59 protein-coding genes (2 of these 59 cut by a window edge) are annotated in these 54,765 nt (G+C 60.8%); 32 read left to right on the top strand and 27 right to left on the bottom strand.

The genetic code is table 11. The annotated features are described in order from the left end of the window. From DNK50_RS28565 to tam, 3 genes are all read left to right on the top strand, one after another. On the top strand, positions 1-1,023 hold the 3' portion of the coding sequence (locus DNK50_RS28565) for an MFS transporter (protein ID WP_099584609.1). The gene continues 372 nt to the left of window position 1, outside the view; only the last 1,023 of its 1,395 coding nucleotides appear in the window; the start codon falls outside the window, past its left edge; the stop codon is at positions 1,021-1,023. Positions 1,024-1,032: 9 nt separating this feature from the next. After that, positions 1,033-1,548: a single-stranded DNA-binding protein gene (locus DNK50_RS28560; RefSeq protein WP_003232445.1), complete on the top strand. Its 516-nt coding sequence runs from the start codon at positions 1,033-1,035 to the stop codon at positions 1,546-1,548. A 216-nt stretch (positions 1,549-1,764) separates the two neighbouring features. Continuing rightward, complete coding sequence (gene tam / locus DNK50_RS28555) at positions 1,765-2,526, top strand: trans-aconitate 2-methyltransferase (protein ID WP_112196880.1); 762 nt, start codon at positions 1,765-1,767, stop codon at positions 2,524-2,526. 19 nt (positions 2,527-2,545) lie between these two features. On the opposite strand, the gene DNK50_RS28550 is transcribed toward tam, so the two are convergent. Further along, positions 2,546-3,109, bottom strand: a complete 564-nt coding sequence (locus tag DNK50_RS28550) for a cysteine hydrolase family protein (protein WP_112196879.1) — start codon at positions 3,107-3,109, stop codon at positions 2,546-2,548. Positions 3,110-3,205: 96 nt separating this feature from the next. On the opposite strand from DNK50_RS28550, the gene DNK50_RS28545 reads away from it, so the two are divergent. The 3 genes from DNK50_RS28545 to DNK50_RS28535 all read left to right on the top strand — a co-directional run bounded on the left by DNK50_RS28545 (position 3,206) and on the right by DNK50_RS28535 (position 6,191). Further along, complete coding sequence (locus DNK50_RS28545) at positions 3,206-4,165, top strand: GlxA family transcriptional regulator (protein ID WP_099584612.1); 960 nt, start codon at positions 3,206-3,208, stop codon at positions 4,163-4,165. A gap of 171 nt (positions 4,166-4,336) precedes the next feature. Then, on the top strand, positions 4,337-5,446 hold the full coding sequence (locus tag DNK50_RS28540) for a DUF3182 family protein (protein ID WP_112196878.1): 1,110 nt from the start codon (positions 4,337-4,339) through the stop codon (positions 5,444-5,446). Further along, positions 5,436-6,191, top strand: coding sequence for a S9 family peptidase (locus DNK50_RS28535; RefSeq protein WP_112196877.1), 756 nt, complete (start codon positions 5,436-5,438; stop codon positions 6,189-6,191). Before DNK50_RS28540 ends, DNK50_RS28535 begins: the two co-directional genes overlap by 11 nt. Positions 6,192-6,196: 5 nt before the next feature. On the opposite strand, the gene DNK50_RS28530 is transcribed toward DNK50_RS28535, so the two are convergent. The 3 genes from DNK50_RS28530 to DNK50_RS28520 are packed head-to-tail and all read right to left on the bottom strand — an operon-like array spanning position 6,197 to position 9,175. Further along, positions 6,197-7,141 carry a lysylphosphatidylglycerol synthase domain-containing protein gene (locus DNK50_RS28530; RefSeq protein WP_112196876.1) on the bottom strand — a complete coding sequence of 315 codons (945 nt, stop codon included), beginning with the start codon at positions 7,139-7,141 and terminating at the stop codon, positions 6,197-6,199. Next, entirely contained in the window at positions 7,131-8,399 is a 1,269-nt protein-coding gene (clsB, locus tag DNK50_RS28525) for a cardiolipin synthase ClsB (RefSeq protein ID WP_112196875.1), read from the bottom strand. The genes DNK50_RS28530 and clsB overlap by 11 nt, the downstream gene beginning before the upstream one ends. Next, complete coding sequence (locus DNK50_RS28520) at positions 8,396-9,175, bottom strand: endonuclease/exonuclease/phosphatase family protein (protein ID WP_099584617.1); 780 nt, start codon at positions 9,173-9,175, stop codon at positions 8,396-8,398. The genes clsB and DNK50_RS28520 overlap by 4 nt, the downstream gene beginning before the upstream one ends. Before the next feature lie 266 nt (positions 9,176-9,441). Here DNK50_RS28520 and DNK50_RS28515 point away from each other — a divergent pair, with 266 nt between their 5' ends. From DNK50_RS28515 to DNK50_RS28495, 5 genes are all read left to right on the top strand, one after another. Beyond that, positions 9,442-10,884: an OmpA family protein gene (locus tag DNK50_RS28515; RefSeq protein WP_218240627.1), complete on the top strand. Its 1,443-nt coding sequence runs from the start codon at positions 9,442-9,444 to the stop codon at positions 10,882-10,884. 18 nt (positions 10,885-10,902) lie between these two features. Beyond that, entirely contained in the window at positions 10,903-12,465 is a 1,563-nt protein-coding gene (locus DNK50_RS28510) for a hypothetical protein (RefSeq protein ID WP_112196874.1), read from the top strand. Further along, the gene (locus DNK50_RS28505; RefSeq protein ID WP_112196873.1) at positions 12,466-13,296 is read left to right on the top strand and encodes a hypothetical protein; all 831 of its coding nucleotides are present in this window, start codon (positions 12,466-12,468) and stop codon (positions 13,294-13,296) included. Between the two features lie 59 nt (positions 13,297-13,355). Beyond that, positions 13,356-15,440, top strand: a complete 2,085-nt coding sequence (locus DNK50_RS28500) for a mechanosensitive ion channel family protein (RefSeq protein WP_112196872.1) — start codon at positions 13,356-13,358, stop codon at positions 15,438-15,440. Between the two features lie 112 nt (positions 15,441-15,552). Beyond that, positions 15,553-16,437 (top strand): sugar nucleotide-binding protein, encoded by an 885-nt coding sequence (locus DNK50_RS28495; RefSeq protein WP_099584621.1) that lies wholly within the window; start codon positions 15,553-15,555, stop codon positions 16,435-16,437. 127 nt (positions 16,438-16,564) lie between these two features. Here the strand turns inward: DNK50_RS28495 and DNK50_RS28490 are convergent, their stop codons facing one another. The 5 genes from DNK50_RS28490 to DNK50_RS28470 all read right to left on the bottom strand — a co-directional run bounded on the left by DNK50_RS28490 (position 16,565) and on the right by DNK50_RS28470 (position 20,480). Further along, on the bottom strand, positions 16,565-17,263 hold the full coding sequence (locus DNK50_RS28490) for an OmpW family protein (protein WP_099584622.1): 699 nt from the start codon (positions 17,261-17,263) through the stop codon (positions 16,565-16,567). A 94-nt stretch (positions 17,264-17,357) separates the two neighbouring features. After that, on the bottom strand, positions 17,358-17,879 hold the full coding sequence (locus DNK50_RS28485) for a DUF3299 domain-containing protein (RefSeq protein ID WP_112196871.1): 522 nt from the start codon (positions 17,877-17,879) through the stop codon (positions 17,358-17,360). A gap of 11 nt (positions 17,880-17,890) precedes the next feature. Further along, complete coding sequence (locus tag DNK50_RS28480) at positions 17,891-19,156, bottom strand: ABC transporter permease (protein ID WP_092358194.1); 1,266 nt, start codon at positions 19,154-19,156, stop codon at positions 17,891-17,893. A 1-nt stretch (position 19,157) separates the two neighbouring features. Beyond that, positions 19,158-19,868: an ABC transporter ATP-binding protein gene (locus DNK50_RS28475; protein ID WP_099584624.1), complete on the bottom strand. Its 711-nt coding sequence runs from the start codon at positions 19,866-19,868 to the stop codon at positions 19,158-19,160. Between the two features lie 6 nt (positions 19,869-19,874). Next, positions 19,875-20,480: a DUF2796 domain-containing protein gene (locus DNK50_RS28470; protein ID WP_112196870.1), complete on the bottom strand. Its 606-nt coding sequence runs from the start codon at positions 20,478-20,480 to the stop codon at positions 19,875-19,877. Positions 20,481-20,612: 132 nt separating this feature from the next. Here DNK50_RS28470 and DNK50_RS28465 point away from each other — a divergent pair, with 132 nt between their 5' ends. After that, on the top strand, positions 20,613-20,954 hold the full coding sequence (locus DNK50_RS28465) for a hypothetical protein (protein ID WP_099584626.1): 342 nt from the start codon (positions 20,613-20,615) through the stop codon (positions 20,952-20,954). Here DNK50_RS28465 and trxA read toward each other — a convergent pair. From trxA to DNK50_RS28445, 4 genes are all read right to left on the bottom strand, one after another. Further along, on the bottom strand, positions 20,951-21,823 hold the full coding sequence (gene trxA, locus DNK50_RS28460; protein ID WP_112196869.1) for a thioredoxin: 873 nt from the start codon (positions 21,821-21,823) through the stop codon (positions 20,951-20,953). The two genes, DNK50_RS28465 and trxA, sit on opposite strands and share 4 nt — an antisense overlap. 72 nt (positions 21,824-21,895) lie before the next feature. Continuing rightward, complete coding sequence (locus DNK50_RS28455; protein ID WP_099584826.1) at positions 21,896-22,897, bottom strand: Abi family protein; 1,002 nt, start codon at positions 22,895-22,897, stop codon at positions 21,896-21,898. 263 nt (positions 22,898-23,160) lie between these two features. Further along, positions 23,161-23,814, bottom strand: coding sequence for a methyltransferase (locus DNK50_RS28450; RefSeq protein ID WP_112196868.1), 654 nt, complete (start codon positions 23,812-23,814; stop codon positions 23,161-23,163). Next, entirely contained in the window at positions 23,811-24,266 is a 456-nt protein-coding gene (locus DNK50_RS28445) for a YbaY family lipoprotein (RefSeq protein ID WP_112196867.1), read from the bottom strand. Before DNK50_RS28445 ends, DNK50_RS28450 begins: the two co-directional genes overlap by 4 nt. A gap of 139 nt (positions 24,267-24,405) precedes the next feature. On the opposite strand from DNK50_RS28445, the gene nrdR reads away from it, so the two are divergent. The 11 genes from nrdR (at position 24,406) to DNK50_RS28390 (ending at position 32,611) form a co-directional block, all read left to right on the top strand. Then, positions 24,406-24,876 carry a transcriptional regulator NrdR gene (gene nrdR / locus DNK50_RS28440; protein ID WP_160385008.1) on the top strand — a complete coding sequence of 157 codons (471 nt, stop codon included), beginning with the start codon at positions 24,406-24,408 and terminating at the stop codon, positions 24,874-24,876. Then, positions 24,873-26,009, top strand: a complete 1,137-nt coding sequence (gene ribD / locus DNK50_RS28435; RefSeq protein ID WP_099584630.1) for a bifunctional diaminohydroxyphosphoribosylaminopyrimidine deaminase/5-amino-6-(5-phosphoribosylamino)uracil reductase RibD — start codon at positions 24,873-24,875, stop codon at positions 26,007-26,009. The genes nrdR and ribD overlap by 4 nt, the downstream gene beginning before the upstream one ends. A gap of 48 nt (positions 26,010-26,057) precedes the next feature. Continuing rightward, a complete protein-coding gene (locus DNK50_RS28430) occupies positions 26,058-26,720 on the top strand; it encodes a riboflavin synthase (RefSeq protein WP_029299435.1) in 663 nt (220 codons plus the stop codon). 15 nt (positions 26,721-26,735) lie between these two features. Continuing rightward, the gene (ribBA, locus tag DNK50_RS28425; protein WP_112196866.1) at positions 26,736-27,827 is read left to right on the top strand and encodes a bifunctional 3,4-dihydroxy-2-butanone-4-phosphate synthase/GTP cyclohydrolase II; all 1,092 of its coding nucleotides are present in this window, start codon (positions 26,736-26,738) and stop codon (positions 27,825-27,827) included. 88 nt (positions 27,828-27,915) lie between these two features. After that, a complete protein-coding gene (gene ribE, locus DNK50_RS28420; protein WP_003176356.1) occupies positions 27,916-28,392 on the top strand; it encodes a 6,7-dimethyl-8-ribityllumazine synthase in 477 nt (158 codons plus the stop codon). Next, complete coding sequence (gene nusB, locus DNK50_RS28415; protein WP_099584632.1) at positions 28,389-28,889, top strand: transcription antitermination factor NusB; 501 nt, start codon at positions 28,389-28,391, stop codon at positions 28,887-28,889. Before ribE ends, nusB begins: the two co-directional genes overlap by 4 nt. Before the next feature lie 18 nt (positions 28,890-28,907). Then, entirely contained in the window at positions 28,908-29,873 is a 966-nt protein-coding gene (gene thiL / locus DNK50_RS28410; RefSeq protein ID WP_112196865.1) for a thiamine-phosphate kinase, read from the top strand. Between the two features lie 66 nt (positions 29,874-29,939). Further along, a complete protein-coding gene (locus DNK50_RS28405) occupies positions 29,940-30,668 on the top strand; it encodes an ABC transporter substrate-binding protein (protein WP_112196864.1) in 729 nt (242 codons plus the stop codon). 127 nt (positions 30,669-30,795) lie between these two features. Beyond that, positions 30,796-31,413, top strand: coding sequence for a GTP cyclohydrolase II (gene ribA / locus DNK50_RS28400; RefSeq protein ID WP_016978544.1), 618 nt, complete (start codon positions 30,796-30,798; stop codon positions 31,411-31,413). Continuing rightward, positions 31,410-31,826, top strand: a complete 417-nt coding sequence (locus DNK50_RS28395) for a nuclear FMR1 interacting 1 family protein (RefSeq protein WP_099584636.1) — start codon at positions 31,410-31,412, stop codon at positions 31,824-31,826. Before ribA ends, DNK50_RS28395 begins: the two co-directional genes overlap by 4 nt. Beyond that, a complete protein-coding gene (locus DNK50_RS28390) occupies positions 31,823-32,611 on the top strand; it encodes a cobalamin-binding protein (RefSeq protein ID WP_112196863.1) in 789 nt (262 codons plus the stop codon). Before DNK50_RS28395 ends, DNK50_RS28390 begins: the two co-directional genes overlap by 4 nt. A 70-nt stretch (positions 32,612-32,681) precedes the next feature. Here DNK50_RS28390 and DNK50_RS28385 read toward each other — a convergent pair whose 3' ends face one another. The 6 genes from DNK50_RS28385 to ycaC form a co-directional block, all read right to left on the bottom strand. Beyond that, positions 32,682-34,571, bottom strand: coding sequence for a TonB-dependent receptor domain-containing protein (locus DNK50_RS28385; RefSeq protein WP_112196862.1), 1,890 nt, complete (start codon positions 34,569-34,571; stop codon positions 32,682-32,684). A 78-nt stretch (positions 34,572-34,649) separates the two neighbouring features. After that, complete coding sequence (dxs, locus tag DNK50_RS28380; protein ID WP_112196861.1) at positions 34,650-36,548, bottom strand: 1-deoxy-D-xylulose-5-phosphate synthase; 1,899 nt, start codon at positions 36,546-36,548, stop codon at positions 34,650-34,652. 111 nt (positions 36,549-36,659) lie between these two features. After that, the gene (gene ispA / locus DNK50_RS28375) at positions 36,660-37,547 is read right to left on the bottom strand and encodes a (2E,6E)-farnesyl diphosphate synthase (RefSeq protein ID WP_099584640.1); all 888 of its coding nucleotides are present in this window, start codon (positions 37,545-37,547) and stop codon (positions 36,660-36,662) included. After that, positions 37,544-37,786, bottom strand: coding sequence for an exodeoxyribonuclease VII small subunit (locus DNK50_RS28370; protein ID WP_003176346.1), 243 nt, complete (start codon positions 37,784-37,786; stop codon positions 37,544-37,546). Before DNK50_RS28370 ends, ispA begins: the two co-directional genes overlap by 4 nt. Positions 37,787-37,860: 74 nt before the next feature. Further along, positions 37,861-39,000: a Fic family protein gene (locus DNK50_RS28365; protein WP_112196860.1), complete on the bottom strand. Its 1,140-nt coding sequence runs from the start codon at positions 38,998-39,000 to the stop codon at positions 37,861-37,863. 209 nt (positions 39,001-39,209) lie between these two features. Next, positions 39,210-39,842 carry an isochorismate family cysteine hydrolase YcaC gene (gene ycaC / locus DNK50_RS28360; protein ID WP_099584642.1) on the bottom strand — a complete coding sequence of 211 codons (633 nt, stop codon included), beginning with the start codon at positions 39,840-39,842 and terminating at the stop codon, positions 39,210-39,212. A gap of 369 nt (positions 39,843-40,211) precedes the next feature. On the opposite strand from ycaC, the gene DNK50_RS28355 reads away from it, so the two are divergent. The 9 genes from DNK50_RS28355 to DNK50_RS28315 all read left to right on the top strand — a co-directional run bounded on the left by DNK50_RS28355 (position 40,212) and on the right by DNK50_RS28315 (position 46,864). Further along, positions 40,212-40,793: a YjfI family protein gene (locus tag DNK50_RS28355; protein WP_027605205.1), complete on the top strand. Its 582-nt coding sequence runs from the start codon at positions 40,212-40,214 to the stop codon at positions 40,791-40,793. A gap of 17 nt (positions 40,794-40,810) precedes the next feature. Next, positions 40,811-41,509: a PspA/IM30 family protein gene (locus DNK50_RS28350; RefSeq protein WP_099584643.1), complete on the top strand. Its 699-nt coding sequence runs from the start codon at positions 40,811-40,813 to the stop codon at positions 41,507-41,509. 98 nt (positions 41,510-41,607) lie between these two features. Continuing rightward, positions 41,608-42,168: a rhomboid family intramembrane serine protease gene (locus DNK50_RS28345; RefSeq protein WP_099584644.1), complete on the top strand. Its 561-nt coding sequence runs from the start codon at positions 41,608-41,610 to the stop codon at positions 42,166-42,168. A gap of 72 nt (positions 42,169-42,240) precedes the next feature. Beyond that, on the top strand, positions 42,241-43,275 hold the full coding sequence (locus DNK50_RS28340) for an ion channel (protein ID WP_112196859.1): 1,035 nt from the start codon (positions 42,241-42,243) through the stop codon (positions 43,273-43,275). Continuing rightward, positions 43,262-43,936, top strand: coding sequence for a DUF2491 family protein (locus DNK50_RS28335; RefSeq protein ID WP_099584646.1), 675 nt, complete (start codon positions 43,262-43,264; stop codon positions 43,934-43,936). Before DNK50_RS28340 ends, DNK50_RS28335 begins: the two co-directional genes overlap by 14 nt. 15 nt (positions 43,937-43,951) lie before the next feature. After that, on the top strand, positions 43,952-44,380 hold the full coding sequence (locus DNK50_RS28330) for a DUF350 domain-containing protein (protein ID WP_099584647.1): 429 nt from the start codon (positions 43,952-43,954) through the stop codon (positions 44,378-44,380). 18 nt (positions 44,381-44,398) lie between these two features. Beyond that, positions 44,399-45,112: a DUF1190 domain-containing protein gene (locus tag DNK50_RS28325; RefSeq protein WP_112196858.1), complete on the top strand. Its 714-nt coding sequence runs from the start codon at positions 44,399-44,401 to the stop codon at positions 45,110-45,112. A 12-nt stretch (positions 45,113-45,124) separates the two neighbouring features. Then, positions 45,125-46,282 (top strand): glutathionylspermidine synthase family protein, encoded by a 1,158-nt coding sequence (locus DNK50_RS28320; protein WP_099584649.1) that lies wholly within the window; start codon positions 45,125-45,127, stop codon positions 46,280-46,282. Between the two features lie 336 nt (positions 46,283-46,618). Continuing rightward, the gene (locus DNK50_RS28315) at positions 46,619-46,864 is read left to right on the top strand and encodes a hypothetical protein (protein ID WP_112196857.1); all 246 of its coding nucleotides are present in this window, start codon (positions 46,619-46,621) and stop codon (positions 46,862-46,864) included. Between the two features lie 289 nt (positions 46,865-47,153). Here the strand turns inward: DNK50_RS28315 and DNK50_RS28305 are convergent, their stop codons facing one another. From DNK50_RS28305 to eat, 8 genes are all read right to left on the bottom strand, one after another. Continuing rightward, positions 47,154-47,930, bottom strand: coding sequence for a S24 family peptidase (locus tag DNK50_RS28305; RefSeq protein WP_112196856.1), 777 nt, complete (start codon positions 47,928-47,930; stop codon positions 47,154-47,156). 214 nt (positions 47,931-48,144) lie between these two features. After that, positions 48,145-48,672 carry an inorganic diphosphatase gene (gene ppa, locus DNK50_RS28300; RefSeq protein ID WP_003176323.1) on the bottom strand — a complete coding sequence of 176 codons (528 nt, stop codon included), beginning with the start codon at positions 48,670-48,672 and terminating at the stop codon, positions 48,145-48,147. Between the two features lie 108 nt (positions 48,673-48,780). Beyond that, positions 48,781-49,596: a zinc-dependent peptidase gene (locus tag DNK50_RS28295; protein WP_112196855.1), complete on the bottom strand. Its 816-nt coding sequence runs from the start codon at positions 49,594-49,596 to the stop codon at positions 48,781-48,783. A gap of 6 nt (positions 49,597-49,602) precedes the next feature. Further along, positions 49,603-50,259, bottom strand: a complete 657-nt coding sequence (locus tag DNK50_RS28290) for a DedA family protein (protein ID WP_112196854.1) — start codon at positions 50,257-50,259, stop codon at positions 49,603-49,605. 280 nt (positions 50,260-50,539) lie between these two features. Next, positions 50,540-50,998 carry an N-acetyltransferase gene (locus tag DNK50_RS28285; RefSeq protein WP_017528964.1) on the bottom strand — a complete coding sequence of 153 codons (459 nt, stop codon included), beginning with the start codon at positions 50,996-50,998 and terminating at the stop codon, positions 50,540-50,542. Positions 50,999-51,090: 92 nt separating this feature from the next. After that, positions 51,091-51,924, bottom strand: a complete 834-nt coding sequence (eutC, locus tag DNK50_RS28280; protein WP_112196853.1) for an ethanolamine ammonia-lyase subunit EutC — start codon at positions 51,922-51,924, stop codon at positions 51,091-51,093. Next, complete coding sequence (locus DNK50_RS28275; RefSeq protein WP_099584655.1) at positions 51,921-53,315, bottom strand: ethanolamine ammonia-lyase subunit EutB; 1,395 nt, start codon at positions 53,313-53,315, stop codon at positions 51,921-51,923. Before DNK50_RS28275 ends, eutC begins: the two co-directional genes overlap by 4 nt. A 52-nt stretch (positions 53,316-53,367) precedes the next feature. Further along, a protein-coding gene (gene eat / locus DNK50_RS28270) for an ethanolamine permease (RefSeq protein ID WP_112196852.1) crosses the window boundary here: on the bottom strand, positions 53,368-54,765 show its 3' portion. 36 nt of this gene lie beyond the right edge of the window; only the last 1,398 of its 1,434 coding nucleotides appear in the window; its start codon lies off the right edge, out of view; its stop codon occupies positions 53,368-53,370.

Genomic DNA, 54,765 nt, shown 5'->3' with positions numbered 1-54,765 from the left:
GCGCTCCTCTCTGACCTGACCCGCGAGCAGCATCGCACCAAGGCCATGGCGATGATCGGTATGACCATCGGCCTGTCGTTTGCCGTGGCCATGGTGGTCGGACCCTTGCTCACACGTGCGTTCGGCCTGCACGGTTTGTTTCTGGCCACAGGCGGCATGGCGTTGTTCGGCATCGTGATCGTGGCCTTCATGGTGCCGCGCTCCACCGGCACATTGCAGCACCGTGAATCCGGCGTTGCGCGCAACGCGTTGTTGCCGACGCTCAAGCACCCGGACCTGCTGCGCCTGGATTTAGGTATCTTCGTATTACACGCAATGCTGATGTGCAGCTTCGTCGCCTTGCCCCTGGCACTGGTACAAAAAGCCGGGCTGCCCAAGGAGCAGCACTGGTGGGTCTACCTCACCGCTCTGTTGATTTCGTTTTTCGCCATGATCCCGTTCATCATCTATGGCGAGAAAAAACGCAAAATGAAACGAGTTTTGCTGGGCGCCGTCGCGACATTGATGCTCACTGAACTATTCTTCTGGCAGTTCGGCGACAGCCTACGGGCGCTGGTAATCGGCACGGTGGTGTTCTTCACCGCGTTCAACCTGCTGGAGGCTTCATTGCCTTCGCTGATCAGCAAAGTTTCACCGGCGGGTGGCAAGGGCACGGCGATGGGGGTGTATTCCACCAGCCAGTTCCTCGGCTCGGCGTTAGGCGGCATCATGGGCGGCTGGATGTTTCAGCATGGCGGTTTGTCGGTTGTCTTCCTCGGATGCGCCGGGCTGGCTGCACTTTGGCTGGTCTTTGCTGTTACCATGCGCGAACCTCCCTACGTCACAAGTCTGCGTTTGCCGCTATCGCCCGAAGCGATCCGCGAAGCCGGTCTGGCAGAGCGCCTGAAGGCCGTCGTAGGGGTAACGGATGCAGTCGTGGTCGCTGAAGAGGCGGCCATTTACATCAAATTGGACACCGAATTATTGGATCGCGCGACGCTTGAGCAACTGGTCAACCCAGTGCCGACAGCGCGCCCAGCCTAGGAGAACGTTATGGCCCGTGGGGTTAACAAAGTCATATTGGTCGGTACTTGCGGCCAGGATCCCGAAGTTCGCTACTTGCCTAACGGTAACGCCGTGACCAACCTGAGTCTGGCGACCAGCGAACAGTGGACCGACAAGCAAACCGGTCAGAAAGTCGAAAAAACCGAATGGCACCGTGTGTCGATGTTCGGCAAGGTCGCAGAGATCGCCGGTGAATACCTGCGCAAGGGTTCGCAGGTCTACATCGAAGGCAAACTGCAGACCCGCGAGTGGGAAAAAGACGGCATCAAGCGTTACACCACTGAAATCGTGGTCGACATGCAAGGCACCATGCAACTGCTGGGCGGCCGTCCACAGGGCGACCAACAGGGCCAGGGCGGCATGTCCAACTCGGCACCGCGTCCACAGCAGTCGCGTCCGCAGCCAAGCCAGCAGCCACAGCGTGAGTCGCGTCCAGCGCCACAGCAGGCCGCTCCTCAGCCGGCTCCGGATTTCGACAGCTTTGATGACGATATTCCGTTCTAGGGTATCGCTCGGAGCAATCCGTAAAGTTTTCCCGGAAAGCCCCGTGAGCACTGCTCTCGGGGCTTTTTTATTTGCCAACGCTACCCACGGCTCCAGCCCGAACAATGTTCTGAAAAGGATCAACTGACGGGACCAGTGATCAGTTATCCGGCATTTGTGCTCATGGGCTACAGGATTTAGGCTGGAGCCAAACCCTAGAGACGAAGGAAAGCCGCGATGACCTGGTCTGCCAAGCAGTACACGATGTTTGAACAACAGCGCACTCGTCCCGTGCGTGACCTGGTGGCAGCCATTCCCAATCTGGATGTGCACACCGCCGTCGACCTCGGCTGCGGCCCTGGCAACTCCACCCAAGTGTTGGCCGAGCGTTTTCCTCAAGCGGATGTCACCGGCATGGACAGCTCTGAAGACATGCTCGTCGACGCCCGCAACCGCCTGCCGAGACTGAGCTTTGAACTGGCGGACATCGGCGCCTGGAACCCTGGAAAAACATTCGATGTGATCCTCGCCAACGCCTCGCTGCAATGGCTGCCAGACCACGCCACGCTTTACCCCCATCTGGTCAACCGGTTGAACCCCGGCGGTACGCTGGCGGTGCAAACCCCGGATAACCTGGACGAGCCTGCGCACCGCCTGGCTCGGGAGGTTGCGGCGGATGGCCCGTGGGCTGCCAGGATTGGTACGGTCAAACACAATGAACGGCACGTGGCGAGTTACTACTACGAGTTGCTGAGCAAGCACTGCGCCACTGTTGATGTATGGCGCACGACCTACCTGCACCCGTTGGCGGGTCATGGGGCTGTGGTGGAGTGGTTCAAGGGCTCTGCATTGCGTCCATTCCTCGCGCCTTTGACCGATGATGAAAAAGTCGCCTTCCTACAGGAATATCAGGCGCGGATTACCCAGGCCTATCCAGCCCTGGCCGATGGCACCGTACTACTGCCATTCCCGCGCCTGTTTATCATCGCGACCCGCTAAAAGCCCAGGCAAGCAGTGGTCACGCTGCTGCTGCTTGCGCCTTCAAATACTCATCCGCCGACACCACGCCCGCATACCCAAACGCCAGTGACGCCATATACGCGCCATGCACCTGCGCGGCCGGGATCACTTGCCCGTTGAATTCCTGATCGCGGGTGGCACAAGCGTCATGAATCACCGTGACCTTGTAGCCCAGGTCCGCTGCGGCACGCACCACGGCGTCGACGCACATATGGCTCATGCTGCCGACCACCACCAGTTCGGTGATGCTGCGTTGTTCCAGCAGGGCGCGCAGATTGGTTTCACGAAACGCGTTCACAAAGTGTTTAAGCACCACGGGCTCATCGCGTTGGTTCAGTACCTTCGGATGCAGGTGTGCGCCTTCGGACCCGGGCGTGAAGAACGGTGCCTCTTCGGACGTGAATTCATGGCGCACATGAATCACTGCATCCCCCGCCTGGCGAAACGCCTTGAGTACTTGCGCAGCCTTGTCCGCTGCAGCTTCTACGCCATCCAGCGGCCACTTGCCCTGAGGGAAGTAGTCGTTCTGGATATCGATTAGGATGAGCGCTTGCTTGGCCATGGGTATTGCCTCGTGATGGGTTGATGGGCCCAGTATCTTAGCTGGCGCCGACGCCGGGGATTGGCTGCACCGACAATAACAGGGGGAAAACTGACAATGGCGGTTGTTGAGCTGGGTGTGTTGATCTACCAAGGGGCGCAATTGGCTGCCGTGCATGGCCTGACCGACCTGTTCGGCGTGGCCAACCGGATCGCCGCCGAGCATCAGTCGGCACAACTGCCGCTGCTGCGGATCAGCCATTGGCACGTGGATGCCGATGGTCACCCGACACGGGTATTCGATAGCCACCCAGGCCCCGAGCAACCGATGATGGCCGTGCTGGTGCCACCGTCGATTGGTGTGTTCACCGATGAACAGTCGCCGCCTGCGCTGTTGGCGTGGCTTCGTCAACAGCACGCGACGGGCACAGTGCTGGGCGGCGTGTGCATCGGCTCGATCATGCTGGCGCGCAGTGGCTTGCTGGATGGGCGCAGCGCGACCACCCATTGGTCTTCCGCCAAGTCTTTTGCCGCGCAGTACCCGGCCGTGCGCCTGGAAGCGGATAAACCCATCGTCGATGACGGTGACCTGATCACCACCGCCGGGCTGATGGCCTGGTCAGAGCTGGGCCTGCGTCTGGTTGACCGCCTGATGGGGCCGAGTATCGCTGCCGACACCGCGCGGTTTTTGGTCATTGAACACAGCGACAGCGCGAGCCAGTGCGGCAGCAACTTTGCGCCGATCCTCGGCCATGGCGACGTGGCGATTCTCAAAGTCCAGCATTGGTTGCAAGCCAGCGGCGCGGTGGAGGTGTCCGTGGCGGCCATGGCGCAAGAGGCGGGGCTGGAGGCGCGCACTTTCCTGCGGCGCTTTCGCGGCGCCACCGGCTTGAAACCCACCGAATACTGCCAGCACCTTCGGGTGGGCAAGGCGCGGCAGATGTTGGAATTCACCAACGGCACCATTGACCATATTGCCTGGACCGTGGGCTATCAGGACCCCAGCGCCTTTCGCGCCACCTTCAAGAAAATCACCGGCCTGGCGCCCAGCGATTACCGCAGCCGTTTTGGCGTGTGAATCGTGCAGAACGCCGCGCATTTGAGGCGTCGTCGTGCAGAATAAAACAGGCCAACTGCCATCGGTTTTTCAGTAACTGCTTGATTTCAAATCGCTTGCGCTCACAGCTGTTTTGGCCTGATCCCTGCAGCCTTCCTGATACACACATGGCGGGAAGGCCAAGGGGGATGCATGACCCCAACACAACGCAGGAAATGGGTGGTCGCTCACTCCACACGAGCGGGCGCGCCCCAGCATGAGGTCGACACCAATCACAGCCTGGCCCGCTGGCTGGCGCAGATCCTGGGGCTTAAATTCGATGGCAGCTACGACCCGCGAAAACATGCTGGCCGGGAGCTTTATCTGCTGCCCACTCAAACCCTGGTGGGCCCGGCGCAAGCTCTCGCGCTCAACATCAAAGGCCCCGAAGACCTGTGGGGCGGCTATGTCGATCACGACTTCATCTGCACCAAAGCCATCAGCCATGGTTTGCTGAGCCCTGAAGCCATCGCGCCCGAAGGCTGGTCGCCGTTGTTCTGTGAGCGGGTAAGAACAGTCGTGTTGGATGGCCTCAGTGTGTTTTCGCTCGAAGACGCTTTACCCGCCGCCGCCCATTTGCTCGACGACGGGCCCATCCGCCTGAAACCGGTGCACGCCTGCGCCGGACGCGGCCAGGAAGTTATCCACAGCCTCGATGCCTTCAAGGCCGTACTCGCCCGACCCGACGCCGCGCAGTTGTTCAACGACGGCGTGGTGCTGGAGCAAGATCTGCGCGACGTGGTCACCCATAGCGTGGGCCAGAGTTTTATCGGCGATCACGTATTCAGCTACTGCGGGCAGCAATACCTGACCGAGGACGGGCAGGGCGAAAGCGTCTATGGCGGCTCCGACTTGCTGGTCGTTCCGGGTTATTACGAAGATTTGCTTGAACTCGATCTGCCCGACGACGTGCGACTGGCCATCGAGCAAGCGCAAATCTTCGACACGGCGGCAGATGAAGCCTACCCCGGCTTCTACGCGTCCCGGCGCAACTACGACATCGCTCAAGGCCTGGATAGCCACGGCCAGCGCCGCAGTGGCGTGCTCGAACAATCCTGGCGCATGGGCGGCGCCAGCAGCGCGGAGGTCGCGGCGCTGCAAAGCTTCATCAATCACCCGGGTCTTAACGCCATTCATGTGTCCTCGGTAGAAACCTATGTGGACCAGGCGCTGCCAGCGGATGCCATTGAGGTGTATCGCGGCCCCGCAGAAAACAGTGACTTTCTTCTCAAGTACGTGACGGTCAAATCTTATGACGGCTAGAAGTGAAACCATTTCCATCGACATCGACGACGAACAAATGAGCGGCACCTTCCTGAGCCCCAAATCCAAAGTACCAGGCGTGTTGTTTGTGCACGGTTGGGGCGGTAGCCAGGAGCGGGATCTGGAACGGGCCAAAGGCATCGCCGGCCTTGGCTGTGTGTGCCTCACTTTCGACCTGCGCGGCCACGCCGGTACCGGCATTCCATTGAGCCGCGTCACCCGCGAAGACAACCTGCGCGACCTGCTGGCGGCCTACGACCGGCTGCTCGCCCACCCGGCCATCGACACCTCGGCGGTGGCGGTCGTGGGCACCAGTTATGGCGGTTACCTCGCCGCCATCCTCACCTCGTTGCGCCCGGTACGCTGGCTGGCGCTGCGCGTGCCGGCGCTGTACCGCGATCAGGAATGGCTCAAGCCCAAGCGCGACCTGGATAAGGTCGATTTGATGGATTACCGCAGCACCCTGGTGCACGCCGAGACCAATCGCGCATTACACGCCTGCGCGGCGTTTACCGGTGATGTGCTGATCGTCGAATCGGAAACCGACGACCACGTGCCCCATGCCACCATCATGAGCTACCGCGCGGCGTGCCAGCAGACGCACTCCCTGACGCACCGCATCATTGATGGCGCTGACCATTCCCTCAGCGATCCGGTGTCCCAGCAGGCCTACACCTCAATCCTGGTCGACTGGATTACCGAGATGGTGGTCGGCGAGCGGTTGAGCATCATCCAGTCCCAGTAGCCCGTTCAGGCGGGTGTTTTCTTTACCCGCAACGCCTTGGCCTTGGCTTCTACACCCACGTACATCACCAAGGCGATCAGCAGCGGGCAGATAAAGTAGATCGCCCGGTACGCGATCAGCCCCGCCAGCAAACTGCCCCGCGAGGCCTCATGCTGCAGCAGCCCGATAAACACCGCTTCCAGTACCCCAAGCCCCGCCGGAATATGGGTGAGCACACCGGCAATCGCGCTGATCAGCAACACCCCAAGTACCAGCGGATAGTCCAACTTGGCGGGCAGCAGGGTAAAAATCACCGCCGCCATCAGCGACCAGTTCAACGCGCCCAACGCCAGTTGCAAACAGGCCATGCGCAGCGACGGCAGGTTGATCTCAATGCCGCGGATCGACCACGCACGTTTTTTCGAAAACTGGCAGGCCGCCAGGTAGCCGAGGCTGGCCAACACCAGCAACACGCCCACCCCTTGCAACGCGCCGCTGCTCAGTTTCCAGCCCGGCGGCATGGTCACCAGCCCGCTGCTGAAAACCGCGCCGGCCAACGCCATGTAGCCAAACCAATTGGTGGCCAGGCTCAGGCCGAGAATCTTGGCGATATTGCTGCTGCTCACCCCCAGCCGCGAATACAGCCGATAGCGCATGGCGATGCCGCCAACCCAAGCGCTGAGGTTGAGGTTGAACGCATAACTGATAATCCCCACCGGCAGGATCTGCTTCCAGCGCAACGGCTGGCGGATGTAGGTGCGGCCGATCAGGTCGAAGCAGGCGTAGACGATAAAGCTGCACAGGGTCAACGCGCCCGCGATCAGCAAGGTGCGCAGTTTGAACTCACCGAGTGTCTGGACCACCTCGCTCCAGTCGATCCGGCGGGCGAGCAGGGTGAATAGCACGATCAGCAGCAGGAAGAAGACGATGGTCAGTGGCTTCTTCCAACGCTTGAAACGATCAGCTGTCATGGCGCTGGCCCTCATGCACGAAGGGTTTCAAACGTGGCTTGTGTGCCGGCAACCAGCCGGTCAGCGCGGGGAAGTGGCGCATTACATGGAACACCAGAAAGCCGACGGTCAATCGCCACAACCACAGGCGTGGCTTGCGGTTTTCCGGGATGGTCTGGCAGTGATTCTGACTGAGTGCTTGCAGGCGCTCGTACAGTTGCTGATTAAACGCACGATCGCGAATCAACACATTGGCTTCCAGGTTCAGCGCCAGGCTCAGCGGGTCGAGGTTGCTCGAACCCACCGTGCTCCACTCGTCATCCACCAGCGCGACCTTGCCGTGCAGCGGGCGCTGGCAGTATTCGTGAATCACCACGCCGTCCTTGAGCAGATAGTCGTAGAGCATGCGCGCCGCCAGCTTGGCCAGCAGTACGTCGGGTTGGCCCTGCATGATCAATTGCACCTGCACACCACGGCGCGCCGCGTTGCGGATTTCCCGCAGCAGGCGGTAGCCGGGGAAGAAATACGCGTTGGCGATCACGGCTCGGTGTCGGGCCTTGCTCAAGGCGTGGATATACGCTTCTTCGATGTCGTCACGGTGTTGCAGGTTGTCGCGGTAGATCAGGCGCACCAGGCCGTCGCCATGCTCGTTCGACCACGCTGAAGGCCGTTGCTGGCGCCGCCGCCAACCGCGCCGCGTGCGCACCTGACGGCCACTTTGCGCCAGGGCAAAGTGGTGCAGATCGGCCACCGCCGGGCCAGTGATTTGCACCGCGTAATCCTGTTTGGCCTCGGGGCCGAAATCCCCCAAGTGATCGGCAGAGAAGTTGATCCCGCCGATAAACCCCACCGTGGCGTCCACCACCACAATCTTGCGGTGCAGGCGGCGGAACCAGTTGGTGCGAATGCCCAGGGTCTTGGACGCGGGATCGAACATCTGCACCGTCACCCCGGCCGCGGCCAGTTCACCGAGAAACGCCGGGCTCAGCTCGCCGCAGCCAAAACCATCCAGGCTGACCACCACCTTGACCCCACGCTGCGCGGCCTCGATCAGGATGCCTTGCAGCTCATGGCCGACCTTGTCTTCGAAGAGGATGAAGGTCTCCAGCAGGATCTCGCGCCGGGCCTGGCGCATCGCTTCGAAGACCTTGGGAAAATACGCTTCGCCGTTTTCCAGCAACTCGACCTGATTGCCGCTTTGCCAGCCGTAATCCAGGTCGCGGGCCTTGGTTTCATCCGGCGGTTGGTCGGTGGAAATGTGCTCGACGGCGATGTTCATAGCTCAATCTCCACCGACAGCGGTACATGGTCTGACAGATGCGACCACGGCCGGGTGGTCAGCACCTTGGGGTTGTGCACCTTTACGTTACGCACGTAAATGCGATCCAGCGCCAGCAATGGCAGGCGAGCTGGAAAGGTGCGCGCCGGTTTGCCAAGGGCGTGCACAAACACCTCGGTGAGGCCGCTTTGGCTCAGGTCGGCACGCTGGCGCCAGTCGTTGAAATCGCCGGCGACTACCAGTGGTGCATCGGCGGGAATCTCGCGGATGCGCTGCTCCAGCAAACGCAATTGCTGCTGGCGATGCACCTCGCGCAAGCCCAGGTGAATACAGATCGCATGCACTTCCTGCCCGTTGCCCGGCAGGCGCAACACGCAATGCAGCAAACCACGGTTTTCATGGCCGCTTTGGGAGATGTCGAGGTTGTCGTAGCTCACGATCTGGAATTTCGACAGCAACGCATTGCCGTGATCGCCATGGGGATACACCGCGTTGCGCCCGTAAGCAAACTGCGGCCAGATGCTGTCGGCCAGAAACTCGTATTGCGGCATGTTCGGCCAGTCGCTGTAGCGCTGCGGATGGCGCTCGTGGGTGCCGTGGATTTCCTGCAGGAACACCATGTCCGCGCCCACACTGCGCACCGCTTCGCGCAGCTCGGGCAGGATGAAGCGTCGGTTCAGGGCCGTGAAGCCCTTGTGGATATTGACCGTCAGCACCGTAAAGCGCGTGATGGCGACGCTGGGGGTTACGGGCACCCAGTCTGGGATCGCAGTCATGTGTATTCCTGTGAAGAGTGGCGCAATGCTTCATGTAAGGGCTGACTGCCGGTGGCTGGAGAAAGTTTCGAGCGTCCTACGGACGGTTCTGGAGGACGCATAGAGTTACAAATGCTGTTGAATTGCCATCAGTGACGTGATCCAATCCCGCGCTATCTACCCCATTCAACGATTGTGCAGGGCCTGTTCATGGATGATGCAGTTGGCGCTTTTCTGGTGCTGGCAGTGGGTCGGCGGCTCTTTTCATGAAGGCCGGAACCCATCAAGTGAATACCTCCTTTACCCGAAAAATCAGCCTGCTTGCCGGCGCCGTGGCGCTCAGCGGCTGCGCGACGCTTAACGATGCGGGCAAAAACTACGGCACGGCCATTGGTTGCGCCGGGGGGGCATTGCTCGGCGCCGGCTTGACGTACGCGATCACCGGCGACGCCAAAAAGGCCATCGTCGGCGGCGGCGTGGGCGCGGCGGCCGGTTGTGTGGCGGGCAACTTGTGGCAGAACCGCTTGCAGGAACTGGAGCGGATTGCCAAAGAAGAGAACCTGAACATTCAGGTGCAAACCCTGCAAAGCCAGGACGTGGCTACCGGCACCACCCGAGCCCCTGCGCCGACCGAGGCGGGCATCGTCGCCCAGGTGCAGGATGAAGGCATGTTCGCCACCGGCAGCGCGCAGTTGAGCACCAACGGTCAGCGCCAGGTGCGCAAGCTGGCCGCCGCGTTTGCGCCCAAGCAGGGCCAGAACAGCCAAGCGGCGATTCTGGTCGTCGGCCACACCGACGCCACCGGCAGCGCCGCCACCAACCAGCGATTGTCCGAGCAGCGCGCCCGCGCTGTGGCGTCGATCCTGGCCGAGCAAGGCATCGCGCCGCAGCGCATGTTCTTCCAGGGCGCGGGGGCTTCGCGGCCGATCGCCGACAACAGCGACGTGCAGCAACGCGGCAAGAACCGTCGGGTTGAGATCGTTGAAGTGACCGACCGCAACATGCTGGTCAAGCGCGTCAACGCCGAACAGAACAACTCCAAATACCTCACGCACGGCACCTCGACCGAGCCCGTGCGTACCGTCGCCAGCGCGCCGAAAAACAAGCCTGCCGTCACAACCAAACCGGCTGCCCAGAGCCAACCCGCTGACGCCGGCACCGCGCTGGTCGACTTCGGTGGCACGCCTGCCAGCGACACGCGCTGGACCCTGGCCCAAGGCATCGCGCCGAAAAAGGCCGGCTTCGCCCTGGTCAGCAGTGCCCACGCCAGCGACCTGCCCAACAGCAGTTGCGACGCCGACCGCCCGCGTGAAACCGGCAAAGTGTTCAACCTCGCCAGCGGCAAGGCGCTCGACACCCAAGTCACCACCGAATACCTGCCGGGCTACAACAACCGCGTGTGGGCCAACGTAGTCAATGGCCACCTGGTGACGCTGTCGCCGGTTTCGATCCTGCGCGATGGCGCCAGCGTCGACCGCCAGCCCTTCATCGAAGTGGTCAAGGATTACAAAGAGGGCAACCGCAAATCGATCAAGAGCAAAGCCGTGGCCAACACCTACGAAGGTGAAGAACTGGTGCTCTATCGCGTATTCATCCAAGACCCCAAGGCACCGGTGTCGTGTATCGACGTGGTGTTCAGCAAGAAAAACTCCGAAGCCACGGACGGTGCGTTGTTCTACCCGCGCAGCCGTGAAGCTTTCACTACCCGTTTCGTGCCGATTCGCGCGTAAGACTCAAGGACATACACCATGGAAGACTTCAGCTTCAATGCGCTGACGGCCCTGCTCTGGGCAAACAAACTAATCACCGGCCTGGTGATCTCCACATTGCTGGCGGCCATCCTGATTCAAGCGTATTGGGACAAGGTGGGTTATTTCGTCATGCGTGTGTGGCACGGCGTGCCCGTGATCGGCAAGGTGGCGCGCTTGTCCAAGCAGAGCCTGATGCTTGACGCCCACGGCTGGCCGAAATCCGAAAGCGAGCTGTGCGACGCGTACTACTCGCGCTATGAAAAAATCGGCGCGGAAGATGTCGACTTCTTCAACAAGAGCGAATCCTACCTGCGCACCATCGGTGAGCGCGGGCGCCGCGAGCGGCCGTTCTGGGTGTTTGCCCTGATCTTTATGCTGATCATGTTCGAGGCCGTGGGTTTCGCCTACGTGCTGGTGCCCTTTATCAACCAGAACCTGTCGGCCAACGATCAAAGCTGGATGGGCTGGTTGTTCGCCTTCTTGCTGGCGGTCGCCTCGGCGATCCTGGCCGAAGTCACTGGCCGCGCCGCGCACAAGAACGCGCTGATCAGCAAGGCGCGCCACTGGTGGGAAAACGACAGCGACAGCGACCGCCCGAACCAGCTCAAGGAGTTGCCGGGCATCGGCATCAAACACACCGACAGCGATAAAGACGGCAAGGACTACAACCGCATCCTGGCGCGCATCAACACCAACCACACCGTGACGCCGAGCCGTGGCTGGATGATCACCACCGGTATCTGGATCGCGATTATCGCGATCGCCGCGTTCGGTATCCGCACCATGCAGCTCAAAAGCATCGAGACCGAAATGGTCGGCAGCCCCCATGCCTTTGCCCAGCAGAATTACGACTCGGCCAGCCCGTTCGAACTGCCGGCCGATTCGGCGGCGATCAACGATCAGGCCGACAAGCAAACCCTGACCGACAAGATGGACGCGATCCGCAAAGCCTCGCTGATCACCTTCATTGTGCTATCGGTGATCTACATCGCGATCCAGATCACCAGCATCTGGCTGGCGTCGATCTTCGGGTTTGCCGGGGTCGAATCCAAGACCGCCTGGGAACACACCCACAAATTTTCCAGCGGCGAAGCCCTGGAAAACTGGATGCAGAGCCAGCGCGTGGAAATTGCCTCCCATGCCGATCACAAACTGAGCAAGTTGCAGCTCAAGCTCGCCGGGCGCACCACCACCAACGCCCAGCAGCAGGCGGCGTTGACCACGGCGCACAATCGCAGCTTCGAGACCTTCGTAGCGCGCAAACAGGCGTTGCCGGGCAATCCGCAACCGGTGGCCAAACCCGTCAGTGTTCCGGTTGCACCTACTGCACCGGTGGTAGCGGAAGTCGCGGCTCCAGCTCCAACTCCTGTAGCAACCCCCGTGCAGACGCCGGTTGCTGCCTCGGAGGGTCTCGATGCCCTGCGCGGCAAGGACCTGACGGCCTACAGCGAAGAACAATTGGCAACGATCAGTCGTGTCAAAGGCCATGCACTGGAAGATGTGCTGGCGCTGCGTGCCGAACAGCAATTGCTTAAAGACTTTGACGCCACAGGTGCCTGAATGATGATCCCGCGCTTTTTCTGTGCCCTGTTGCTGGCGCCCTTGATGGCGATGGCCGGCGAGCGCAATGACATTCCGGATTGCTACCCCTACGCCAAGGTCGCCGAGTTTCGGCCCGTGGCCGCGGGGCGCGAGTTGACAGTGATCATCGATCAAACGATCCCGATGCCCGAGGTCATTCAGAAGTCCACCTGGGCCCAGATTCAGCGCTTTGTACAACCGGGCGACAAGGTCCGGCTGTACAGCTTCTCGGCGTTTCTGCCGGGGCAGTTCATGCAGTTGCGCTTTGCCGGTGAACTCAACCAGGGCATCGACGAAAAGGTCCGCGAGCGGGTCGGTATGCAATCGCTGCGCACCTTCGACACCTGCCTTGCCGAGCAGCGCAGCTTTTTCAACAAGACCTTTGGCAAGGTGTTTGTGACCACGCTGCGTGAAGCGTCCGAAGACATTGCACGCAGTGAAATCTTCCAGTCGTTGCGTGATATCGGCAACAACCTGGGCCAGCAACCGGCCCAGGAACGTGTGGTGTTGTTGATTTCCGACATGCTGGAAAACAGCGATTTCGGCAGCTTCTACGCCAACAACCGGATTCGTGACCTGCAACCCGACGCCGAGCTCAAGCGTGTGGCCGACAAGGGTCTGTTCGCCGACCTGCAGGGCGCGCGCGTCTATGTGGCCGGAGCGGCGCTGGTGACCAAGGATGTCAAGCAGGCGTATCGTTCCGGCAAGACTATCCAAGCGTTGGAAGGCTTCTGGAAAGGCTATTTCGCTGGTTCCAACGCGCAGTTGGTAGCGTTTGGCGCGCCGAGCCTGAATGTCGACCTGAAGTGAACCATCCTCGCTGAAACCCGTCAGTTCCTTACAGACCCTTCTGTAAGGAGCCCGGTGTTTTGCTCAATCTCAAGACTGCTTTACTGCTGGGTGCGCTGCTATGTTGCGGCAGTGGCGCACTGCACGCCGCGGCGGCGGCGCCTGAACCCGAGGCGCCGGCCAAGCCGGAGTTGCTGGTAGAAGGCGGTCTGCTGGGTGCGATCAGCTCCAGCATCGACGACGTGCAGGACAAGCTCGACCTCAACCAAAACCTGATCGACGCCTGGCGCCTGCGTGCGGACAGGGCGGCGGATGAAGTAGGGCGGTTGGTTAACCAAACGTCAGAACGTTCGCCGTGGACTGTGGCCGGAAATTTCCTGCTGCTGTCCGGGGTGTGGGTCGGCGCGTTTACCGTACTGACGCTGTTGGGGCGGTTTATCGTGCAGCGCCTGGGGCGACGGTCATTTGTTGCACAGCGCAAGCGCCTGCACGCGGTGCTCGGGTATGTGGTGCCCTACACGATCCCGGCGCTGATCTGCTTGCCGCTGACCCTTTATGTCAGTCACTTTCTGCCCACTTCAGTGGGGCGTGCGCTGGCGCTGTGTTTTGCCTATGCCACCAGCAGCGGCATTTTTTCCACGTCGATGCTGTTGTGCGTCATTGTCATGTTCAACGTCGGTCACAAGCGCCCGGCAGTGCAGATTATTCGCGATTATTGCCCCAAGCCGCTGTTCTTGATCGGCTTCCTCGCCGCCCTCAGCGATGCCCTGACCAGCCCACAAATCGTCCGTCAACTGGGCGGCAATATCACCAGCAGCATCGCGGTGTTTACCGGCCTGTTCGCGGCAGTGATCTTCGGCGTGCTGGTGGTGCGCCTGCGTCGGCCGGTCGCCCACCTGATCCGCAATCGACCTCTGGCTCAGCGCCTTAAACACCCGGCGTTGCAGCAATCGTTGCGGGTGTTTTCCGGCTTGTGGTACTGGCCGATTCTGTTGATGGTGCTGGTCTCGGCCATCAACTTGATCGGTGCCGGTGACGATAACCAGAAAGCCCTGCGTTGCGCGCTGTTCACCACGATTCTGCTGATTGGCACCGTGTTCCTGAGTACCGTGCTGCAGCACCTGTTCAAGTCCCGCAGCCAGGTGGCGATCCAGCGCAGCAGCGCCTACAAGGAACGTTTCCTCAGTCTGTTGCACGCGATCCTGCGCATCGTCATGGCCATCGCCTTTATCGAAATCCTCGGGCGGATCTGGGGTGTGTCGTTGTTCGAGTTTGCCCAGCGCAACTCGATAGGACGGGCGATCAGCGACTCTTTGAGCAGCATCGGCCTGATCCTGCTGATGACGTGGCTGTTCTGGGTGGTGCTCGACACGGCGATCCAGGAAGCGCTGAAACCGCCAGTGAACAAGCGCTCCAACCGCCAGCCGAGCACGCGGGTGAAAACCATCCTGCCGCTGGTGCGTAATGCGGTGAAGATCATTCTGGTGGTCATCTGCGCGATCACCACCATGGCCAACCTGGGCATCAATGTCGCACCGCTGCTGGCGGGTGCCGGTGTGGTCGGCCTGGCCATTGGTTTCGGCTCACAGCAACTGGTGCAGGATGTGATCACCGGGTTGTTCATCATCATTGAGGACACGCTGTCCATCGGCGACTGGGTGGTGCTTGACTCCGGCCACGCCGGCACCGTTGAGGGCCTGACCATCCGCACCCTGCGCCTGCGCGACGGCAAGGGTTTTGTGCATTCTGTGCCGTTCGGGCAGATCAAGGCTGTCACCAATCAGTCGCGGCAATTTGCCTATGCGTTCTTCTCGGTGCAGTTCACCTACGACACCGATGTGGACAAGGCCGTGGAGTTGATTCGTGAAGCTGGTCAGGCGATCCGCGACGATGTGTTCCTCAAGTACAACCTGCAAGGGCCACTGGAGGTGTTTGGTGTCGACAGGATGGACCTCAATGGTGTGGTGCTCACGGCACAGTTCCGCACGGTGTCGGGTGGGCAATATGCTGTCAGTCGTGCCTTTAATCAGCGTCTGAAAAAGCTTGTGGATAACTGCCCCGAGGTGCACTTCGCGCAGACTTATCCACAGCAGGTCATGATGCCTCAGCGTACGGCGCTGGAGCACGCGCCGGCAGAGCCCGATGTCAAGACACTTAATCCGTGACGGTTGCGCTACAAACCCGCAAAATGCAACGATTCTGGCAACTGCCAGCGGCAAGGCCCATGGGCCTGCCGACCATAGCCAACGTTCCAAACAGACCGGGCCTGCTCAATCTATGCGAATGCGCCTTATGTTACTGGGCGGCGGGAATGCCCTCGGGCAGGCGCTGATTCGCCTCGGTGCAGAGGAAGACATCGGTTTCCTCGCACCCAAACCGCCCCAAGACGGCTGGGATGCCGCGAGCCTCACCCAATTGCTCGACGACACCCGTCCCGATGCCTTGATCAATCTCGCCTACTACTTCGACTGGTTCCAGGCCGAAGCCGTCAGCGAAACCCGTTTGGCTTCCCAGGAGTTCGCCATCGAACGCCTGGCCGAACTGTGCCAACACCACAACATCACCTTGCTGCAACCGTCCAGCTACCGCGTATTCGATGGCTCCCGTGCCACCGCCTACAGCGAAAAGGACGAGCCGGTGCCCCTGGGCCTGCGCGGCCAGGCGTTGTGGCGTATCGAACAGAGTGTGCGCGCCACGTGCCCGCAGCATGTGTTGCTGCGCTTTGGCTGGCTGCTGGATGACAGCGTTGATGGCACTCTCGGGCGCTTCCTGGCCCGGGCCGAGAACACCGACGAGTTGCTGATGGCGGATGACCGACGCGGTAACCCGACGCCGGTGGATGATGCGGCGCGGGTGATCATTTCAGTGCTCAAGCAACTCGATTGCGCGGCGCCGCTGTGGGGCACTTACCACTACGCCGGCCAGGAGGCCACCACGCCGCTGGCGCTGGGCCAGGCGATTCTGACCGAAGCACGCAATTTCCACCCGTTGGCGATTGAGTCACCCACCGCCCAGGCCCACGCGGCCCGGCCGGACGCGGCGGATGAGCCGCAACACGCGGTGCTGGCCTGCAAGAAAATCCTGCATACCTTTGGCATCAAGCCACGGGCGTGGCGAGCGGGGTTGCCGGCGTTGCTAGACCGGTTCTACCGCCACAGCTGAATCCAACACAAAACCCAAATGTGGGAGGGGGCTTGCCCCCGATAGCAGAGTGCCAGTCAACAGATTCGTTGGCTGATCCACCGCTATCGGGGGCAAGCCCCCTCCCACATGTGTTATGTGATGTTGCTTAGAACTTGTAACCGATACCCACCATGTAAACCATCGGGTCGACGTCCACATTGACCTTGGCACGTGTGCCCGGCGCCACGGCGTTGTTTTCCACGGTCGCCTTGGTGCTGATGTCGATGTAGCGCGCCTGGGCGTTGATCATCCACTTGTCGTTGATCATGTAGTCCGCGCCGATCTGCGCAGCCCACCCCCACGAGTTCTCAGCCTTGAAGTTGCTGAAGCCAGCCCCTTGGGCACGGCTGCCTACGTGTTCATCGTAGATCCAGGTGTAGTTGATACCGGCGCCGACGTACGGCTGGAAGGCGGATTTGTTGTCCAGCGGGTAGTACACGACGCTCAGGGTCGGCGGCAGGTGTTTCAGGGTGCCGAGCTTGCCATTGGCGGCGCCGAGGGCGGTGCCCTTGATCTTCACGTCGTGCTCGAACGGCGTGGCGGCCAGCAGTTCGATACCCACGTGATTGGTCAGCATGTAGGCGAAGTTGAGGCCCAGCTGGGTGTCGCTGCTCATGGTCGCCTTGCCGCCCAGATTGGCGCCGGCCAGCGGGCCCTGGTCAACCTTGACGGTGCTGCTGTCGGCCTTCGGGTTCACGGTGATAGCACCGGCGCGAACCAGAATGTCGCCCGCTTCGTGAGCGTGGGCAAGGGGGGCGACGAGGGCGAGCGCGAAGAGGGACGCGCCGAGCAGAGACTTGTTCATGGGAGCTCCAAAGGACGTTTAAAAGTTGTACGTCCAATGGTAAAGATCGTTCCGTCTGGTCTGTTGACTCAGCTCAATGAAAGGGCGATCAGGGTTATTCCTGCAGCTCGTACATGTAAATCTTCTCGGCCTCCATCTGGTAACCGGCGTCGGCCAGTTCGCTGGTAGACGGCTTGACCTGCATCGCGCCTTCAATCCAGTACGGCTGGTACAACTCATCGAGTTTTACGCCGATTTCGCTTTTCACATGCACGATCTGGTTCGACGGCGGCGGCGGTACGTGGATGCACGCGCCGAAATACGGCACCAGCAAAAACTCGGTGGTGCGGCCTTCCTCACTGACTTCCAACGGCACGATATAGCCCGGCAGGCGGATGTGCTGGCCATTGAGGCTCTGCACCACCGGCGCATTGGGCAAGTCCTGCTTGGCCGCGGGCGCGGCTTCGACGGCCAGGGCGTCGGCCATGTTCGACAGGTCATGCAGCGGTTTCATATTGGGGACTTCCGGCGGCGCGTCCGGCGGAATCATCTCTTGCCAGGACAAATCCTTGGGCTGCTCATCCGCCCAGGCCGGAACGACCACCAGCAACAACAGTGCGAACAGGGCACGACGCATCGAAGCCTTCCTCATAAACGTATGGACAGGCCATCGGCCAAGGATTGTCGGTAGGCGCGCCAGGCCGGCACGCTGCCCATCAACAGCGCAGCAGCCAGGATACCGGCGAGCAGGGTCCATTCATATTCGCTTGGCCATGACATCGGCAGGTCCAGCCCGTAATTGGCCTGCAAATACCCGCGCGACGCGGCGATGCACACATACAGCAGGCCCACGCCTGCGATCACGCCGGACAGGGCCAGGGCGAAGGCTTCGAAGATCAGCAACGTCGCGATATGCCACGGCCGTGCACCCACCGAGCGCAGGATCGCCATTTCGCGGCGGCGTTCGTTAAGGCTGGTGAGGATCGCCGTGAGCATGCCGATCAAGCCGGTCAGCACCACGAACAGCGAGATCACGAACAGCGCTTTTTCGGCGGTGCCCATCATGCTCCACAGTTCTTGCAACGCCACGCCCGGCAAGATCGCGAGCATCGGCTCGCCACGGAATTCATTGATCTCCCGTTGCAGGGCGAATGTGGAAATCTTGTTGTTCAGGCCAAGCATAAAGGCGGTGATGGCCTGCGGAGTCAGGTCCATGTTGCGCGCCTGGTCGGCGCTGATACGGCCTTTACCCTGGGCCGGCACGCCGTTGTGCCAGTCGATATGGATCGCTTCCATGCCGCCCAGGCTGATGTGCAACGTGCGGTCCACCGGCGTGCCGGTTCGTTTGAGAATACCGACCACGGTGAACGGTTTGTCATCGTGTTTCACCAGGCTGACCACCGCCACGCCATGGGCCAGTACCAGCTTGTCGCCGAGCTTGTAATGCAGGGCATCGGCCACCTCGGCGCCGAGCACCACTTCGAACGGGTCGGTGGCAAAGGCACGGCCACTGGCGAGTTCGAGGTTTTGCTTGCGGCCGTACTGATAGTGCTCGAAGTAGGATTCGTTGGTGCCCATCACCCGGTAGCCGCGATGGGAGTCGCCGAGGGAAATCGGGATCGCCCATTTGACCTGGGGGTTGGCGGCGAAGTGCTCGTAGCTGTCCCAGCGGATATTGTTGGTCGCGTTGCCGATGCGAAACACCGAATACAGCAGCAGGTTGACCGAGCCGGAACGCGCGCCGACGATCAGGTCGGTGCCGCTGATGGTGCTGGCGAAACTATTGCGTGCCTCAACGCGCACCCGTTCCACCGCGAGCAACAAGCAGACTGAAAGCGCGATGGCGAACGCGGTGAGGATCGCGGTAAAGCGGCGGTTAGCCAGGCTGGCCATGGCCAGACGAAACAAATACATCTCAAACCTCTGCGGGCGTGGCGGCGCGATTGAGTTCGGCCAGCGACAGGTTGCGGTCGAACAACGGCGCCAGGCTCTGGTCGTGGCTGACAAACAACAGGCTGGCGCCAGCGTCGCGGCATTCAGCGAACAACAGCTGAAGGAAAGCTTCGCGGGCGTCGTAGTCCAGGGCCGAGGTGGGTTCGTCGGCGATCACCAGTTCCGGTTGGCCGATCAGCGCACGGGCGGCGGCCACCCGTTGCTGCTGGCCGATGGACAGCGAGTCGGCACGGCGCTCCAGCAGGTCTTTATCCTTCAAGCCCAAATGTGCGAGCAACGTGGCGGCGGCCTGGTCGACACTGCCGTGGCGCTGCTTTGCACGCTGCGCACGCAGTTTGGAAAAGTGGCAAGGCAACTCGACGTTTTCGCGCACCGACAGGAACGGCAGCAGGTTGAATTGCTGGAAGACGTAGCCGGTATGGTCGACGCGGAAACGATCACGGGCGCCGGCCGAGAGTTCGGTCAGCTCCTGGCCCAGCAGGCGAATGCTGCCTCGGCTGGGCGTCTGCACGCCGCCCAACAGGCCCAGCAGCGTAGTCTTGCCACTGCCGCTCGGGCCCTTGAGAAACAGGGTTTCCCCCGCGTCCAGGCGGAACGCGGGAATATCCAGCAACTGTGGGTGACCGGGCCAGTTGAAGCCCAGGTCAGACAGTTCGATCAGTGCTTGGGTCATGTGAACTCAGAACTTCAGGGTGGCTGCTGTGGCCGTGGCGTCAACACCTTGCTGGCCGCTCGGGCCGATCAGTTGTACCTGAATTTTCTGGGTGGCGGGGAAGGTCTTGAAGACCTGCGTCAGGTCCAGATTGCTCAAGGCAGTCGGCGTGGCGCAGGTGAATTGGTAATGGGCGTGGATTTCGCTGTGGTCGTGATGATGCTCGTGGGCGCCGTCCTTGGCGTCGTGGTCGTGGTCATCATCGTCGTCGTGGTCGGCTTCCGGCTTGTCGCCGAACAACGGGCTGTTGAGTTCCTGGCTGCTGACCACGCAACCGGCGGCCTTGGGCAGGTTGAACAGGGCCGCTGGGTTTTCCAGCTGTTTGCGCGCGGCGGCGACCTTGGCCTTGTCGGCCGCAGTGGTGGCGACGTGCTCGAAACCGACCAGATTCATGGCCGGGCTGTCCAGCTCAAGCTCCAGGGCCTGGCCGTCGAGTACGGCATTGAGGCGGCCGACGCCGTGCTCGTGGGCGCCAAGGCTGCCGTGTTCGTGGTCGTGATCATGCTCGTCGGCTGCGTGAGCAATGGCGAGTGGCAGCAGGGCGAACGGCAAAGCGAGCAGCAGGCGGCGCATGAGAAGGCTCCAGAACATGAAAGTTATGTTATGTGATCTTATAACAGTAGAGCCGAGAGTTTGACCGTCTGCTTGGCGTTGCGCAAGCCGCATGGGAGCATGCCCGTCAGAAAAACTGCAGGAGTAAGGACGATGTTGCGAATTCGTGGAACCGTCGGCGACCTGCCGGTGGACTTGACCCTGGAACTGGACGACGGCGACTGGGCACGGCTGGGCGCGCAGTTGCAGGCCGCACCCACCCCGACTGCGCCGACGGCGGCGCCAGCTAAACAAAATGAGGATCTGTGGCAGAACGCCCTGGACCTGTTGCGCAGCGCCGGGCAACTCACTGGCCTGGAACTGCTAGACCAACTGGAAGCCCTGGCTGGCGATGCCTCGGCGGGCAAGCGCCTGTTGGTGCGCCTGCGCCACAGCGCCAAGGTCAAGGTGAGCAGCGGCGGGGATACGCCGCTGTACAGTTGGATCGGCGATTAGTACAGCGCGGCAAACAACTTGCGGCGGTACGCGGTGACCAGTGGATGGTCATTGCCCAGCAGTTCGAACACTTGCAGCAAGGTCTTGTGCGGCAGGCCTTCGCTGTAGCTGCGGTTGCGGATAAACAATTTGAGCAGGCCTTCCAGCGCGGCGTCGTACTGCTGGCGCGCCAGTTGTTGGATGCTCAACTGATAGGCGGCTTCATCGTCCTGCGGGTTTTGCGCCAGACGGCTTTTCAAGTCGGCGGCGTCCGGCAGGTCGGCGGCTTGGCGCAAGAAGGTGATTTGCGCCTTGGCCCCGGCGAGCGCGGCTTTGTGGTCGTCGCTTTTAACGGCGTCGAGCACGGTTTGCGCTTCACCCAGCTCACCACGTTCGGCCAGGCAGCGCGCGTACAGGATCAATGCGGCAGCGTTGGTGTTGTCCTCGCCCAGCAGTGCGGCGAGTACGGCTTCGGCTTCGCTGATGCGACCTTCGGCAAACAACGTTTGGGCCTGCACCAACGGATCAGCCGCTTTTGGCGCAGGCATCTGCACATGGGGCTCCAACAGTGCACGCACCGCCGACTCCGGCTGCGCGCCAGCAAAACCATCCACCGGCTGGCCATCCTTGAACAGCACCACCGTCGGCAGGCTTTGAATGCCAAAGCGCGCAACGATGTCCTGCTCGGCTTCGCAATCGACCTTGGCCAACAGCAACTCGCCCTGATAACTCTCGGCAATCTGCGCCAGCATCGGCATCAACGCCTTGCACGGCGCGCACCACTCGGCCCAGAAATCCACCAGGACTGGTTTTTCGAAGGAGTTCTGGATCACGGCCTGGTCGAAGTTGGCGGTGGTGACGTCGAAGATGTACGGCGTGGGCTCACTCATGGGGCGTCTCGAATAAAGCGGGAATGGGGCAACTATAAGGGCTGGCGCAGGCTACCGGAAGCTGCATGGCTCTCAGCCGGGAGAGGCGTGCCAAAAAGGGTCTTGATACCAGTCCTGAGGAAAGCCCATGGCTTTCAAGCTGACATCAGGAAACTCGTCGATAAGTTGGTACAGGCGCTGATCCCAATGAGTGTGTGGGCTTACTTGATGCATCAGGTGGTTAAGAATACAAAGTACGGCGAAAATTCTGCTATGAGGCCCTTGTTGGAGAAGATGTTCCGGCCACAAGAAATTAGCTTTCTTCGGGAGCTCGGGACGAATACCCAATTCTCGGTTCCACATCCGTGAATGATGGGCGCATACATTTCGAATGGTGGTCAACGTGTGCAGCCAGGATTGCATCAGGGGGGATGGGAGTTGCAGGCGCCTGGCAATGGCTTTTTTGTCCACGTCCTTTGCCAAACCTTTGTACAGGTGGGACAAATCACCCAGCGTCAGTTCCTCAAGCATGGCCCAGCCGGGCATCAATGAAGGCTGGTCATAGGTCAACGGGTAGTGACGGCTGTAGCTTTCTCTTGCCCTTTGGTGTTTGAGCAGGTCTTTTCTCGCACTGTCTGCCTGGGATCTATCGATGCGCTCGCATTCTCGCTGGTAATCGCGTGTCGCGGTCGACTGCTTCAGGGACAACGTCGTGAGCAGGCGTTGATGATCGTATGCGTGATGAAAGATCTGCGGGTTGATGTACCAGTGGCTGCCATAAACGGGGCCCATGTGGTTACTGATGACTGCACGCGATGCCACCTCGACTCTTTCTATGGCGTCCATAGTTAATAAACGAAGTCGTTGATCGAAGTTGTAAAGGCGAGTTAATTGGCTGAATTGGCTGCCGTCACGGAATCTGTGCTCGACATCTTCCGGCTTTTGGAAGGGCCGCATGTAAGGGCTTAGTCGGAAAAAACTGACAAACCGCAGGAAAGCCTCGGCGCGAGCCCCATTATGAATATTCAATCCGCGAAGCTTGAGGAGCTCCAATTGCGCAGGCACGTCGATGGCAGGCTTGCTGAACGTCCTCATGCCAAAAAAGTACCGGGCATAAAAAACCCGCACAATTTGTGCTTGGCTACTGACGCAACCAGAGGCATGGCGGGTGTATTGCCGCAAAGGTTAGGTAGCTGCCTGACTTTATGCAAGACCTTTGTGTTGCCGTAGATAAGCGAGGTTTTCTGAAAAAACATGCAGGTCGATTGTCCGGGCCGCGTGCGAAAGGAAGGCATTTTCCATGCCCTGTCGCTCACTGTCTCAGCCAACCTGTTGCCGAAAATTTGTAACGCGCAACCTTAGCGCCGCGAATGGTACAGGCTCACCTTGCGAAACTCCCAAGGCTCGGCCAGGTCTGGCAGGGTCAGCGCGTCGAGGATTTCCAGGCGCTGGTAAGCCGGGTGCTGGAAGTCGCGCACCCGTGAATCCGCGACCAGTGCTTCGCGGCCACGGCTGAGGAAGTGATCCAGCAGCGGCAGGTTGGCGCGGTCGTAGAGCACGTCGGCTACCAGGATCAGGTCGAAGCGGTCGGCTTCGGTGAAGAAGTCGGCCGAGTAGGTCAGTTCCACGTGATTGAGCTCGGCATTGGCGCGGCAAGCCGCCAAGGCCAGCGGGTCCAGATCGCAGGCCACCACTTCCAACGCGCCGGCTTTGACCGCTGCAATCGCGGCCACGCCGGAACCGGCACCGAAGTCCAGCACGCGCTTGCCGGCGGCCCACTCGGGGTTCGCCGCCAAATACCGCGCCAATGCCAGGCCGCTGGCCCAGCAAAAACTCCAGTAGGGCGGCTCATGCAGGATGCGCCGAGTTTCTTCGGGGCTGAAGGCGCGGTCCATGTTGTCCGCATCCAGCAACCACAACGACAGCTCGGTACCCGGCAGCGGGCAGGGCACCAGTTGCGCGTCGCCGATCAGTTCGCTCAGGGCGCGCTGCAAGTCCAACGGCGGCGTCATGGTGCCTTGACGAGTTCCAGGGGGCCGGTGGTCTGGGTGATTGCCTGGGTGATGCGCACGGCGGGCAGGTGCAGGATCAACTGGCCGGATTGGCTGGCGCGGCCGCGCAGTTCAACCCGCGCCCCGGCCGGGAAGGCCTCGGGGTTGAAGCGCAGGCGGAAGGCCAATGGCTTGCCATTGCCGGTCAGCACGCTGCTGGCGAGCAGTTGTTGCGGGCGCGAGCGGTCGTCGATCACCAGCAGGGCCATCTCGACTTCGGCCCCGGCGGGCACGTTGGTCAGGCTGCCGTTGATTTCACGCTGGTAGGCGGGCAGGGGGCCGAGGTCTTCAATGCCCGGGACTTTTTTCTCTTGCGCGGGCGCCGGTTGGGGCGTGGAAGGTTTGGGGGCTTCGCTGCTGCAGGCGACCAGGACACTGAACAGGGTGAGCAAAACAAGTGGTCGTAACTGCATGTACGGCTCCAGAAAGGACAAAATCCGTGACTTGAAATGTAAGAAACATAATAGCCCGCCTATATACCGTAAAGGCTATGGCTTGTCTTGCCACAGGGATGCGCTACCATGGCCCTCCCTTTTTTTGTTGCCTGCCACCATGCACTGTCCCTTCTGCGGTGCCAACGACACCAAGGTCATTGACTCGCGTCTGGTCGCCGAGGGCGATCAAGTACGTCGCCGGCGCGAATGCCTGGCCTCTGGCTGCGGTGAACGTTTCACCACCTTCGAAACCGCCGAACTGGTATTGCCACGTCTGATCAAATCCGACGGCAGCCGCCAGCCCTTCGACGAAGAAAAACTGCGCGCCGGTATGCAGCGCGCCCTGGAAAAACGCCCGGTGAGTGTCGAGCGGCTGGAAGCGGCGCTGGTGCACATCAAGCACAAGCTGCGGGCGACCGGCGAGCGCGAGGTCAAGAGCCTGGTGGTGGGCGAGTTGGTGATGGGCGAGCTGCAAAAGCTCGACGAAGTCGCCTATATCCGTTTCGCTTCGGTGTATCGACGCTTCCAGGACCTCAATGAGTTCCGCGAAGAGATCGACCGCCTGGCCCGTGAGCCGGTCAAACCATGATCCCACCTATCGCTGAACAAGCTGTCCTCGACGCCCATTACATGGCCCGCGCCCTCGAACTGGCGCGCAAGGGCCGCTACACCACCCACCCCAACCCTCGGGTGGGCTGCGTGATCGTGCGAGATGGCCAGATTGTCGGCGAAGGCTGGCATGAGCGCACCGGCGAACCCCATGCCGAACCCAATGCCCTGCGCGCCGCCGGTGACAAGGCCCGTGGCGCCACCGTGTACGTGACCCTCGAACCGTGCAGTCATCACGGTCGTACACCGCCGTGCGCCGATGCGCTGGTGAGTGCTGGCGTTGCACGGGTCGTGGCCGGCATGCAGGACCCCAACCCGGAAGTGGCGGGGCGTGGTATGCAGCGCCTGGCCCAGGCCGGGATCGAGATTCGCAGCGGCGTATTGGAAAGTGAGGCGCGGGCGCTGAACCCGGGTTTTCTCAAGCGTATGGAACACGGCCTGCCGTTTGTGCGGGTCAAGCTGGCGATGAGCCTGGACGGCCGCACGGCGATGGCCAGCGGCGAAAGCCAATGGATCACCGGCCCTGCCGCTCGCGCCGCCGTGCAGCGCCTGCGCGCTGAGGCCAGCGTGGTGCTGACCGGCGCCGATACGGTGTTGGCCGACGGCGCGCGGCTGACCGTGCGCGCCGCCGAGCTGGGCCTGGATGAAGCAACCACCGCCCTGGCCATGTCGCGCCCGCCGCTGCGTGTGTTGATCGACGGTCGCCTGCGGGTGCCGCTCAACGCGCCGTTCTTCAAGGCGGGTCCGGCATTGGTCATCACCTGTGTCACCCCGGAGAACCAGTTCCCCCGTGGCCCTGAGTGCCTGGTGGTGCCGGGTGTGGAAGGCCAGGTCGACCTGCGTTCGGCGCTGGTGGCCCTGGCGGCGCGTGGCGTCAACGAAGTGCTGGTGGAAGCCGGCCCAAGCCTGGCAGGGGCGTTTGCCCAGCAGGGGCTGGTGGACGAATACGTGATTTTCGTCGCCGGCAAGTTCCTCGGCTCTGCCGCTCGGCCGTTGCTGGACTGGCCGCTTGAGAAGCTGGCCGACGCCCCCCAACTCAAGATCACTGAAATGCGCGCTGTAGGCGACGACTGGCGGGTCACTGCCATCCCTGTGCCAGCAGCGAGCGTATAATTCCCGGCCTGCGCTTGCGCGTCAGCCCCTCGTTTTCAGGAGAACGAAATGTTCACCGGCATTATCGAATCCATCGGCAGCATCCGTGCAATGACCCCCAAAGGCGGCGACGTACGCCTGCTGGTTGAAACCGGCAAGCTCGACCTCGGCGACGTCAAGCTGGGCGACAGCATTGCCGTCAGCGGCGTGTGCCTGACCGTCATCGAGCTGCCTGGCAATGGCTTTGCCGCCGACGTCAGCCGGGAGACCCTGGACTGCACCGCGATGAATGACCTCAAGGCCGGCAGCCCGGTCAACCTGGAAAAAGCCCTGACGCCCACCACCCGTCTCGGTGGTCACCTGGTCAGCGGCCACGTCGACGGTGTCGGCGAAGTGGTTGCCCGCAGCGAAAACGCCCGCGCCGTGGAATTCCGCATTCGCGCGCCGAAAGAGCTGGCCAAGTACATTGCCCACAAAGGCTCGATCACCGTCGACGGCACCAGCCTGACCGTGAACGCCGTGAATGGCGCCGAATTCGAGCTGACCATCATTCCCCACACCCTGAGCGAAACCATCATGGCGTCCTACCAGCCTGGTCGCCGGGTGAACCTGGAAGTCGACTTGCTTGCCCGTTACCTGGAGCGCCTGTTGTTGGGCGACAAGGCCGCAGAGCCTGCTGCAGGTAACATCACTGAAAGTTTTTTGGCCGCTAACGGCTACCTGAAATCCTGACCAAGGGGGTGCCGCGTGGCGCTCAATAACATCGAAGAACTGGTTGAAGACATCCGCCAAGGCAAGATGGTCATCCTGATGGATGACGAAGATCGCGAGAACGAAGGCGACATCATCATGGCCGCCGAGGCCTGCAAGCCCGAGCACATCAACTTCATGGCCAAGCACGCCCGTGGGCTGATCTGCATGCCCATGAGCCGCGAGCGCTGCGAGCTGCTCAAGCTGCCGTTGATGGCGCCGCGCAATGGCTCGGGGTTTGGTACAAAGTTCACGGTATCGATTGAAGCGACCACCGGCGTCACCACCGGCATCTCCGCCGCTGACCGCGCCCGCACCGTGCAAGCGGCTGCCGCGAAAGACGCCAAGGCCGAAGACATTGTCAGCCCTGGCCATATCTTCCCGCTGATGGCCCAACCGGGCGGCACCCTGGCCCGTGCCGGCCATACCGAAGCGGCCTGCGACCTAGCGCGCATGGCCGGTTTCGAGCCCAGCGGCGTGATCTGCGAAGTGATGAACGACGACGGCACCATGGCCCGTCGCGCCGAACTCGAAGCCTTTGCCGCCGAGCACAACATCAAGATCGGCACCATTGCCGACCTGATCCACTACCGGATGATCCACGAACGTACCGTTCAGCGGATTGCCGAGCAGCCGCTGGACAGCGAACTGGGCCAATTCAACCTGGTGACCTACCGTGATTCGGTGGAAGGCGACGTGCACATGGCCCTGACCCTGGGCGCCATCAGCGGTGACGAGCCGACCCTGGTGCGCGTGCACAACATGGACCCACTGCGCGACCTGTTGATGGTCAAGCAGCCGGGCCGTTGGAGCCTGCGCGCCGCCATGGCTGCGGTGTCCGAGGCGGGCAGCGGTGTGGTGTTGCTGCTGGGTAACCCGGTGGACGGCGACGTATTGCTCGCCCATATCCGCGAAACCGCCGAGCAGACCCAGGCCAAAACACTGACCACCTACAGCATCGTCGGGGCCGGTTCGCAGATCCTGCGTGACCTCGGTGTGCGCAAAATGCGCCTGATGAGTGCACCGATGAAATTTAATGCGATATCCGGATTCGATCTGGAAGTTGTAGAATACGTGCCCTCCGAATAAAGGCCGGCGTTTTCTGCCCCTTGTTCGCGGTTAAATCATCACTGAGGGACGCACTTTTCGCGTCCCGGCTCTTTAAGAGATTTGTCGAATGACCCTGAAGACCATCGAAGGTACCTTCATCGCCCCCAAAGGCCGCTATGCCCTGGTGGTTGGCCGCTTCAACAGCTTTGTAGTTGAAAGCCTGGTAAGCGGTGCCGTGGATGCCCTGGTTCGCCACGGTGTGAGCGAAAGCGACATCACGATTATCCGTGCCCCTGGCGCCTTCGAAATTCCACTGGTTGCGCAAAAAGTTGCTCAACAGGGTGAATACGCAGCCATCATCGCCCTGGGCGCTGTGATTCGTGGCGGTACTCCGCACTTCGAATACGTGGCCGGCGAATGCACCAAGGGCCTGGCCCAGGTGTCCATGGAGTTCGGCGTGCCAGTCGCTTTCGGCGTACTGACCGTTGATTCCATCGAGCAAGCCATCGAGCGTTCCGGCACCAAGGCCGGCAACAAAGGCGCTGAAGCTGCTCTGTCCGCCCTCGAAATGGTCAGCCTGCTGTCGCAGTTGGAGGCCAAGTGATTTCTGACGAGAGCGATCAGTTCAACCCTCAGGACCCGCGTCCTGCGGATGCCGGCAAGCCATCCAAAAGCGAGAAGCGTCGCAAAGCCCGTCAGCTCGCGACCCAGGCGCTGTACCAGCGTCATATGGCCGGCACTTCGCTGAACGAGATCGAAGCGCAATTTCGCGTCGATAACGACTTCACCTTCGCCGACCAGAGCTACTTCCACGACATCCTGCACGGCGTGCATGCCAACCTGACCGAGATCGACACAGCCCTGGCGCCTTGCCTGGACCTGACCATCGAAGAACTCGACCCGGTTGAGCTGTGCGTAATGCGCCTGTCCACCTGGGAACTGCTCAAGCGTGTCGACGTGCCGTACCGTGTGGTGATCAACGAAGGTATCGAGCTGGCGAAAGTCTACGGTTCGACCGACGGCCACAAGTTCGTCAACGGCGTGCTCGACAAGCTGGCCCCGCGCCTGCGTGAAGCCGAAGTGAAGGAACACAAGCGCTAACCTGCGCTTGAGTCCTGAATGGGTGAGTTTGAGCTGATCCGCAAGTACTTCGCCGCCGCGCCCTGTGCGCAGGGCGGCGACGGCATTGCCTTGGGGATTGGCGACGACTGCGCCCTGCTGGCGCTCCCTGCCGGGGAGCAACTGGCAATCTCCACCGATACCTTGGTGGCCGGCGTGCACTTTGCCGACCCCTGCGATCCGTTTCTGCTCGGCCAGCGCTCGTTGGCGGTAGCGGTGAGCGATCTGGCCGCCATGGGCGCCAACCCCCTCGCATTTACCCTTGCACTCACGACACCCACCGTCGATGCCGACTGGTTGCAACGCTATGCCCAGGGCTTGAACACCATGGCGCTGAGCTGCGGCGTGGGGCTGGTGGGCGGCGACACCACGCGCGGTCCGCTCAGCCTGACCCTGACCGTGTTCGGGCGTGTACCGGCGGGCCAGGCGTTGACGCGCAGCGGTGCGCAACCGGGCGACCTGCTGTGCGTCGGCGGCGAGTTGGGCAATGCCGCTGGCGCCTTGCCGCTGGTACTGGGCCTGCGCAACGCCGATGAGGCCATTGCGCAGCCACTGCTGGCCCATTACTGGTCACCGCAACCGCAGTTGGCCTTGGGGCTGGCGCTGCGCGGCAAAGCGACGGCTGCGATGGACATCTCCGACGGGCTGTTGGCCGATTGCGGGCATATCGCGAAGGCATCGGCTGTCAGCCTGTTGATCGAGCGTCAGCAGTTGCCGCTGTCCAGCGCCTTGCTCGCATTTGTCGGTGATGATGAGGCGCGGGTGGCTGCCTTGAGCGGTGGCGACGATTACGTGCTGGCGTTTACCTTGCCGCCCGTCGAGCTGGCGCCGTTGCTGGCCGACGGTTGGCCGGTGCACGTCATCGGCCGTGTCCAGGCGGGGCAGGGTGTGACGCTGCTTGACGCAAAGGGACAGGACATCACACCGGCCATCCGGGGTTATCAACACTTTCGCGACACGCCCTGAATCGGCGCACTGCGCTACCCTCTATAACGTCATTACTCAAGCAAGGTTTTGCAGGAGGTCGTACCCATGGTTGTACGCCGCTGGCTGCTGATACTGCTGTGTGTGATTCCAGCCTGGGCGCAGGCGCAGGATGTGCCCGTGATACCAGGCAAGGTCGTGCTCGCCTGTGAGGCCTGGGATGACTACACCAACGCGGACGGCAGCGGCCTGGCCTGGGATGTGATGCGTCAGGTGTTTGAGCCGAGTGGGATCACGCTACAAACCCGTATCGAGCCGTACACCCGGTCGGTGGGCCTGGCCCAGCGCGGTGAGGTGGATGGTTGGGTGGGTTCCTACCGCGATGAGGTCAAGGGCGTGCTGTACCCGCACTGGAACTTTGACTCCGACCCTATCTACGCCCTTGGGCTGACAACCTCGCCGATTCCGAGCGTGGCGACGCTGGGCGAATACCGCCTGGCCTGGGTTCGCGGCTACCGGTACGAGGCGTACTTGCCCAATGTGCGCCGTTTCAACCAGATCCAGCGCCGTGACGGGATTCTGCCGATGCTCCAGCACGGTCGGGTCGACTTCTACATCGACGCCCTCACCGAGGCGCAATATGTCCTCAGCCAGGCGCCCGACAGTGCCCGGTTCCGGCTCACCCACCTTATCGACCTCCCGCTCTACATAGGCTTTGCCGACACCGAGCGTGGCCGGTCATTACGTACCGTGTTCGACCAGCGCATGGCCGTCCTTGTCAAAAGCGGCGAGCTGAAGCCGATCTTCCAGCGCTGGAAACTGCCGTATCCGTTCTGACTGCATAGAACCGCGAGGAAGACCAATCAAACCGATTGATCTTTATCAGCGATCATTCAGCTTAAGCGTCTGTAGGAACCTGCTGTTACAATGCCGCCTCTGTGAAATCTGAAATCAGGAGCACACGGTGCCCGTCGTTTTCGTCGCCGCTTCCAAGCTGCCTACCCCTTTTGCCACGTTCACCATGAACGGCTTCCTCGAAGAAGCCACCGGGCGCGAACACGTTGTGCTCAGCCTCGGCGATATCGCGGATGGCGCGCCGGTGCTGGGTCGTGTGCATTCCGAATGCCTGACCGGCGATGCGCTGTTCAGCCAGCGCTGCGACTGCGGCTCGCAATTGGAAGCTGCCATGCGCGCCATCGCCCGTGAAGGGCGTGGCGTGCTGCTGTATCTGCGCCAGGAAGGCCGTGGCATTGGCCTGATGAACAAGATCCGCGCCTACGAGCTGCAAGACGGTGGCGCCGATACCGTTGAGGCCAATGAGCGCCTGGGCTTTGCTGCCGATCAGCGTGACTACGCGATCTGTCTGCCGATGCTGGAGCACCTGGGCGTGAAATCCCTGCGCTTGATGACCAACAACCCGCGCAAGGTCAAAGCCTTGACCGAGATGGGCATCACCGTCGCCGAGCGCGTGCCGCTGCACACCGGGCACAACCCCCATAACAAGCTCTACCTGGCGACCAAAGCCAGCAAGCTCGACCATATGATGGGCAACGAGCACCAGGGCGAGGTCGACCGCGCGTGACCCGTGGCCAGGTAAAACGGCGACTGTCCTTCAACTGGTGGCAGTACCTGGCCCTGGCGCTGCTTCCGTTGTTCGTACTCAACCTGGTGTTTGGTCAGGTAGCCTTGCTGCCGGTGCTGGCGATGCCGTTGTTCATCGCTGGCGTGGCCTCGATGTTCCTGAGCCTGCGCTACTTTCACGGCTATAAACACGCGCTGATCGCCACTTCAAAAGCCCTCGATACTCCTGAAGAACCGGCTGCCTGGATCACCCTCGCGGCCCGTCGGCGCACGGCGTTGCTGGTGGCCGCGATCCCGTCGTGGGTGGGCGCGCTGGCGGTGTTTGTCGGGCTGGAAGCAGTTCCGCTGTTTTTGCTGGCGCTGTCGACGATGGTGCTGTTTTACCTCTATCGCATTCCCCGTCAACTCGGATGATGCGCCGCTGGCTGGCGCTTGTGCTGCTGGCGTTGAGCGCCCAGGCCCTGGCCGTCGAGCGAGTGGTGAGCCTGGCGCCATCCCTGACTGAAATCGTGGTTGAACTGGGTGCTGCCGATCTGCTGGCTGGCGTGCTCGATGGCGGCGAACGGCCGGCCGACTTGGCGAAGGTGCCGTCGGTGGGGCATTACGGCCAGTTGGACATGGAGCGCCTGCTCAGCCTCAATCCCGACCTGATCCTGCTGTGGCCCGGCAGTGTCGGCCCAGCCCAGCGCGAACAGTTGCAACGCCTGAATATCCCGGTGTATGTCGCCGAACCCCATAGCCTTGAACAGCTCACCACCCAGGTCCAGGCCATCGCCGAGCAAGTGGGCCGCGCCGAGGCCGGTCGGCAGTTGGCTGCACAACTGCGCCAGCGCCTGGCCGGGCTGCGCCAGCGTTATCAGCAGGCCGAGCCAGTGCGGGTGTTTTATCAGGTGTGGGACCAGCCGCTGTATACCGTGGGTGGCGGGCAGATCATCAGCGACGCGTTGAGCGTCTGCGGAGCGCGCAATGTATTCGACGACCTGAAACTGCCTGCGCCGCAGGTCAGTATCGAGTCGGTGTTGCAGCGTGACCCTGAGCTGATCCTGGTGGGGGATCAGGCTCAACTGAAGGCCTGGAAAGTCTGGCCATTGATGGCTGCGCGGGTGCGCGTGGTGCCGGACAAAGGCCTGGAGCGGCCTAGCGGGCAAATGCTGGAAGCGGTGGCGCGGTTATGTCAGGTGATTGCTCCGAGCCGCTGAGACCGCTGTCTGTGAATGCAGTCAAAATGTGGGAGGGGGCTTGCCCCGATGAGGCCAATCCAGGCGCCAATTAGATTTCAGGCGTCCAGGTCACACCAACCCTCCACACCCGACCCTCTTCACGGTAATCCTGATTGTTCAGAAACGCCGGATCGTTGTAGCTGTAACGTGCCCGCGCATAGGATTTATCCAGCACGTTATCGACCTTCAGTGACAGCGCCACTTCCCGGTTCAGCGCCCAACTGCTGCGCAAGCCGAGCAATCCATAGCCGCCCAGGCGCTGCGCATTGTCTTCATCGTCGTAGCTGCTGCTGATCGCCTGCCAACTCGCACCCAGGCCGAGTGTGTCGAATTGCCGATCCAGATCCAAATTCAACGTGCGCCGTGCACGGCGGGCCAGGGTGTGGCCGGTATCACGGTCGCGCGGGTCGATGATGGACACGCCCAGGTTGCCTTGCCAGCCAAACAGTTCCTGTTTGAGGGCGGCTTCAAACCCGTCAATACGCGCCGACGCCACGTTTTGCGGCTTGCTGGTGCTGTCCAGGATAATCGCATCGCTCAAGTCGGTGCGGTACAGCGAAGCCTCCAGGCGCGTGCTGTCGGTCAGTTGGCTGCGCCATTGCAGTTCGTAGCTCTTTGAGGTCTCGGGCTGCAGGTTCGGGTTGCTGTATTTCGTGTCGGGGTAATACAGATCGTTGAAGGTAGGCGCGCGAAAGCCTTCGCTGTAGCTCAGCAATAAGTCATTGTCGGGGTTGATCGGCAGCGTCAGGGTGCCGCTCCAACTGTTCTGCCCACCGAACTGCTGGTTCTGGTCGCGGCGCAGGCCCAGCTCTGTGGAAAACCATTCGCTGTGGAAACGGTGCTGCACAAAGGCTGCGCGGTTCCAGCGGCTGTCTTCGCTAAACGGGGTGGAGCCGTGGAAGCGGTCTTCGTACCAGTCGCCGCCCAGGATCAGGCTGTTGCTGTCGTTGAGCGTCAGGTCGTTCTGCCAGTTCAGCGAGTCGCGGTAGGTGTTGAACACGCTGAAATCGTCACTGAGGGTATCGCGCTTGGTGTCGCGGTTCTCGCTGTGGCCCAGCTCCAGGCGCGATTGCCAGTGCTCATTGAGCGCTGCGTCGACATACCCGCTGGCGCTGCTGACGGCGTAATCGGTGTAGGGTTTTTGCCCCAAGGTCTGCCCACTGGCAACGTCGTAGCGGCCGAAGCTGTTGTCGTACTCCGACTTGCCACGGTTATCCAGCAGATTGAAACCCACCTCCAGTTCATCGCTGAACGAATGGCTGAGGTTCAGGCTGAGCGACTGATTGCGATAGGCATCATGGTCGCCGTCGCTGGGGAAGGATTGGTGGGTCGAATTGATGCCAGCGGTCTCATCCAGGCTCGCCCCCAGGTTGAAGCGCGTGTGTTCATCACCGCCCGACAGACCGAGGCTGCGCTCCCAGGTCTGGTTGCTGCCAATGCCCAGCTTCAGGCGCGGTTGCAGGCCTTGCTCGGCATTGCGCCGGGTAAACACCTGGATCACCCCGCCGATGGCATCGCTGCCGTAGATCACCGAGCGCGAGCCGCGCAGCACCTCCACACGCTCGATCTGGTCGACGTTCAGGTATTGCAGGCCGCTGTCGCCGGAGGTGGTATTGGCAATGCGCTGGCCGTCCACCAGCACCAGGCTCTGGGCGGACTTGGTGCCGCGCAGGTAGATCCCCGGCAAACTGCCGCGCCCACCGGTTCGCGCCACTTGTACGCCGGGCACGCGGCTGAGCAGGTCGGTGAGGCTGGTGGGTTGCAGGCGGTCGATGTCGTCGCGGGTGAATACGGTATTGGCGGCGCTGCTGTCGTTGCGCGCCTGGACCTGGCGGTTGGTGCTGATGACCACATCGGGGAGTTTGAGGGCCTGGTCGCGGGTCTCGGCGAGCAACTCAGGTGCGGGCAGGAGCAGCAGGACAAGGTGCAGACGTTTCATGGGTTGTCCGTAGCGTTTGAAGATGGCAAAAATCAAATGTGGGAGGGGCAAGCCACCTCCCACATGTTGATGCGATTTCTACCGGGAGAGCAGCGCCAAGCGCACGCGCACCGCCGCCTCGATGCCTGCCTCGTCCAAACCACACTCCGCCAGCATCTGCGCCGGCTTGGCGTGTTCGACGTACACATCCGGCAAGCCCAGGTGCAGCACCGACTTGAGGATGTTCTCCCGCGCCAGGAATTCACTGACCGCCGCACCGGCGCCGCCCATGATGGCGTTCTCCTCAACGGTCACCAGCAACTCATGGCTACCGGCGATCTCGCGCACCAGGGCTTCATCCAGCGGTTTGACGAAACGCATGTCGATCACGGTCGCGTCGATCTTTTCGGCGACTTTCAGCGCTTCGGCCAATTGCACGCCAAACACGAGGAACGCGACCTTGTTGCCCTGGCGCCGCACGATGCCTTTACCGATTTCGATCGGCTCAAGATCTTTTTCAATCACCGCATTCGGACCATTCCCACGCGGGTAACGCACGGCGGCCGGGCCGTTGTACAGGTGGCCGGTGCTGAGCATCTTGCGCAGTTCGTTTTCGTCGCTCGGCGTCATCACCAGCATGCCGGGAATGCAGCGCAGGTACGACAGGTCAAAGCTGCCGGCGTGGGTCGGACCGTCTTCGCCCACCAGGCCTGCGCGGTCGATGGCGAACAGCACGTCGAGGTTTTGTACCGCCACATCGTGAATAAGCTGGTCATAACCACGTTGCAGAAAGGTGGAATAGATCGCCACCACCGGCTTGGCGCCTTCGCAGGCCATGCCGGCCGCGAACGTCACCGCATGTTGCTCGGCAATCGCCACGTCGAAGTAGCGCAGCGGGAAACGCTCGCTGAATGCCACCAGGTCGGAGCCTTCCTTCATCGCCGGGGTAATGCCCACCAGACGCGAGTCGGCGGCGGCCATGTCGCACAGCCATTCGCCGAACACACCGGAATACTTCGGCCCGCTGGCCTTTTTCGGCGCGGCGGCGGGGGCGTCCACCGGTTCCAGCTTGGTGATCGCGTGGTAGCCAATCGGGTCGACTTCCGCCGGGGCGAAGCCTTTGCCTTTCTTGGTGACGATATGCAGGAACTGCGGGCCCTTGAGGTCACGCATGTTACGCAGTGTGGCGATCAAGGTCGGCAGGTCATGGCCGTCGATGGGGCCGATGTAGTTCCAGCCCAACTCTTCGAACAGGGTGCCGGGAACCAGCATGCCCTTGGCATATTCTTCGGTCCGTCGGGCAATTTCCCACGCGCCGGGCAGACGCGAGAGCACCTTCTTGCTGCCTTCGCGCATGCTGGCGTAGGTACGACTGGAAAGAATCTTTGCCAAATAATTCGACAGGCCACCGACGTTGCGCGAGATCGACATGTCGTTGTCGTTGAGGATCACCAACATGTTGGCGTCCACTTCCGGCGCATGGTTCAGCGCTTCGAAGGCCATGCCAGCTGTCAATGCGCCATCACCGATCACCGCAATCGCCTTGCGATCGCTGTTTTGCAGACGGGCGGCAATCGCCATGCCCAGCGCTGCACTGATCGAGGTGCTGGAGTGGCCGACGCCAAAGGTGTCGTACTCGCTCTCTGACCGGCGTGGGAAGGCGGCAACGCCGTCCTTCTGGCGCAGGGTGGCCATGCGCTCGCGGCGGCCCGTGAGGATCTTGTGCGGATACGCCTGATGGCCCACGTCCCACACCAGCCGGTCGTCGGGGGTGTCGAACACGTAATGCAAGGCGATGGTCAGCTCGATGACGCCCAGGCCAGCACCGAAATGCCCACCGGTCTGGCCGACCGTGTAGAGCAATTCCAGGCGCAGTTCATCGGCCAGGGTTTCCAGCTCGGCTTCACCCAGACGACGCAGGCCGTCCGGCGTGGCAGCACGGTCGAGCAGGGGCGTGGACGGGCGCTTGCGGGGAATCTCTTGAAACGTCGTGGGCATCAGGCGAATCGTTATAGGTATAAGAAGAGGCGGCAGTTTACCTCAAGCATCGCAAACTGCCCACGCAGAGCGCCGAACTTGGCCGATATGCGGCGGTAATGGCCGCCGTTTTCAGTGCCGGCGTTCGACGATATACCGAGCCAGGTCACGCAGCGGCTCGGCTGCCGCGTCGAAAGGTCGCAGGGCGTCCAGGGCCTGGTCGCGCAGTTCCAGGGCGTATGCCTTGGCAGCATCGAGCCCAAGAAGCGCAGGATAAGTCGGTTTGTCCCGTGCGATATCGGCACCTTGGCGCTTGCCCAGGGTGGCGGTGTCACTTTCCACGTCGAGTATGTCGTCCTGCACCTGGAACGCCAGGCCGATGGCTCGGGAATAGATCTGCAATGCCGCCAATTGGGCCGCGTCGGCACGGCCGCTGGCCAGGGCGCCGAGGTGCACGGCGGCTTCGATCAGCGCGCCGGTCTTGTGGCGATGCATATGTTCAAGGGCTTGCTGATCCAGCTTGAGACTGACCGAACCCATGTCGATTGCCTGCCCGCCGACCATGCCGGCCGGTCCTGCCGCGTGGGCCAGGGCGGTGACCATGCGCAGGCGGATCTCGGCGTTGACGCTGCTCAAGCGCGGGTCCAGCAGTGCGCTGAACGCCAGGCTCTGCAGGCCATCACCGGCCAGGATCGCATAGGCTTCATCAAAGGCTTTATGAGTGGTGGGCTGGCCGCGACGTAGATCATCGTCGTCCATCGCCGGCAAATCGTCGTGTACCAGGGAATAAGCGTGGATCAATTCCACTGCACACGCCGCGCCGTTGGCCTGCTCGGCAGGGGTGCCGAGGGCTTCGCAGGCCGCGTACGCCAGCAACGGGCGCACACGTTTGCCGCCGTTCATCACGCTGTAGCGCATGGCGGCGTAAAGGCGGTTCATTTCCGGGCTGGGCGCAACAAACAAGGGCTCCAGCGCCGCATTCACCCGGGCTTGGCTACTGGCCTGATACGCGTCGATCATTCGGGCTGTTCCGCATCGAAAGGTTCTTCGGCCAACTCCCCATCACGCTCCAGCAACACCTGCACCTTCTGCTCTGCCTGCGCCAGCGCGCTCTGGCAGTCGCGAGTCAGGCCGATGCCTTGCTCAAACGCTGTCAGTGAGTCCTCCAGCGACAACTCGCCGTTCTCCAGACGCTCGACCAAGGTTTGCAGGTCGGCGAGGGATTGTTCGAAATCGAGTGCAACTTTTTTGCGGGCCATGGCGGCTATTCCGGTAGACGGTAAACCGGCGGGACACTAGCAGACATGGGGATGGTGGGCAAATGAGTGGGGCATCAGTCGCCTGCTGTATTGACTTGATAACGCGTGCTGCGGCCGCCTGCGGGGAGACGGATCAGGCAGTTTTTTTCCAGCAGGTCAGCCAGGTGTCGCGTCGCCGTCGCCTTGGATACCTTTGCCACCGCTTGGTACTGCGCAGCGCTGATGCCGTGTTCGAAGCCCTTTTCACCACCGTCGAGCAGGCGATTGAGGACCTTGATCTGTTCAGCAGACAAAGGAAGGTCGCGGTGTCGCTGCCAGAACCGGCTCCTGCCCAGCACTCTGTCAATCCTCGCCATGGCTTGCTGCACACTGCGCAACAGGGTTTTAAGGAACCACTCCAGCCACTCAGTGATATCCAGCGTGGCCCTCTGGCTGGACTCAAGCGCGTTGTAATAACCGATGCGGTCTTCAAGAATGCTGGCTGACATGGCGTAAAAACGAATGGCCTGATGCTCGCCTTGGGCTAATGCCAAATCGGTGATAGCGCGTGTCAGGCGACCATTGCCGTCATCGAAGGGGTGCAGCGTGACAAACCAGAAGTGCGCAACGCCGGCGCGTACCAGCGGATCCAGTTCCGGCTGATCGCGGCTGGTTTCGAACCACTCCAGGAAATCATCCAGCGACTGTTCCAGCCCAGGACGCGGCGGGGCCTCGAAATGCACGGTTGGCCGATCAAGTCGGCCCGACACCACTTGCATTGGCTCACCGCCCCTTAATGACCCGATATTGAGTGGTCGGGAGGCATAGTTTGCTTGCGGGACCGGGAACAATAGCTGGTGCCAGTTCAATAAGCGGGCGAGGGTAAAGGGCTGGTTGAATTGTTGGGTGGCATCCATCATCAGCTCGGCGAGACCTTCGCTGCGGCGGCTTACCTGACCGTCTTTCAGCGCCTCCAGGCCCATCCGTCGGGCCAGGGAGGAACGAACAGAGCCAACGTTCAGTTGCTCACCTTCGATGGCCGAAGAGGTCAGAATGTTTTGCAGCAGCGCATCCAATTCATTCTCTGCACTGATGGCCTGGCTGACAGAGCCGAGCATGCCCAACAACCTGCCTTGGGCATGCCCGCACTCACGCAGCAAAGCCGCCAAGCGCCCAGGTTGCCAGTGGAAGTGGGGCCAGTCGGTGTGTTGCCAGATCCAGTGTGGTTGGTCCATGGAGGAATACCTGGTGCGTGAGCCGAATAAAAAATTATTCGGCTCATTTTGTGAGCCGATTGTGCATTCTAATCGGCTCATCGTCCATTGAGATAAAGTTGTTGGTCACCCCTCGCCTCTAAACCCGTTTGCTGAAGCGCACTGGTAAAGCGCTCAGCAACAACGAAAGCCTGCTTTTAAGGGCAGGCTTATCGCGAATCTCGGCTGACTTATTTCTGATGAGCCGTCAGCGCCGCATATCCATTCATCAGGTTGCGATAGTTGGGAATGCGCTGGGACAACAAATTCCCCAGGCCTTCGATATCGTTGCGCCAGTCGCGGTGCAGCTCACACGCCACCGAGAACCAGTTCATCAACTGCGCACCGGCTTGCGTCATCCGGCTCCACGCTGCCTGCTGCACCGTGGTGTTGAACGTGCCGGAGGCATCGGTCACTACAAACACCTCAAACCCTTCCGCCAGCGCCGACAAGGTCGGGAACGCTACGCACACATCCGTGACCACACCGGCAATGATGATCTGCTTACGGCCAGTGGCCTTGATCGCCTTGACGAAGTCTTCGTTGTCCCACGCATTGATCTGGCCAGGGCGTGCGATGTACGGCGCGTCCGGGAACATCTCTTTCAACTCTGGCACCAGCGGGCCGTTGGGGCCTTGCTCGAAGCTGGTGGTGAGGATGGTCGGGAGGTTGAAGAACTTGGCCAGGTCGGCCAGGGCCAACACGTTGTTCTTGAACTCGTTGGGCGAGAAGTCCTGCACCAGGGAGATCAGGCCGGTCTGGTGGTCGACCAGCAGAACGATGGCGTCGTCTTTGTTCAAGCGGCTGTAGGTTGGAGTGCTCATGGTTGAATCCTTTTTTGTTTAGGTTGGTTGGGCGTTGCGTTCAACATGGGCACAGATTAATGGGTGGGTGTTGGCGGATAAATCGGCTGAATTGGGTAATACCGTCAACTCAGATGAGACAATTGAGGATTTGTCAGTAGGACCGATCCTTTTCGTAGGCGGCAAAGTAAGTCAAAAAATCTCACGCGTGAGCTATTGAGTGTGGCAAAAAATGCCTGTAGATTTTCTCACGCGTGAGTTTTTCACAGCGAGGTCAGTACCATGGAAAGCAGCTCTCTATCGAGTCCGCCTAAAGGGCCCGATACCGATTCAGCAAGCCTTCAGGGAGAGCGCTTGAAGCCGTCCGCCAAAAAGCCGTCGAGCTTTTACATGAAGCAGATGCGTGCAGGCCTGGCGGCCGCCGGCTATGTGAAACACGAGACTTGGGTGCTTCCCGAAAACCGAAGCCTGCTCAAGCAGATGGAGAAACAGCTTCGCCAGCCGATTCTGGCTGGCTCATTCATGTCGGAGAATTTCATGAGCGCAGGTACCAACTGGAATATCGATCGCCTCTTCACCGCTCTTCAGGCCCTGGACGACGTGGTGTCCAAGGACATTACGCTTTCTCTCGTTCAAGGCTCCGAGTCCAGCATCAAGCTGGAAATGAACGACTTCGGTGGCTTGCCGATTTACATCGCGGTGGTTGGCGAGCAGATCATCGTGGACACGGTCCTGGTTGATGTCGAGTCCATCAACGATGTCGCGAAATTCAATGACGCAGTGTTGCGCAGCCGGGAAATGTTCCCGCTGTCCTCCATCGGTATCGAGTCCATGCCTAACGGGCAAGTGGTCTACAACATGTTCGGCGCTCTGAGCTCCGACTCCAGCCTGACCAATATCGTGACCGAGGTGAAAACCCTGGTCGACAACGTGCAGCGCGCCAGCGAAGCCTTCGAACGTTTCTTCAATTAAGTATTCGGGAGTATCCAATGACTCAGTCCATATGGAGCAAATTGTTCACCGCGCTGCGTGGCGGTGCCAACGAAGTCGGCGAATCGATCGTCGACCAACAAGCCCTGCGCATCCTCGATCAGGAAATCCGCGATGCCGACACCGCGCTGGCCAATGCCAAGCGTGAGCTGGTCAGCATCATGGCCAAGCACAAATTGGCGACTGATCGCGTCAGCGAGTACGACGCCAAGATCAAGGACCTGGAGTCCAAGGCAGTGGCTGCCCTGCAGGCCAACCGTGAAGACCTCGCCCTGGAAGTGGCCGAAGCCATTTCGAGCCTGACCAACGAGCGGGATGTCGAGCATAAGCAAGCTGCGGAGTTCGGTGGGTATGCAGAAAGCATGCGCAAGGACATCACCAAGGCCGAAAGCCGGATCAAAAGCCTGCGTCAGCAAGTGGATATGGCCAAGGCTCGCGACAGCGTACAGAAGGCGCAGGTCAGCGCCTCCATCGCCAGCGGCGGCGCCAACGGCAAGCTGGAAACCGCCGTCGGTACGTTGAATCGTTTGCAGGCCAAGCAACAACAGCGTGCCGCTGAACTGCAAGCCCAGGATGAGTTGGTTGAGGCGTCCACGGGGACCGACCTTGAGCGCAAGCTGCGCGACGCAGGCATCACGCCGAACGAAGGCAGCGCCAATGCGATTCTGGAGCGTCTGAAGCAAAAGTCGACCGAGTAGGCGAAGGGCTAGCACGGTACCTGAGGCGAGGGAGCAGTGATCTTCCTTAACGAACGGGCATTTATTCTCAACCCTTCTCTATTTACGGCGAGGTCAGAATGGATGCCCTGAAGGGGTTCAAGACAATCGCAGGCGTGGCCCTTTTGATGGTCGCGCTGCAGTTGTTCAATGTGGTGACCGGATACAGCCTCATGGCGTTCGGCCTTGTCCCAAGAACGCTACATGGGCTGTTCGGCATCCTCGCCTCACCGTTTTTGCACGGCTCGTTTGCCCACCTGAGCGCCAACCTGATTGCCTTTTTGGTATTGGGCACCCTGGTGATTCTCGAAGGGCTCAGTCGGTTCGTAACCGTCAGTATGATCATCATTGTGCTGGGCGGCTCGCTGGTCTGGCTGTTCGGTTTTGCGGGTATCCACGTAGGGGCCAGCGGTTGGGTATTTGGGTTGTGGGCGTACCTGTTGTCTCGCGCCTGGTTTCACAGGAGCTGGAGCAACCTGATAACGGCCAGTGTCGTGGCGCTACTGTACGGCGGCCTGATCCTTGGATTTCTTCCTCGTCAGGGTGTTTCCTTTGAAGGGCATCTCTTTGGTGCATTTGCCGGATTTATTGCAGCCAGGGTACTTCTCTCCAAACCGCGCAGCAGGTTTAATGCCGCCTGACCGCACTTGAGCATCCAGACGTCGAGGCGATGGCGTCATCAGGAATCAAGTACCCAGGGAGCCAGGGACTAAATGTCGATTTTTCTTTTGTTGCGCATGTACGCCTCCTCTCTCTTTCACCGCTTCGGCTGGGCGGGTCTGGTGGTTGCCTTGGGTGTACACCTGAGCACGGCCTATCTGGGCCTGCTGTACCTGGGCGAACAGCACCTCACGGCGCCCGCCACCTTTGTTTACTTCTATCTCACCACCACGCTGACCGTCGGCTACGGCGATCTCGCACCGCAGACCTCGGCGGGGCGCGTGTTCGTGGCGACCTGGGTGATGCTCGGCGGCATTGCGCTGCTGACGGCAGCCATTGGCAAAACCACCAGCAGTGTTATCGATGCATGGAGAAAAGGCATGAAGGGCAAAGGCGATTTCACCGGAAAGGTCGGCCATACCGTGCTGATTGGCTGGGAGGGCGCGTCCAGCGAGCGCGTCATTGAGCTGTTGCTGCAAGACGAAACCTCGAACGACAACCTGATCGTCATTTGCGACTGCACCCTCGAAGAAAACCCGATGCCGGGCAAAGCCGCGTTCATCCGCGGTGAAAGCCTGTCCTCCACTGCGTTATTGCAGCGTGCCGGCGTGCCCGGTGCCGAGCGTGTGCTGGTACGAACCCCGTCTGACGATCTGACCCTGGCCACGGTGCTGGCGGTGAATCAACTCAGTCCTGTCGGGCATGTCGTCGCCCATTTCAATGAAAGTGAAATTGCCGCGCTGGCCAGCTCCTATGCGCCGAGCCTGGAATGCACATCCAGCATGGCCATCGAAATGTTGGTGCGTGCGTCTCAGGACCCAGGCTCCTCGGTGGTCATCAATGAGTTGCTGTGTGTAGGGCAGGGAGCCACCCAGTACCTGATGAAGTTGCCCGACGCGTTTGAAGCCACCTTCGGCGATCTGTATAGCCAACTGAAAGAGCAGCACAACGCCACCCTCATCGGCTATCGCGCCAAAGACGCCCAGCAACCGTCGATCAACCCGCCCAACGCCACACGCATTGAAGGCGGTGAACTCTTCTACATCGCCTCCACCCGCCTCAAGGAAATCTCCAATGGGATGGTTTAAACAGTTGATGGGGCTTGAGGCCCCGCAAGCGACTACACAATCGAAAGGCGCCGCCGCCGAACCCCTGCCGACCACCGGGCCGCTAGGCCTGGCACCGGGCAAAGGCGTGATATTCGACACAACCCTGAAGTTGTTGCTCGACGGGAAAACCACGGTGGTTATCCCTGGCTCCCAGGAAATCTGGAGTAACGGCACCGTTGACCTTGGGCAGTCGACCTGGCTGTCGCGTTATTACATGAATGACGAAGATTACTGGCTGCAGGTGCACACCACGGGCGAGATCGCCGGGCAGGTCGAGTCCGTGATCCTGTTCAACTACCGGAGTTACGTCACGCTCAGCAGCGAAGCTGAATTGCGTCGGCTGGCGGGGTCCCAGAGCCTGATCGGGTTGCCGACCTACACCCACAACGGCGTCGAATACGCACGCGTGTGGGGCAGCGAGGATGGCCAGACGGAATTGGTGGCCATGAGCGAGCACGTAATAAACCCCGAGGACTCCTACAGCGTCGAGCACCGCTCGATGCTATACGCCCGTGACACCGGCCTGACCGATCGACGTGAGTTCCTGCTGTTTTCCGTCGAAGAAGACGCCGAAGGCACCGTCAGCCTGAGCACCTCGCTGGGCATTTCGCTGTACACAACCGACTTGAATGCGCTCTAAAAAAGGAAGAAGTCCATGTTAGAAGCTCTCTCCATCTCCCTGAACAAAGCCGCCGTGCTTGGTTTTGTCACCTACCTTCTGGGCGCGGCGGTGCTGTTCGCGCTGTTCCAGTTCATCTACACCCGCATCACGCCGCACAAGGAGTTTGAACTGATCCGGGCGGGCAACGTGTCTGCGGCGGTCGCCCTGGGCGGTGCCATCGTCGGTTTTGCCATTCCGGCCAGCAACGTGATTGCCTACTCGATCAGCATCCTCGACTTCGTCGTCTGGGCAGTGATCGCTGCTGTCGTCCAACTGTTGGCGTTCCTGCTGACCAGCCTGGTGCTCAAGGGCACCTCCGAGCGCATCAAGAGAGGTGAACTCGCAGCGGGTATCTACGTCGCCGCCGTGGCCATCAGCGTCGGCATGTTGAACGCCGCGTGCATGACGCCTACCCAGAACTGATTGCCCACGGAGCTCCCGATGAAACGAAGCAAGTACGTCCAGCTTTCGCTGGCAGCGTCGGTCGCGATGGCGATATCCGGCTGCGGGCCGACCGAAAAAACCTACGATTTGCAGAAGAAGTACAACTTCCAGTCGGTTCAGCAGTGCGCCGATGAAAAACTCCCGGTGGACGTCTGCTCGGACGCCTACATGACGGCCATGGCTGAGCATCGCCGCATTGCGCCGGTGTACGCCAGCCAGGTCGATTGCGATGCCGATTTTGTCGCCGGCTGGTGCCAACTGGACTCCAATGGCCAGTTCATTCCCAAGCTGGGCGGTTTCGAACTGACCGCCGAAGGCCAGGTGACCCAGTCCCAGGTCGATGCCGCCAATGCTCAAGCGGGCGGCTCCCAGGCGAACGGCGGCGGCTCCGGCTTCTCCACCAGCAGCCTGCTGACCGGACTGCTGATCGGCAACATGCTGAGCAACAACCGCAACAGCTACCGCTCCGAGCCGGTGTACCGCTATCGCGATGATCGCGGCGAATACGGCAACTCGACGCTTAATCAGCGTGTGTCCAATGGCGCGACGTTTGGCCGCTCCAACCAGGTCCGCTACGGCAGCAGCAACTACACCAACACGCTGCGCAGTTCCAGCAAGTCCAGCTCCGTTGCGTCGGCCACCTCCCGTGGTGGCTTCGGCAGCAAGGCCAGTGCACGCAGCGGCTGGGGCGGCGGCGGGTCGAGCAGTTAAGGAAGGCGGGCCATGAAGAAGATCCAATGTGCAGAACGTCATGACTGGAAACAGACCGCCGACAGCCTCGGCTTCCTGTTCCACACCATTGACGACGAACCCTACTGGGACGAAAGCGCGTACTACCAGTTCACGCTCAAGCAAATCGAGCACGACCTCGAAGACCCGACCACCGAGATCCACGACATGTGCATGGACCTCGTCGCCCGCGTGGTCCAGAGCGAAGAACTGCTCGAGCGCCTGAGCATTCCCGCGCCCTTCTTCGACATGATCAAAACCTCATGGCTCGAAGGCCACCCGCACCTGTACGGGCGCATGGACTTCTCCTACAACGGCACCGGACCTGCCAAGCTGCTGGAACTCAACTACGACACACCGACCAGCCTCTACGAGGCCGCCGCGTTCCAGTGGGGCTGGCTCGAGCAATGCATCGAACGCGGCCTGCTGCCCAAGCATGCCGACCAGTTCAACAGCATCGACACCAAACTGCACCAGGCTTTCGCCCAACTGCAGGTCAACCAGCCGTTCTACTTCGCCTCGATGAAAGGTTCGACCGAAGACAAAGGCACCACCGACTACCTGCGCCTCGTCGCGGAAAAAGTCGGCATCGAATCACGCCATATCGACATCGAAGACATCGGCCTGACCAGCGAAGGCCGCTTCGTCGACCTGGAGGATCGCTGGATTCCGCACCTGTTCAAGCTGCACGCCTGGGAGTTCATTTTCCACGAACCTTTCGGCGCCGCCATTGCCGAGAGTGACACGCAGTTTTTCGAGCCAGCGTGGAAATCGATCCTCTCCAACAAAGGCATCCTGCCGCTGCTGTGGGAGTTCAACAAAGGCCACCCGAATTTGCTCGCGGCCCACCTGGATACCGAACCGGGTAAAGCCGTGCCGAAGGGCTGGGTGCGCAAGCCGTTCTTCTCGCGGGAAGGGGCAAATATCGAACTGCAAACGGCTGATGGGCTGATCGTGAAAGAGGATGGGCCCTACACGGATGCGCCGTTTATCCTTCAGGAGTTCGCACCGCTGCCGCGGTTTGGGGACAGCTATACGCTGATTGGGTCTTGGGTGATTGGTGATCAGGCGGCAGGGATTGGGGTGCGGGAGGACAATAGTCTGATTACCAAGGATTCGAGCCGGTTTTTGCCGCATTTGATATTGGATTGAGGTTGGAGCTTAAAGGGCCAGCAGGGCTGATCCCTTTCATTTGCAGGACGTTTCCGAGAGAATCCCAACCGCATTGCGTCAGCGGGAATGCGTGACTAGGCTGCGATCCGTCACTGCAAATTCAGTGATCGGGTTTAGTCGCCCTTACCTCGCTAGGCGCATGCGCCATCTCAAAGACAGGTGTCTTCTCACCTGCACTTTATGGTGGCTGTGCGCAGGGCACCCTCGGGTGCGCCGGTGCCTAGCGGCCGGTCGACTAACCTGCGTACAGCCGCCACCTCTGATTGTTTAGTCGCGAAAGGACGGTGGTAATCACTTACTGCTAGAGGTTTTGCTATGGATAACGTTATTTCGGATTCACAGTCTTCCCGTGCAACCAATCCATTTGTCGTAAATGAAGAATTGAGCTTTGAGGATGCCTGGGGGCGTGTGGCTGAGCTGCTGCAGTGTGCGGTGGCTACGTCGCAAGTGCTCGGCGAGCCAGTGGGTGCGCCGCAAAGGGCGGTGATGCATTTGGTGGAGATGGCGAAGATGGTGGCGGATCGGGCTGTAGAGTGTATGCAGCCCGCGTCGGGCGACTGAGAGAGCAGGGTGTAGCAGCCCGCTTTTGATTACCCAATTGTCCAACAGCTGTTGGACAATTGAGTCGCGATACTTATCAGACATTAAAAAGCCGGCTTGTGGCCGGCTTCTCGGGGACTGCCTCAGCTTGTTTTTGACAAACCTCAGCAGCCTTCAAATCGCTCAGCCCACATTGCGTCGGGCTGAATAGTAGGGGCATCCGCGGGAACTCCTCCGCTTCGCCGAGCAAGGTGGATAGCCGTAAAGCCACCCCCTGCCAAATGTGCGGCGCATGATACCCACATTCACTTCAATTGCCCACCTCCGGTTCCGATTTAGAGCCTTCCCAGCCCAAAAGATGCTCATCCAGCGGCACCGGCGGGCGGCGGTTGTTGAGGGTGGACCACCAGAATACCCAGCCGACGATTTTGAAGTTCTGCTCGAACCGTTCTTCATGGTTGAGGTATTCATCCGGGTGTTCGCCGGCGTTGTGGCTACGCATGCGCAGGCCGCCGCCGGGGCGGTTGTAGAGGTATTTGATGCGCAGCATGCCGTCGTGTTCGACGGCGTAGATTTCGCCGTCGATGATCTGGGTGCGGCCTTTGTCGATGGCGAGGGTGGAGCCTTGTTGGATGATGTCGATCATGCTGTTGTCGACCATGTAGGCGCCTACCGCGCGGTCGGGGTTTACGTTGAGAATTTCGAGGGTGTGCAGGGCGACACGGATGCGTTGGGTTGAGGTGAAGGTGGGGTGGAGGGGAATCTCCACGTCGATTTTTTCCGGTGGGCAGGCGGGGCCTGTGAGGTATTTGCCGCTTCCTTCGCGGGTGGTGGGCAGTCCTTTGCGTGTTTCCGGGCCTTCGAGCAGGAAGTTGGCCGGAGGGTGTTTGGGGCCTTCACCGTTGCGCAGCCAACGGCTGGAGACGCAGAGCAGTTCTGCGATCTCGTTGAGTCGGCCCATGGGTACGCCGCGCTTGAACCAGTTGTTCACGTGTTGAGGCGTGACACCGCGGTTCTTGGCGAAGTCTGAAGCGGAAAGATGAACTTCCCGCAATAGCGCTTTTAAACGATCACCTGATGTATTCATAAACGCAGAGTTTACTGGCCGAAAAAACTAATCAAATAAACCATGCGTTGAATTGCACGTGTAGGTTTTTACTTAGTTGTAGTCGGATCTTTCGGTAGGAGCGCTTAGTTGAACGCTGCGTACTAACTGTTGAACTTGTTGTTTAATTTTTCCCACAAAAAAAGCCCCGAATGATCGGAGCTTTTTTGATTGCCGGGGCAATGATGAGTCAGTGTCAGCCTTTGTAGGCAGCGACCGACTTCATGATCTCGGCGCGGGCGGCGTCTGCGTTGCCCCAACCGTCGATCTTCACCCATTTGCCTTTTTCGAGGTCTTTGTAGTTCTCGAAGAAGTGCTTGATCTGTTCCAGCAGCAGTGGCGGCAGGTCAGTGTATTCCTTCACGTCCACGTACAGCTGGGACAGCTTGTCGTGGGGTACCGCGATAACTTTGGCATCGCCGCCGCCGTCGTCGGTCATGTTCAGGATGCCGACTGGGCGAGCGCGGATAACCGAACCTGGGGTAACCGGGTAAGGGGTTACGACCAGCACGTCGAGGGGGTCACCGTCGTCAGCCAGGGTGTTCGGGATAAAACCGTAGTTGGCCGGGTAGAACATCGGGGTGGCCATGAAACGGTCAACGAACAGGCAGTCGCTGTCTTTGTCGATTTCGTATTTGATCGGCGCGTGGTTGGCCGGAATTTCGATGGCGACGTAGATGTCGTTCGGCAGGTCTTTGCCAGCCGGAATCTTGCTGTAGCTCATTGGGCGTTGCCCCCGTAGTTGGCCATATGACATGGCCGGATTGGCCTAAAAGTGGCGGCGATTATAGGCATATTCTGACGGCGATGCCATGCGCCAGACGTCGTACGGTCATTCGTCTTGCGGCTGATAACGCGGGTCGTGGGCTTGCAGGAGGGTCAGGCGGGCCAAGGGATCCTGGCGGTAAAAGCGGCTGAGTTGGGCGTATACCTGTGGATAGGTGCTGACCAGTAAATCCGGGGCGCTGAAAAAATATTCACTGGTGACGGCAAAGAATTCCGCCGGATTTTCCGCGGCGTAGGGGTCGATCTCGGTCTCGGCATCCGGGTTGGCGTCCAGTTGGCGATTCAGGTCGTCGTAAGCGCCCTGCATCACGCTGGCCCACTCCTGCACGCGCATGTCGCTGTGCAGGGGCGGCAGGCCATTGGCGTCGCCGTTGAGCATGTCGAGTTTGTGCGCCAGTTCGTGGATTACCAGGTTGTAGCCTTTCCACTGGCCGCTGGCGAGCACGCCGGGCCAGGCGAGGATCACCGAGCCTTGTTGCCAGGCTTCGCCGCTGTGTTCGCCGTCCCACTCGTGTTCGATGCCGCTGCTGTCACGATGGCGCTGGGGGCTGAGGAAATCGTCGGGGTACAGCACGATTTCGTGGAAGCCCTGGTACCAGTCGAGGTCGCCGAGGTTCATCAGCGGCAATTGCGCCTGGGCGGCCAGCAGCAGGCGTTGTTCCTGGTGCAGTTCGACGCCGGGCAGGGCGGTCAGGTGTTTTTCGGCGAGGAACACCACGCAGGCTTCGCGCAGCCACTGGTCCTGCTCGGCGTTGATGCCGTCGAGGAAGGTCAGGTGGTGGCGCACCCGCTGCCAGGTGTCATCGGCAATCGGGTGCTTGGCCAGCAGGCGCCGGCGACGCCAGGCGCTGAGGGACCACATCGCAGGTCAGTGCGGCTTGGCTTCGGAGGAGGTGCGGCCAAAACGGCTGCGGAATACCCCGATGATCATCGGCACCAGGGACAGCAGGATGATGAACACCACCAGCAGCGACAGGTTTTTCTTGATAAATGGCACGTTGCCGAAGAAGTAGCCCAGGGTCACCAGGCCGCCGACCCAGAGGATGGTGCCCAGTACGCTGAAACCGAAAAAGCGCGGGTAGGGCATTCTCGCGATGCCGGCGACGAACGGCGCAAAGGTGCGCAGGATCGGCAGGAAGCGCGCCAGGGTCACGGTTTTGCCGCCGTGCCTGTCGTAGAAGTCGTGGGTCTTTTGCAGGTAATCGCGGCGGAAGATTTTCGAGTTCGGGTTGCTGAACAAGCGTTCTCCGGCAGTTCGCCCGATCACGTAGTTGGTGCTGTCGCCGAGGATCGCCGCCAGCATCAACAGGCCGCCCAGCAATACCGGGTCCATGCCGCCACCTGCAGCGATGGCGCCGGCGATAAACAACAGGGAATCACCCGGCAGGAACGGCATGACCACCAGGCCGGTTTCGCAAAAGATCACCAGAAACAGAATGGCGTAGATCCACGGACCGTAATTGGTTACCAGCAGGTCGAGGTAGACGTCGAGATGCAGGATAAGGTCGAGCGGGTTGAAATCCATGGATGGCACCTGTGTGAATAGCCCGGCTCAGCAGGCTTGTGCGGAAGCTCGGGTTAATAAGGCTACAAGTGTATGCCGCATTTCTTACAACCCTGAAGGGTCCGCATTATACGGATTGAGAGGTGAAAAGCCTGTTGGTTTTGTAGCGGGGGATGTCGCAAAGCCAAATGTGGGAGGGGGCTTGCCCACGATGAGGGCGTGTCAGTTATAAATAGTCTGACTGGTACGCCGCTATCGGGGGCAAGCCCCCTCCCACAATGGGTTTGCAGTGTTTGGGGGCTCAGTCTTCGCTGATCGGCAAGGTGTAGTTCTTGAACTCCGTGTCCTCGCGAAACCCGATCGACTCGTAGGTCTTCTGTGCCACTTCATTGTCACTGCTGGTCGACACCCGCAGCCGCACCGCATGCGTCTCCTTGGCCATCTTCTTCGCCGTGCGCATCAGGTTGTCCGCCACCAGTTGGCGGCGTGCGTCCTCGGCCACATAGATGTCGTTGAGTATCCACACCCGCTTGAGCGACAGCGACGAAAAGCTTGGATACAGCTGGCAGAACCCAAGCAATTTCTTGTCATCATCATCGGCCAGCGCCAGGTAGATCACCGATTCCTTGCGGCGCAGGCGCTTTTCCAGGAAGGCCCGCGACGAATCCGGAAAGGGCAGCGCCCCGTAAAACTCGCGGTATTTGACGAACAGCGGGGTCAACAGGTCCAGGTGTTCCAGGGTCGCTTGAGTAATCCGCATGCCAGGCCTCAACTTCCAAATGGGGTATGACCACACGCGCGGCCGTGACTTGATGCTGCCTAAAGACGCCAAAAAGCGCAATCGTGCCGGGATCAGTCCTCGGGTGGGCTGAGCAGGAAATTTCCTTTCATCAGGTCCGTGTCGTCGGATTCGATGGTCTGCACCTGCGCCTCATCCTTGAGGTTGACCCCCGACAGCTGCCGGCGACAGGCCTCTCGCATCAAGTACAGCAGGCGATGGGCCGCCATGCCATAACTCAAGCCTTCCAAGCGCACATTGGAGATGCAATTGCGATACGCATCCGTGAGGCCGACCTTGGGGTTGTAAGTGAAGTACAGCCCCAAACTGTCCGGCGAACTGAGCCCTGGCCGTTCGCCGATCAGGATCACCACCATTTTGGCGCCGAGCAATTGGCCAATCTCATCCGCCACGGCAACGCGGCCCTGTTCCACCAGAATGACGGGCGACAAGGACCACCCTTCGGCGTGGGTCTGTTCCTCCATGCGTGTCAGAAACGGCAGCGTGTGTTTATGCACCGCCAACGCCGAAAGACCATCTGCCACCACCACCGCCAGGTCCACGCCGCCAGGGTTGGCCGACGCATGGTCGCGCAGGGCCTGGGCTGACTCATCGCTTAAACGTCGCCCCAGGTCCGGGCGTTGCAGGTAGCTGTGCCGGTCACTGGCGGCACTATGCAGTAACAGGCTGTCGCGTCCGCGTTCGGCCAGTTGGCTGCTGATGCCTGCATGATCGAAGGGCAGGTGCACCGCGTCCCGCGCCTGGGCGTGGGCGAACTGAAAATCCAGCTGGGCGTTAGTGGGAATGCTGGTGCCAGTACGGCCGAGAGCGATGCGCGCCGGGGTCAGGCGGCGCAGTTCCAGCCACGGGTTGTCAGGCAATTCTGGTTGCACGGTCGGCTCCTTCATCCCAATTGCGCCAAGGCTTGGCGAAACGCCGGTGGCAGGCTATTGCCGAAGCGTACCTTGCCGTCGGCCTGCGTGAAGATGCCCATTTTCGCCAGCCATTGTTCAAACTCCGGCGCCGGTTTTAAACCCAGTGTCTGGCGGGCGTACAGCGCGTCGTGGAACGAGGTGGTCTGGTAGTTGAGCATGATGTCGTCGGAGCCGGGGATGCCCATGATGAAGTTGATCCCGGCCACGCCGAGCAGGGTCAGCAGGGTGTCCATGTCGTCCTGGTCGGCTTCGGCGTGGTTGGTGTAGCAGATGTCGCAACCCATCGGCACGCCCAGCAATTTGCCGCAGAAGTGATCTTCGAGGCCGGCGCGGATGATCTGCTTGCCGTTGTACAGGTACTCGGGGCCGATAAACCCGACCACGGTGTTGACCAGAAATGGTTTGAAATGCCGTGCCACGGCATAGGCCCGGGTTTCGCAGGTTTGCTGGTCGACGCCAAAGTGCGCGTTGGCCGACAAGGCGCTGCCCTGGCCGGTTTCGAAATACATCAGGTTCTGGCCCAAGGTGCCACGGTTCAGGCTCAAGCCCGCGTCGTAACCTTCCTGCAGCACGTTCAGGTTGATGCCGAAACTGGCATTGGCCGCCTCTGTCCCCGCAATGGACTGAAATACCAAATCCAGCGGCACGCCCCGGTTGATCGCTTCGATAGAGGTGGTGACGTGGGTCAGCACACAGGCCTGGGTGGGGATTTCGTAGCGCTGGATGATCGCGTCGAGCATCTCCAGCATGGCGCAGATCGAGGCGATGCTGTCGGTGGCCGGGTTGATGCCGATCATGGCGTCGCCGTTGCCATACAGCAGGCCGTCGAGAATGCTGGCGGCGATGCCGGCCGGTTCATCCGTCGGGTGGTTGGGTTGCAGGCGGGTCGACAGGCGCCCGCGCAGGCCCATGGTGCCGCGAAACTGGGTGACTACGCGGATCTTTTGCGCTACCAGTACCAAGTCCTGCACGCGCATGATCTTGGAGACGGCCGCGGCCATTTCCGGTGTCAGCCCCGGCGCCAATGCGCGTAGGGAATGTTCGTCGGCCGCATCACTGAGCAGCCAATCGCGCAGCCCGCCGACGGTCAGGTGGCTGACCGCTGCAAACGCCGGTTTATCGTGGGTGTCGATGATCAGCCGGGTGACTTCATCGCTTTCATAGGGGATCAGCGCTTCTTCCAGGAAGTGCTTGAGCGGGATGTTCGCCAGCGCCATTTGCGCCGCGACGCGCTCGCCGTCGTTCTGCGCGGCGACGCCAGCGAGGAAGTCCCCGGAGCGTGCCGGGCTGGCCTTGGCCATCACGTCCTTGAGGCTGTCGAAGCGGTAGGTCTGTGCACCGACCGCGTGGGAAAAGCTTGCCATACAGTGTCTCCTTGACGACGCGAGCAGTTGCCCGCGTCGAGGTTTACGGCAGTTAGTGCAAGGCGGCCTCTGCGGCCTGGATCGCCGCGAATTCCTCTTCGGGCGTGCCTGCTACCAAGTGATGCCGGCTGTAGAAAGCAAAGTAAGCAATTAATACTCCATAGATGATCGCGGCGCCAATCACCACCCGCGGATCCACCAAAAAGCCCGCCACTACGGCCACGCAAGCCAATACCAGCGCGACACCGGAGGTAAAGATGCCTCCCGGTGTGCGGTAAGGACGTTCCATTTTGGGGCGACGAATGCGCAGGGTGATGTGCGCGGCCATCATCAGCACGTAGGAAATCGTCGCGCCAAACACGGCCACCAGGATCAGCAGATCACCCTGGCCGGTCAGCGACAGGCCAAAACCGATGATGCCGGGGATCACCAAGGCCAGTACCGGCGCCTTGCTTTTGTTGGTCTGGGACAGTTTGCGCGGCAGGTAACCGGCGCGGGACAAGGCGAAGATCTGCCGTGAATAGGCATAGATAATCGAGAAAAAGCTCGCGATCAGGCCCGCCAGGCCCACCAGGTTGACGAAGCTGCCCATCCAGGTCGAACCGCCGTAGGACAACGCCAGTGCTTCAACCAGCGGGTTACCGGATTTGATCAGCGCATAGGTCCCGGCGCCACCGGGGGCAATCACCAGGATCAACAGGGCAAAACTGGTCAGCACCACAATGGCGCCAATCAGGCCGCGAGGCAGGTCGCGCTTGGGGTTCTTGGTTTCTTCGGCGGCCAGTGGCACACCTTCAACCGCCAGGAAAAACCAGATCGCATAGGGGATCGCGGCCCACACACCGACGTAGCCGAAGGGCAGGAAGGTGCTGGCGCCCTTGGCCTCGGTCACGGGAATGTCCAGCAGGTTGGCGACGTTGAAGTGCGGCACCATGGCCACCAGGAACACGCCCAGGGCAATCGCGGCGACGGCGGTGATCACGAACATCAGCTTTAAAGCCTCGCCAACCCCGAAAATATGGATGCCGATAAAGATGATGTAGAACGCCAGGTAGATCATCCAGCCGCCAATGCCGAACAGTGACTCGCAATAGGCGCCGATAAACACGGCGATGGCGGCGGGGGCAATGGCGTATTCGATCAGGATCGCGGTGCCTGTCAGGAACCCGCCCCAGGGGCCAAATGCACTGCGGGCGAAGCCGTAGCCACCGCCAGCGGTAGGAATCATGGAAGACAGTTCGGCCAGGGAAAAACACATGCACAGGTACATGGTGGCCATCAGCAATGTAGCGAGGAACATCCCGCCCCAACCCCCTTGGGCCAGGCCGAAGTTCCAGCCGGCGTAGTCGCCGGAGATCACGTAGGCAACGCCAAGGCCAACTAACAGCACCCAGCCGGCGGCGCCTTTTTTCAGTTCGCGTTGTTGGAAGTAATCGGTGCCGACTTTTTC

Origin of the sequence: Pseudomonas sp. LG1E9 (genome assembly GCF_003290225.1) — a bacterium.
Classification (GTDB): domain Bacteria; phylum Pseudomonadota; class Gammaproteobacteria; order Pseudomonadales; family Pseudomonadaceae; genus Aquipseudomonas; species Aquipseudomonas cyclaminis.
Note: the sequence above shows the minus strand (reverse complement) of the source record. Positions and strands in the feature narration are given on the sequence as shown.

Excerpts from the sequence above, each read along its gene's own strand:
- DNK50_RS28560 (WP_003232445.1), top strand. The coding sequence starts at position 1,033 with ATGGCCCGTGGGGTTAACAAAGTCATATTGGTCGGTACTTGCGGCCAG.
- tam (WP_112196880.1), top strand. The coding sequence starts at position 1,765 with ATGACCTGGTCTGCCAAGCAGTACACGATGTTTGAACAACAGCGCACT.
- DNK50_RS28550 (WP_112196879.1), bottom strand. The coding sequence starts at position 3,109 with ATGGCCAAGCAAGCGCTCATCCTAATCGATATCCAGAACGACTACTTC.
- DNK50_RS28545 (WP_099584612.1), top strand. The coding sequence starts at position 3,206 with ATGGCGGTTGTTGAGCTGGGTGTGTTGATCTACCAAGGGGCGCAATTG.
- DNK50_RS28540 (WP_112196878.1), top strand. The coding sequence starts at position 4,337 with ATGACCCCAACACAACGCAGGAAATGGGTGGTCGCTCACTCCACACGA.
- DNK50_RS28535 (WP_112196877.1), top strand. The coding sequence starts at position 5,436 with ATGACGGCTAGAAGTGAAACCATTTCCATCGACATCGACGACGAACAA.
- DNK50_RS28530 (WP_112196876.1), bottom strand. The coding sequence starts at position 7,141 with ATGACAGCTGATCGTTTCAAGCGTTGGAAGAAGCCACTGACCATCGTC.
- clsB (WP_112196875.1), bottom strand. The coding sequence starts at position 8,399 with ATGAACATCGCCGTCGAGCACATTTCCACCGACCAACCGCCGGATGAA.
- DNK50_RS28520 (WP_099584617.1), bottom strand. The coding sequence starts at position 9,175 with ATGACTGCGATCCCAGACTGGGTGCCCGTAACCCCCAGCGTCGCCATC.
- DNK50_RS28510 (WP_112196874.1), top strand. The coding sequence starts at position 10,903 with ATGGAAGACTTCAGCTTCAATGCGCTGACGGCCCTGCTCTGGGCAAAC.
- DNK50_RS28505 (WP_112196873.1), top strand. The coding sequence starts at position 12,466 with ATGATGATCCCGCGCTTTTTCTGTGCCCTGTTGCTGGCGCCCTTGATG.
- DNK50_RS28495 (WP_099584621.1), top strand. The coding sequence starts at position 15,553 with ATGCGAATGCGCCTTATGTTACTGGGCGGCGGGAATGCCCTCGGGCAG.
- DNK50_RS28490 (WP_099584622.1), bottom strand. The coding sequence starts at position 17,263 with ATGAACAAGTCTCTGCTCGGCGCGTCCCTCTTCGCGCTCGCCCTCGTC.
- DNK50_RS28485 (WP_112196871.1), bottom strand. The coding sequence starts at position 17,879 with ATGCGTCGTGCCCTGTTCGCACTGTTGTTGCTGGTGGTCGTTCCGGCC.
- DNK50_RS28480 (WP_092358194.1), bottom strand. The coding sequence starts at position 19,156 with ATGTATTTGTTTCGTCTGGCCATGGCCAGCCTGGCTAACCGCCGCTTT.
- DNK50_RS28475 (WP_099584624.1), bottom strand. The coding sequence starts at position 19,868 with ATGACCCAAGCACTGATCGAACTGTCTGACCTGGGCTTCAACTGGCCC.
- DNK50_RS28470 (WP_112196870.1), bottom strand. The coding sequence starts at position 20,480 with ATGCGCCGCCTGCTGCTCGCTTTGCCGTTCGCCCTGCTGCCACTCGCC.
- DNK50_RS28465 (WP_099584626.1), top strand. The coding sequence starts at position 20,613 with ATGTTGCGAATTCGTGGAACCGTCGGCGACCTGCCGGTGGACTTGACC.
- trxA (WP_112196869.1), bottom strand. The coding sequence starts at position 21,823 with ATGAGTGAGCCCACGCCGTACATCTTCGACGTCACCACCGCCAACTTC.
- DNK50_RS28455 (WP_099584826.1), bottom strand. The coding sequence starts at position 22,897 with ATGAGGACGTTCAGCAAGCCTGCCATCGACGTGCCTGCGCAATTGGAG.
- DNK50_RS28450 (WP_112196868.1), bottom strand. The coding sequence starts at position 23,814 with ATGACGCCGCCGTTGGACTTGCAGCGCGCCCTGAGCGAACTGATCGGC.
- DNK50_RS28445 (WP_112196867.1), bottom strand. The coding sequence starts at position 24,266 with ATGCAGTTACGACCACTTGTTTTGCTCACCCTGTTCAGTGTCCTGGTC.
- nrdR (WP_160385008.1), top strand. The coding sequence starts at position 24,406 with ATGCACTGTCCCTTCTGCGGTGCCAACGACACCAAGGTCATTGACTCG.
- ribD (WP_099584630.1), top strand. The coding sequence starts at position 24,873 with ATGATCCCACCTATCGCTGAACAAGCTGTCCTCGACGCCCATTACATG.
- DNK50_RS28430 (WP_029299435.1), top strand. The coding sequence starts at position 26,058 with ATGTTCACCGGCATTATCGAATCCATCGGCAGCATCCGTGCAATGACC.
- ribE (WP_003176356.1), top strand. The coding sequence starts at position 27,916 with ATGACCCTGAAGACCATCGAAGGTACCTTCATCGCCCCCAAAGGCCGC.
- thiL (WP_112196865.1), top strand. The coding sequence starts at position 28,908 with ATGGGTGAGTTTGAGCTGATCCGCAAGTACTTCGCCGCCGCGCCCTGT.
- DNK50_RS28405 (WP_112196864.1), top strand. The coding sequence starts at position 29,940 with ATGGTTGTACGCCGCTGGCTGCTGATACTGCTGTGTGTGATTCCAGCC.
- DNK50_RS28390 (WP_112196863.1), top strand. The coding sequence starts at position 31,823 with ATGATGCGCCGCTGGCTGGCGCTTGTGCTGCTGGCGTTGAGCGCCCAG.
- DNK50_RS28385 (WP_112196862.1), bottom strand. The coding sequence starts at position 34,571 with ATGAAACGTCTGCACCTTGTCCTGCTGCTCCTGCCCGCACCTGAGTTG.
- dxs (WP_112196861.1), bottom strand. The coding sequence starts at position 36,548 with ATGCCCACGACGTTTCAAGAGATTCCCCGCAAGCGCCCGTCCACGCCC.
- ispA (WP_099584640.1), bottom strand. The coding sequence starts at position 37,547 with ATGATCGACGCGTATCAGGCCAGTAGCCAAGCCCGGGTGAATGCGGCG.
- DNK50_RS28370 (WP_003176346.1), bottom strand. The coding sequence starts at position 37,786 with ATGGCCCGCAAAAAAGTTGCACTCGATTTCGAACAATCCCTCGCCGAC.
- DNK50_RS28365 (WP_112196860.1), bottom strand. The coding sequence starts at position 39,000 with ATGGACCAACCACACTGGATCTGGCAACACACCGACTGGCCCCACTTC.
- ycaC (WP_099584642.1), bottom strand. The coding sequence starts at position 39,842 with ATGAGCACTCCAACCTACAGCCGCTTGAACAAAGACGACGCCATCGTT.
- DNK50_RS28355 (WP_027605205.1), top strand. The coding sequence starts at position 40,212 with ATGAAGCAGATGCGTGCAGGCCTGGCGGCCGCCGGCTATGTGAAACAC.
- DNK50_RS28350 (WP_099584643.1), top strand. The coding sequence starts at position 40,811 with ATGACTCAGTCCATATGGAGCAAATTGTTCACCGCGCTGCGTGGCGGT.
- DNK50_RS28345 (WP_099584644.1), top strand. The coding sequence starts at position 41,608 with ATGGATGCCCTGAAGGGGTTCAAGACAATCGCAGGCGTGGCCCTTTTG.
- DNK50_RS28340 (WP_112196859.1), top strand. The coding sequence starts at position 42,241 with ATGTCGATTTTTCTTTTGTTGCGCATGTACGCCTCCTCTCTCTTTCAC.
- DNK50_RS28335 (WP_099584646.1), top strand. The coding sequence starts at position 43,262 with ATGGGATGGTTTAAACAGTTGATGGGGCTTGAGGCCCCGCAAGCGACT.
- DNK50_RS28330 (WP_099584647.1), top strand. The coding sequence starts at position 43,952 with ATGTTAGAAGCTCTCTCCATCTCCCTGAACAAAGCCGCCGTGCTTGGT.
- DNK50_RS28325 (WP_112196858.1), top strand. The coding sequence starts at position 44,399 with ATGAAACGAAGCAAGTACGTCCAGCTTTCGCTGGCAGCGTCGGTCGCG.
- DNK50_RS28320 (WP_099584649.1), top strand. The coding sequence starts at position 45,125 with ATGAAGAAGATCCAATGTGCAGAACGTCATGACTGGAAACAGACCGCC.
- DNK50_RS28315 (WP_112196857.1), top strand. The coding sequence starts at position 46,619 with ATGGATAACGTTATTTCGGATTCACAGTCTTCCCGTGCAACCAATCCA.
- DNK50_RS28305 (WP_112196856.1), bottom strand. The coding sequence starts at position 47,930 with ATGAATACATCAGGTGATCGTTTAAAAGCGCTATTGCGGGAAGTTCAT.
- ppa (WP_003176323.1), bottom strand. The coding sequence starts at position 48,672 with ATGAGCTACAGCAAGATTCCGGCTGGCAAAGACCTGCCGAACGACATC.
- DNK50_RS28295 (WP_112196855.1), bottom strand. The coding sequence starts at position 49,596 with ATGTGGTCCCTCAGCGCCTGGCGTCGCCGGCGCCTGCTGGCCAAGCAC.
- DNK50_RS28290 (WP_112196854.1), bottom strand. The coding sequence starts at position 50,259 with ATGGATTTCAACCCGCTCGACCTTATCCTGCATCTCGACGTCTACCTC.
- DNK50_RS28285 (WP_017528964.1), bottom strand. The coding sequence starts at position 50,998 with ATGCGGATTACTCAAGCGACCCTGGAACACCTGGACCTGTTGACCCCG.
- eutC (WP_112196853.1), bottom strand. The coding sequence starts at position 51,924 with ATGAAGGAGCCGACCGTGCAACCAGAATTGCCTGACAACCCGTGGCTG.
- DNK50_RS28275 (WP_099584655.1), bottom strand. The coding sequence starts at position 53,315 with ATGGCAAGCTTTTCCCACGCGGTCGGTGCACAGACCTACCGCTTCGAC.